Origin of the sequence: Cellulosimicrobium sp. SL-1 (assembly GCF_011033075.1) — a bacterium.
Taxonomy (GTDB): Bacteria; Actinomycetota; Actinomycetes; order Actinomycetales; family Cellulomonadaceae; genus Cellulosimicrobium; species Cellulosimicrobium funkei.
The window spans coordinates 225,417-283,087 of the sequence record NZ_JAACJC010000006.1 but is presented as its reverse complement, the minus strand read 5'-3'; the positions used below and the strand labels follow the sequence as shown (position 1 = coordinate 283,087).

46 protein-coding genes and 1 tRNA gene (2 of these 47 cut by a window edge) are annotated in these 57,671 nt (G+C 73.3%); 14 read left to right on the top strand and 33 right to left on the bottom strand.

Annotation, left to right across the window (positions count from 1 at the left end):
• From GWJ10_RS11550 to GWJ10_RS11535, 4 genes are all read right to left on the bottom strand, one after another.
• Positions 1–557: the 5' portion of a ScpA family protein gene (locus GWJ10_RS11550; protein ID WP_061267771.1), read on the bottom strand. The gene continues 373 nt to the left of window position 1, outside the view; 557 of the gene's 930 nt are visible here — the first part of the coding sequence; its start codon is at positions 555–557; the stop codon falls past the left edge of the window.
• Positions 541–1,542, bottom strand: coding sequence for an AAA family ATPase (locus GWJ10_RS11545; RefSeq protein WP_082774463.1), 1,002 nt, complete (start codon positions 1,540–1,542; stop codon positions 541–543). Before GWJ10_RS11545 ends, GWJ10_RS11550 begins: the two co-directional genes overlap by 17 nt.
• Positions 1,543–1,684: 142 nt before the next feature.
• Positions 1,685–2,638, bottom strand: coding sequence for a site-specific tyrosine recombinase XerD (xerD, locus tag GWJ10_RS11540; RefSeq protein ID WP_163187533.1), 954 nt, complete (start codon positions 2,636–2,638; stop codon positions 1,685–1,687).
• Between the two features lie 30 nt (positions 2,639–2,668).
• Complete coding sequence (locus GWJ10_RS11535) at positions 2,669–3,697, bottom strand: heme o synthase (RefSeq protein WP_076404800.1); 1,029 nt, start codon at positions 3,695–3,697, stop codon at positions 2,669–2,671.
• Positions 3,698–4,048: 351 nt separating this feature from the next.
• On the opposite strand from GWJ10_RS11535, the gene tkt reads away from it, so the two are divergent.
• The 6 genes from tkt to GWJ10_RS11505 all read left to right on the top strand — a co-directional run bounded on the left by tkt (position 4,049) and on the right by GWJ10_RS11505 (position 11,662).
• Complete coding sequence (gene tkt, locus GWJ10_RS11530) at positions 4,049–6,211, top strand: transketolase (protein WP_086150475.1); 2,163 nt, start codon at positions 4,049–4,051, stop codon at positions 6,209–6,211.
• Between the two features lie 124 nt (positions 6,212–6,335).
• Positions 6,336–7,475, top strand: coding sequence for a transaldolase (gene tal, locus GWJ10_RS11525; protein ID WP_163187531.1), 1,140 nt, complete (start codon positions 6,336–6,338; stop codon positions 7,473–7,475).
• Between the two features lie 144 nt (positions 7,476–7,619).
• Positions 7,620–9,161 carry a glucose-6-phosphate dehydrogenase gene (gene zwf / locus GWJ10_RS11520; RefSeq protein WP_163187529.1) on the top strand — a complete coding sequence of 514 codons (1,542 nt, stop codon included), beginning with the start codon at positions 7,620–7,622 and terminating at the stop codon, positions 9,159–9,161.
• A gap of 103 nt (positions 9,162–9,264) precedes the next feature.
• Positions 9,265–10,182 carry a glucose-6-phosphate dehydrogenase assembly protein OpcA gene (gene opcA, locus GWJ10_RS11515; protein ID WP_034655766.1) on the top strand — a complete coding sequence of 306 codons (918 nt, stop codon included), beginning with the start codon at positions 9,265–9,267 and terminating at the stop codon, positions 10,180–10,182.
• Positions 10,179–10,973: a 6-phosphogluconolactonase gene (gene pgl / locus GWJ10_RS11510; RefSeq protein WP_061267766.1), complete on the top strand. Its 795-nt coding sequence runs from the start codon at positions 10,179–10,181 to the stop codon at positions 10,971–10,973. The genes opcA and pgl overlap by 4 nt, the downstream gene beginning before the upstream one ends.
• On the top strand, positions 10,970–11,662 hold the full coding sequence (locus GWJ10_RS11505; RefSeq protein WP_061267765.1) for an O-methyltransferase: 693 nt from the start codon (positions 10,970–10,972) through the stop codon (positions 11,660–11,662). Before pgl ends, GWJ10_RS11505 begins: the two co-directional genes overlap by 4 nt.
• Before the next feature lie 28 nt (positions 11,663–11,690).
• On the opposite strand, the gene GWJ10_RS11500 is transcribed toward GWJ10_RS11505, so the two are convergent.
• The 9 genes from GWJ10_RS11500 to uvrC all read right to left on the bottom strand — a co-directional run bounded on the left by GWJ10_RS11500 (position 11,691) and on the right by uvrC (position 21,427).
• Positions 11,691–12,038: an RNA polymerase-binding protein RbpA gene (locus GWJ10_RS11500; RefSeq protein WP_021481809.1), complete on the bottom strand. Its 348-nt coding sequence runs from the start codon at positions 12,036–12,038 to the stop codon at positions 11,691–11,693.
• A 130-nt stretch (positions 12,039–12,168) separates the two neighbouring features.
• A complete protein-coding gene (secG, locus tag GWJ10_RS11495) occupies positions 12,169–12,411 on the bottom strand; it encodes a preprotein translocase subunit SecG (protein ID WP_021481808.1) in 243 nt (80 codons plus the stop codon).
• A 208-nt stretch (positions 12,412–12,619) separates the two neighbouring features.
• On the bottom strand, positions 12,620–13,417 hold the full coding sequence (tpiA, locus tag GWJ10_RS11490; protein WP_074806672.1) for a triose-phosphate isomerase: 798 nt from the start codon (positions 13,415–13,417) through the stop codon (positions 12,620–12,622).
• A gap of 71 nt (positions 13,418–13,488) precedes the next feature.
• Positions 13,489–14,688, bottom strand: coding sequence for a phosphoglycerate kinase (locus GWJ10_RS11485; protein WP_076404795.1), 1,200 nt, complete (start codon positions 14,686–14,688; stop codon positions 13,489–13,491).
• A gap of 157 nt (positions 14,689–14,845) precedes the next feature.
• Positions 14,846–15,850 (bottom strand): type I glyceraldehyde-3-phosphate dehydrogenase, encoded by a 1,005-nt coding sequence (gene gap / locus GWJ10_RS11480; protein ID WP_021481805.1) that lies wholly within the window; start codon positions 15,848–15,850, stop codon positions 14,846–14,848.
• A 362-nt stretch (positions 15,851–16,212) separates the two neighbouring features.
• The gene (whiA, locus tag GWJ10_RS11475; RefSeq protein ID WP_034655142.1) at positions 16,213–17,193 is read right to left on the bottom strand and encodes a DNA-binding protein WhiA; all 981 of its coding nucleotides are present in this window, start codon (positions 17,191–17,193) and stop codon (positions 16,213–16,215) included.
• A 139-nt stretch (positions 17,194–17,332) separates the two neighbouring features.
• Positions 17,333–18,298 carry a uridine diphosphate-N-acetylglucosamine-binding protein YvcK gene (gene yvcK / locus GWJ10_RS11470; RefSeq protein WP_076405020.1) on the bottom strand — a complete coding sequence of 322 codons (966 nt, stop codon included), beginning with the start codon at positions 18,296–18,298 and terminating at the stop codon, positions 17,333–17,335.
• An 8-nt stretch (positions 18,299–18,306) separates the two neighbouring features.
• Positions 18,307–19,293, bottom strand: coding sequence for an RNase adapter RapZ (rapZ, locus tag GWJ10_RS11465; RefSeq protein ID WP_051028082.1), 987 nt, complete (start codon positions 19,291–19,293; stop codon positions 18,307–18,309).
• A 19-nt stretch (positions 19,294–19,312) separates the two neighbouring features.
• Positions 19,313–21,427: an excinuclease ABC subunit UvrC gene (uvrC, locus tag GWJ10_RS11460; protein ID WP_163187527.1), complete on the bottom strand. Its 2,115-nt coding sequence runs from the start codon at positions 21,425–21,427 to the stop codon at positions 19,313–19,315.
• A gap of 120 nt (positions 21,428–21,547) precedes the next feature.
• Here uvrC and GWJ10_RS11455 point away from each other — a divergent pair, with 120 nt between their 5' ends.
• On the top strand, positions 21,548–22,033 hold the full coding sequence (locus GWJ10_RS11455; RefSeq protein ID WP_076405019.1) for an OsmC family protein: 486 nt from the start codon (positions 21,548–21,550) through the stop codon (positions 22,031–22,033).
• Between the two features lie 85 nt (positions 22,034–22,118).
• On the opposite strand, the gene uvrA is transcribed toward GWJ10_RS11455, so the two are convergent.
• A complete protein-coding gene (uvrA, locus tag GWJ10_RS11450; protein ID WP_163187525.1) occupies positions 22,119–25,115 on the bottom strand; it encodes an excinuclease ABC subunit UvrA in 2,997 nt (998 codons plus the stop codon).
• A gap of 175 nt (positions 25,116–25,290) precedes the next feature.
• On the opposite strand from uvrA, the gene GWJ10_RS11445 reads away from it, so the two are divergent.
• Entirely contained in the window at positions 25,291–25,998 is a 708-nt protein-coding gene (locus GWJ10_RS11445; protein WP_043651202.1) for an MBL fold metallo-hydrolase, read from the top strand.
• 107 nt (positions 25,999–26,105) lie between these two features.
• On the top strand, positions 26,106–26,405 hold the full coding sequence (locus GWJ10_RS11440; protein ID WP_163187523.1) for a YciI family protein: 300 nt from the start codon (positions 26,106–26,108) through the stop codon (positions 26,403–26,405).
• A gap of 42 nt (positions 26,406–26,447) precedes the next feature.
• Here the strand turns inward: GWJ10_RS11440 and GWJ10_RS11435 are convergent, their stop codons facing one another.
• From GWJ10_RS11435 to uvrB, 3 genes are all read right to left on the bottom strand, one after another.
• Positions 26,448–27,581: a TerC family protein gene (locus tag GWJ10_RS11435; RefSeq protein ID WP_082774456.1), complete on the bottom strand. Its 1,134-nt coding sequence runs from the start codon at positions 27,579–27,581 to the stop codon at positions 26,448–26,450.
• Between the two features lie 6 nt (positions 27,582–27,587).
• Complete coding sequence (locus GWJ10_RS11430; protein WP_034655130.1) at positions 27,588–28,586, bottom strand: TerC family protein; 999 nt, start codon at positions 28,584–28,586, stop codon at positions 27,588–27,590.
• A 279-nt stretch (positions 28,587–28,865) separates the two neighbouring features.
• Positions 28,866–30,974, bottom strand: a complete 2,109-nt coding sequence (gene uvrB, locus GWJ10_RS11425; RefSeq protein ID WP_031315536.1) for an excinuclease ABC subunit UvrB — start codon at positions 30,972–30,974, stop codon at positions 28,866–28,868.
• A gap of 241 nt (positions 30,975–31,215) precedes the next feature.
• Between uvrB and GWJ10_RS11420 the strand changes: the two genes are divergently transcribed.
• Positions 31,216–32,568 carry a choice-of-anchor A family protein gene (locus GWJ10_RS11420; protein ID WP_163187521.1) on the top strand — a complete coding sequence of 451 codons (1,353 nt, stop codon included), beginning with the start codon at positions 31,216–31,218 and terminating at the stop codon, positions 32,566–32,568.
• A gap of 55 nt (positions 32,569–32,623) precedes the next feature.
• Here the strand turns inward: GWJ10_RS11420 and GWJ10_RS11415 are convergent, their stop codons facing one another.
• The 3 genes from GWJ10_RS11415 to GWJ10_RS11405 all read right to left on the bottom strand — a co-directional run bounded on the left by GWJ10_RS11415 (position 32,624) and on the right by GWJ10_RS11405 (position 34,483).
• Positions 32,624–33,241 carry a pyroglutamyl-peptidase I gene (locus tag GWJ10_RS11415; RefSeq protein WP_163187519.1) on the bottom strand — a complete coding sequence of 206 codons (618 nt, stop codon included), beginning with the start codon at positions 33,239–33,241 and terminating at the stop codon, positions 32,624–32,626.
• Positions 33,238–33,879 carry a dephospho-CoA kinase gene (gene coaE / locus GWJ10_RS11410; RefSeq protein WP_076404788.1) on the bottom strand — a complete coding sequence of 214 codons (642 nt, stop codon included), beginning with the start codon at positions 33,877–33,879 and terminating at the stop codon, positions 33,238–33,240. Before coaE ends, GWJ10_RS11415 begins: the two co-directional genes overlap by 4 nt.
• A 70-nt stretch (positions 33,880–33,949) precedes the next feature.
• Complete coding sequence (locus GWJ10_RS11405) at positions 33,950–34,483, bottom strand: MarR family transcriptional regulator (RefSeq protein WP_061267755.1); 534 nt, start codon at positions 34,481–34,483, stop codon at positions 33,950–33,952.
• A 154-nt stretch (positions 34,484–34,637) separates the two neighbouring features.
• Between GWJ10_RS11405 and GWJ10_RS11400 the strand changes: the two genes are divergently transcribed.
• A complete protein-coding gene (locus tag GWJ10_RS11400; protein WP_163187517.1) occupies positions 34,638–36,587 on the top strand; it encodes an ABC transporter ATP-binding protein in 1,950 nt (649 codons plus the stop codon).
• 200 nt (positions 36,588–36,787) lie between these two features.
• On the opposite strand, the gene rpsA is transcribed toward GWJ10_RS11400, so the two are convergent.
• Together rpsA and GWJ10_RS11390 are read right to left on the bottom strand one after the other, a co-directional pair.
• The gene (rpsA, locus tag GWJ10_RS11395) at positions 36,788–38,269 is read right to left on the bottom strand and encodes a 30S ribosomal protein S1 (protein ID WP_021483115.1); all 1,482 of its coding nucleotides are present in this window, start codon (positions 38,267–38,269) and stop codon (positions 36,788–36,790) included.
• A gap of 217 nt (positions 38,270–38,486) precedes the next feature.
• Positions 38,487–39,512, bottom strand: a complete 1,026-nt coding sequence (locus tag GWJ10_RS11390; protein WP_034651013.1) for an ATP-dependent 6-phosphofructokinase — start codon at positions 39,510–39,512, stop codon at positions 38,487–38,489.
• Between the two features lie 338 nt (positions 39,513–39,850).
• Between GWJ10_RS11390 and GWJ10_RS11385 the strand changes: the two genes are divergently transcribed.
• A complete protein-coding gene (locus GWJ10_RS11385) occupies positions 39,851–40,720 on the top strand; it encodes a class I SAM-dependent methyltransferase (protein WP_163187515.1) in 870 nt (289 codons plus the stop codon).
• 10 nt (positions 40,721–40,730) lie between these two features.
• Here the strand turns inward: GWJ10_RS11385 and polA are convergent, their stop codons facing one another.
• Positions 40,731–43,436, bottom strand: a complete 2,706-nt coding sequence (polA, locus tag GWJ10_RS11380; protein WP_163187514.1) for a DNA polymerase I — start codon at positions 43,434–43,436, stop codon at positions 40,731–40,733.
• A gap of 100 nt (positions 43,437–43,536) precedes the next feature.
• Between polA and GWJ10_RS11375 the strand changes: the two genes are divergently transcribed.
• Positions 43,537–43,920, top strand: a complete 384-nt coding sequence (locus tag GWJ10_RS11375) for a hotdog fold thioesterase (RefSeq protein ID WP_043651213.1) — start codon at positions 43,537–43,539, stop codon at positions 43,918–43,920.
• Positions 43,921–43,957: 37 nt separating this feature from the next.
• Here GWJ10_RS11375 and GWJ10_RS11370 read toward each other — a convergent pair whose 3' ends face one another.
• Both GWJ10_RS11370 and GWJ10_RS11365 read right to left on the bottom strand, forming a co-directional pair.
• Entirely contained in the window at positions 43,958–44,623 is a 666-nt protein-coding gene (locus GWJ10_RS11370) for a GNAT family N-acetyltransferase (RefSeq protein WP_021482502.1), read from the bottom strand.
• A 235-nt stretch (positions 44,624–44,858) separates the two neighbouring features.
• Positions 44,859–45,479 (bottom strand): response regulator, encoded by a 621-nt coding sequence (locus GWJ10_RS11365; RefSeq protein WP_044144409.1) that lies wholly within the window; start codon positions 45,477–45,479, stop codon positions 44,859–44,861.
• Positions 45,480–45,669: 190 nt separating this feature from the next.
• Between GWJ10_RS11365 and GWJ10_RS11360 the strand changes: the two genes are divergently transcribed.
• Positions 45,670–45,743 (top strand) — tRNA-Leu (locus GWJ10_RS11360).
• Positions 45,744–45,776: 33 nt separating this feature from the next.
• Here GWJ10_RS11360 and GWJ10_RS11355 read toward each other — a convergent pair.
• From GWJ10_RS11355 to trpA, 8 genes are all read right to left on the bottom strand, one after another.
• Positions 45,777–46,601, bottom strand: coding sequence for an alpha/beta fold hydrolase (locus GWJ10_RS11355; protein ID WP_061267750.1), 825 nt, complete (start codon positions 46,599–46,601; stop codon positions 45,777–45,779).
• Between the two features lie 157 nt (positions 46,602–46,758).
• Positions 46,759–47,115 carry a hypothetical protein gene (locus GWJ10_RS11350; protein ID WP_163187510.1) on the bottom strand — a complete coding sequence of 119 codons (357 nt, stop codon included), beginning with the start codon at positions 47,113–47,115 and terminating at the stop codon, positions 46,759–46,761.
• A gap of 58 nt (positions 47,116–47,173) precedes the next feature.
• Positions 47,174–48,040 carry a nucleotidyltransferase domain-containing protein gene (locus GWJ10_RS11345; protein ID WP_061267748.1) on the bottom strand — a complete coding sequence of 289 codons (867 nt, stop codon included), beginning with the start codon at positions 48,038–48,040 and terminating at the stop codon, positions 47,174–47,176.
• 157 nt (positions 48,041–48,197) lie between these two features.
• A complete protein-coding gene (gene pyk, locus GWJ10_RS11340; protein WP_061267747.1) occupies positions 48,198–49,628 on the bottom strand; it encodes a pyruvate kinase in 1,431 nt (476 codons plus the stop codon).
• Positions 49,629–49,740: 112 nt separating this feature from the next.
• Positions 49,741–51,207, bottom strand: coding sequence for a glutamate synthase subunit beta (locus tag GWJ10_RS11335; RefSeq protein ID WP_163187508.1), 1,467 nt, complete (start codon positions 51,205–51,207; stop codon positions 49,741–49,743).
• Positions 51,200–55,783, bottom strand: coding sequence for a glutamate synthase large subunit (gltB, locus tag GWJ10_RS11330; protein WP_061267745.1), 4,584 nt, complete (start codon positions 55,781–55,783; stop codon positions 51,200–51,202). Before gltB ends, GWJ10_RS11335 begins: the two co-directional genes overlap by 8 nt.
• A 139-nt stretch (positions 55,784–55,922) precedes the next feature.
• A complete protein-coding gene (gene lgt / locus GWJ10_RS11325) occupies positions 55,923–56,936 on the bottom strand; it encodes a prolipoprotein diacylglyceryl transferase (protein ID WP_074806739.1) in 1,014 nt (337 codons plus the stop codon).
• Positions 56,933–57,671 carry the 3' portion of a tryptophan synthase subunit alpha gene (gene trpA / locus GWJ10_RS11320; RefSeq protein ID WP_241005780.1) on the bottom strand. It continues 92 nt past the right edge of the window, so 739 of the gene's 831 nt are visible here — the last part of the coding sequence; its start codon lies beyond the right edge, outside the window; it ends in the stop codon at positions 56,933–56,935. The genes lgt and trpA overlap by 4 nt, the downstream gene beginning before the upstream one ends.

Below are 57,671 nucleotides of genomic sequence, written 5' to 3'. Positions count from 1 at the left end.
AGCGCGCGGGCCGCGAGCACGGCGAGCTGGTCGGGACCCATGGTCCACACGAGCTCGGGCAGGAGCGCGGCCAGGTGCGGCTCGAGCTGCACGACGCGCGGGAACCGGCGCCCGGCGCTCTCGAACCGCTCGGCGAGCAGGCCCGACACGTCCTTGTACGCGCGGTACTGCAGCAGCCGGGCGAAGAGCAGGTCGCGGGCCTCCAGCAGCGCCAGGTCCTCGTCGTCCTCGACGCTGCCCGTCGGCAGCAGCCGGGCGGCCTTGAGGTCGAGCAGCGTCGCGGCGACGACGAGGAACTCGCTCGCGGTGCCGAGGTCCCAGCCGGGGTGGTCCTCCCCCGCGGCCCGCGCGACGGCGGCGGCGCGCTCGGCCGCGCGGATGTACGCGATGAAGTCGTCCGTCACGCGCGCGAGCGCGACCTCGGTGATGTCGAGCTTGTGCTTCGTGATGAGCGACAGCAGCAGGTCGAAGGGCCCGCTGAAGTTGTCGAGCCGGACCTCGAACCCGGCCCGCGCGGGCGGCTCCGTCGGTGGTGGCGGCTCAGGCGGCGTCGCCACGGGCGACCAGCTCCCGGGCGAGCTGCCGGTACGCGACGGCGCCCGGGTGGTTCGGCGCGTACACGGTGATGGGCTCGGCCGCGACGGACGCGTCCGGGAACTTCACGGTGCGGCCGATCACGGTGTGGAGCAGCTTGTCGCCGAACGCCTCGTGCACGCGCGCGACGACCTCGCGCGAGTGCAGCGTCCGCGAGTCGAACATCGTGGCGAGGATGCCGTCGACGTCGAGGCGCGGGTTGAGCCGGTCGCGCACCTTCTCGATCGTCTCGACGAGCAGCGCGACGCCGCGCAGCGCGAAGAACTCGCACTCGAGCGGGATGAGCACGCCGTGCGCGGCGGTGAGCGCGTTGACGGTGAGCAGGCCGAGCGAGGGCTGGCAGTCGACGAGGATCACGTCGTAGTCGTCCACGACCGGGCGCAGCACGCGCGACAGGACGGACTCGCGCGCGACCTCGCCCACGAGCTGCACCTCGGCGGCCGAGAGGTCGATGTTCGCGGGCAGCAGGTCGAGGTTCTCGACGTCGGTGCTCACGAGCACGTCGTGGATGTCCGCGCCGCGCTCCATGAGCAGGTTGTAGACCGTGCGGTCGAGCTCGTGCGGGTTGACGCCGAGGCCGACGGACGCGGCGCCCTGCGGGTCGAAGTCGACGAGCAGGACCTTGCGCCCGTACTCGGCGAGCGCGGCGCCCAGGTTGATGGTGGTCGTCGTCTTGCCGACGCCGCCCTTCTGGTTGCACATGGCGATGATGCGGCCCGGGCCGTGCGCGGCGAGCGAGGCCGGGACGGGGAACTCCGGAAGGGTGCGGCCGACGACGTCGACGCGCGGCTCGGCGGCGGCACGGTCCTCGGGCTGCTCGACGGGGCGGTCGGCGGGAGGCGCCGCGTCCCCCTCGGCGGAGGTCTGCGGGACGACCGGACGGACGGCGTCGCCGTGCGAGCCGTGCGCGCCGCGCGTCTCGGGCTGGGTCTCGGCCTGGCTGCTCACGTCCGCCACGGTATCGCAGGACCTCGCCGGGCCGGTGCGTACGCGCCCGCGCGCCGCGTTCCGGGAGGACGTGGGGCGGCAGTACTCGCGGCGGTACTCGCGGCGGTGCTGGGGGGCGCCATGGCCCCGTCGCGGCGCGGGATCAGCCCAGCGCGCGGGGGTGCGCGGCCGCGTAGACCTCGCGCAGCGTGTCGGGCGTCACGAGCGTGTAGATCTGGGTCGTGGTGACCGACGCGTGGCCCAGCAGCTCCTGCACGACGCGCACGTCCGCGCCGCCGGCGAGCAGGTGGGTCGCGAACGAGTGCCGCAGCGTGTGCGGCGAGATGCGTTCGGGGTGCTCGATCCCGGCGCGCTCGGCCGCGGTGCGCAGCACGGCCCACGCGCTCTGCCGGGACAGGCGCGCGCCGCGCGTGTTGAGGAACACCGCGGGCGTCCCCCGGCCGTTCGCGGCGAGCGCGGCGCGCCCGCGCACGAGATAGGCGTCGAGGGCGCGGCGCGCGAACGACCCGACGGGCACCACGCGCTCCTTGCCGCCCTTGCCCAGGAGACGCACCGCGCCGCTGTCGAGGTCCAGGTCGTCGACGTCGAGGCTCACCGCCTCGGTGATGCGCGCGCCGGTCGAGTACACGAGCTCCAGGAGCGCGCGGTCGCGCAGGGGGCCGGGCCCGTCCCCGGCGCCGGACGCCTCGAGGATGCGTGCGACCTCGTCGGTCGAGATGGCCTTCGGCAGCCGTCTGCCCTGGGCGGGCGGGCGGACGTCGGCCGACGCGTCGGCGTCGGCCAGGCCCTCCGCCGCGCAGAAGCGGTGCCAGCCGCGCACGGCCGCCACCGACCGGGCGGTCGAGGACGGCGACAGGGCCGCGCCGCCGTCGGCCCCGGTCCGCAGCGCGGTGACGTAGTCGGCGACGTCGTCCGCCTCGACGTCGCGCACGGCGTGGTTCCCGCGCGACGCGAGGAACGCGACGTAGCGCGCGAGGTCGCGGCGGTAGGCCGCGACCGTGTTGGCGGACAGCCCGCGCTCGACGGCGAGGTGCGCCAGGTACTCGCGCGCGGCGCGGTCCAGCGCCTCGGGCATGTGGGCCTCGCCGGGGCTCATGGCGTCACTGCCCGCCCGGGACGACCGGGCTCACAGCGGCAGGAAGACGTCGACCGCCACCGCGACGAAGAGCAGGGTCAGGTACGTGATGGACGCGTGGAAGACCTTCATCTCCCCCACCTTGCCGCCCTTGCCGTCGGCCTTGTCGCGCGCCCGGCGCAGCATCGTCACGCACGACGACAGGAACCACGCGCCCAGGGCCGTGGCGACGACGCCGTAGACCCAGGTCATGCCGGCGAGCGGCCACAGCGCGAGGGACGAGGCCACCATCGCGACGCCGTAGAGGATCATCTCGCGCGCGACCTTGCTGTCGTCCGCGACGACGGGGAGCATCGGGACGCCCGCGTTCGCGTAGTCGCGCTTGAACTTCATCGAGAGCGGCCAGTAGTGCGGAGGGGTCCAGAAGAAGATGACGAGGAACAGCGCGAGCGCCGCCCAGCTCAGCGAGCCCGTGACCGCCGACCAGCCGATGAGCACCGGCATGCAGCCCGCGATGCCGCCCCACACGATGTTCTGCGGGGTGCGGCGCTTGAGGATCATCGTGTAGCCGACGACGTAGATCGCGATCGCCCCGAAGGTCAGCCACGCGGAGACGACGTTGACCAGCAGCGCGAACCAGACCAGCGACACCACGCCGAGGACGGTGGCGAACACGAGCGCCGCGCGCGGGGTGATCTCGCCCGTGACGAGCGGGCGCCGCTTGGTGCGGTTCATGACCTCGTCGATGTCGCGGTCGAGGTAGCAGTTGTAGACGTTCGCGGAGGCCGCGGCGAGCGTGCCGCCGACGAGCGTCGCGAGGATGAGGCCCAGCCCGGGCAGCCCGCCCTGCGCCAGGAACATCGTCGGGACCGTCGTGACGAGGAGGAGCTCGATGATGCGCGGCTTGGTGAGGGCGACGTAGGCGCCGACCCGCTCGCGCAGGGCGCGCGTCGCGCGGGCGGCCTCGGCCGTCGGGGCGACGGGGGTCGCGGGGGCCGTCGGAGAGGACGGCTGCTGGGTCGACGCGGCGCTCGACGGGCTTCCGGTCCCGTCGATCGGTGCCTGGCTCGTGGTGTGCACGCGCTTCGGTGTTCCGTTCTGAGGTGGGGGGCGAGCTGGGACGGACCGCCGGTCGTCCTCGCTCATCGTACGTCCCCGCCTGCGCGGGGGCCGACCGGACGGGCCGGGCGATTGTGTGACATCCGACCGAAATCCAGCACGTGGGCACCGCCCGGCCGGGAACGGCGCGCGCGTATAGGCTGGTGCCCGCGACCGTCCCGCGTCGGACCGCTCGCCACGGACGTGGCCTCCGGGCCGCGACGGGCACCGGGCCGCCCCGCCCCCAGAGGCGTGAGGCCGGGAAATGTTCAACGGTTGCTTCGAGTTGTCGCGAGGATCCGGGGCGCGCGCTCCGGACGGGAATGAGGTTCGGTGAACGCGTTGTCCCCTGCTCACACGCCCCTGGACTGGACGGACCTGGACGACCGGGCCGTCAAGACGATCAAGGCGCTCGCCGCCGACGCCGTGGAGAAGGTGGGCAACGGCCACCCGGGCACCGCGATCTCGCTGGCCCCCGCCGCGTACCTGCTGTTCCAGAAGGTCATGCGCCACGACCCGTCCGACGACCACTGGGTGGGTCGTGACCGGTTCGTGCTCTCCGCGGGCCACTCGTCGCTGACGATCTACCTCCAGCTCTTCCTCGCCGGGTACGGCCTGGAGATGGAGGACATCGAGGCGCTGCGCACGTGGGGCTCCAAGACCCCCGGCCACCCCGAGTACAAGCACACCCGCGGCGTGGAGATCACGACCGGCCCGCTCGGCCAGGGCCTCGCGTCGTCGGTCGGCATGGCGTTCGCGGCGCGCCGCGAGCGCGGCCTGCTCGACCCGTCGACCACGCCGGGCGAGTCGCCGTTCGACCACCACGTCTACGTCATCGCCTCCGACGGCGACCTGCAGGAGGGCGTGACGAGCGAGGCCTCCTCGCTCGCGGGCCACCAGCAGCTCGGCAACCTCGTCGTGATCTGGGACGACAACAAGATCTCGATCGAGGACGACACGGACATCGCGTTCACGGAGGACGTCCTCGCGCGCTACGCCGCGTACGGCTGGCACACCCAGCGCGTCGACTGGACCAACGGCGGCACGGGCTACGCGGAGGACGTCGACGCGCTGCACGCCGCGATCGAGGCCGCCAAGGCCGAGACGGGCAAGCCGTCGATCATCGCGCTGCGCACGATCATCGGGTACCCGTCGCCCACGAAGCAGAACACCGGCGGCATCCACGGCTCCGCCATGGGCGCCGACGAGATCAAGGGCCTCAAGGTCGAGCTCGGCCTCGACCCCGAGGCGAGCTTCGCGATCGACGACGAGGTGCTCGCGTACACGCGCGCCGTCGGCGAGCGCCAGGCCGACGCCCGCGCCGCCTGGGACCGGGCGTTCGAGGCGTGGAAGACGGCGAACCCGTCCGGCGCGGAGCTGCTCGACCGCCTCTCGCGCCGCGAGCTCCCGGCCGGCTGGGAGGACGCGCTCCCCACGTTCGAGGCGGGCAAGGCCGTCGCGACGCGTTCCGCGTCCGGCAAGGTCCTCACCGCGCTCAAGGACGTGCTGCCCGAGCTCTGGGGCGGCTCCGCCGACCTCGCGGGCTCGAACAACACGACGATGGACGGCGAGCCGTCGTTCGTGCCGGCCGAGCACGCGACGAAGAAGTTCCCGGGCCACGAGTACGGCCGCACGCTGCACTTCGGCATCCGCGAGCACGCCATGGGCGCGATCCTCAACGGCATCGTCCTGCACGGCGGCACACGCGCCTACGGCGGCACGTTCCTCCAGTTCAGCGACTACATGCGTCCCGCCGTCCGGCTCGCCGCCCTCATGGAGATCCCGACGACGTTCGTGTGGACGCACGACTCGATCGGTCTCGGCGAGGACGGCCCGACGCACCAGCCCGTCGAGCACCTCGCGGCGCTGCGCGCGATCCCGGGCCTCGACGTCGTGCGCCCGGCCGACGCGAACGAGACCGCGTGGGCGTGGCGCACCGTGCTCGAGAACACCGAGCGCCCGGCGGGCCTCATCCTCACGCGCCAGAACGTGCCGACGTTCCCGCGCGGGACGGACGGCTACGCCGACGCGTCCGGCACGGCGCGCGGCGGGTACGTGCTGCTCGACACCGAGGGCACGCCGGACGTCATCCTCATCGGCACCGGCTCCGAGGTGCAGCTCGCCGTCGAGGCGCGCGAGATCCTCGCGGCCGAGGGCGTGCAGGCGCGCGTCGTGTCGCTGCCGAGCCGCGAGTGGTTCGACGGCCAGGACGACGCCTACCGCGAGTCGGTCCTGCCGTCCGCCGTCCGCGCGCGCGTCTCGGTCGAGGCGGGCGTCGCGCAGGGCTGGCGCGAGCTCGTCGGCGACGCCGGCCGCTCCGTGAGCCTCGAGCACTACGGCGCGTCCGCGGACTACCAGGTGCTGTACCGCGAGTTCGGCATCACGTCCGAGGCCGTCGCGACGGCGGCGCGCGAGTCGATCGCCGCGGCGCGCGGCGGCGACGCCCCGGGCGCCGAGCCCACCCCCTCGGAGGGCGGCACTGGCGACCTGCGCTGACCCTTCGTAGATTCCGAGGTGGGGCCGTGCACGCGGCCCCACCTCGGGACGCCCCCGGGACGACCGCCACGAACGTCGTCCTCGGGCGCACGCCCGCAGCGAGAGCACCACGAGAGGAAGTCCGATGACGCAGTCCACCACCGTCCCCGGCCCCATCGAGCAGCTCACGGGAGCGGGCGTGTCGATCTGGCTCGACGACCTCTCCCGAGAACGGCTGCGCACCGGCAACCTCGCCGAGCTGGTGGCGACGCGCGGCGTCGTCGGCGTGACCACGAACCCCACGATCTTCGCGTCGGCGCTCGCGAAGGGCGACGCCTACGACGCCCAGCTCGCCGACCTCGCGGCCGCGGGCACCGACGACGCGGCCGTGGAGGCGGCCGTCGAGCGCATCACGACGGACGACGTGCGCGCCGCCGCCGACCTTCTGCGCCCCGTCTACGACGCCACCGACGGCGTCGACGGGCGCGTCTCGATCGAGGTCGACCCGCGCCTCGCCCACGACGCCGACGCGACGGTCGTCACGGCGGAGCGCCTGTGGCGCACGATCGACCGCCCGAACGTCTACATCAAGATCCCGGCGACCGTCGCGGGCCTCGACGCGATCACGCGCACGCTCGCGCAGGGCATCAGCGTCAACGTGACCCTCATCTTCTCCCTCGCGCGCTACCGCGCGGTCATGGAGGCGTTCGCGATCGGGCTGGAGCAGGCGCGCGCCGACGGCGTGGACCTCGCGCCCGTGGGCTCCGTCGCCTCGTTCTTCGTCTCGCGCGTCGACACCGCGGTGGACGCCGCGCTCGAGAAGGTCGGGACGCCCGAGGCGCTCGACCTGCGTGGGCAGACCGCCGTGGCGAACGCGCGCCTCGCGTTCGAGGCGTACGAGGAGTTCCGCCAGACGGACCGCTGGCGCTCGCTCGTCGCGTCCGGCGCGCAGCCCCAGCGCCCCCTGTGGGCCTCGACGGGCGTGAAGAACCCCGAGTACCGCGACACCATGTACGTCGACGAGCTCGTCACGGACGGCGTCGTGAACACCATGCCCGAGGCGACGCTCCAGGCGTTCGCGGACCACGGCGTCGTGACGGGCGACACGATCACCGGCACGGCGACCGCGTCGCGGCGCACGATCGAGACCGTCGAGTCGTTCGGCGTCTCCCTCGTCGAGGTCACCGACCGCCTCGAGGCCGAGGGCGTGCGCAAGTTCGAGGACAGCTGGACCGAGCTCCTCGCCACGACGCGCGACAACCTCCGCCGCCTCGCCTCCTCCTGACCTCCGGCGCGCGGCCGGCGTCCCGGCCGCGCGTCCGACCTGCGGGAACGGCGGCGCACCCCGTCGCGACGCCCCTATGATCCGCAGACGCCCCAGTCCTTCTGCAGTCCTCCGACCCCTCCCCGAACGGAACGGTGCCACCAGGTGAGACCGGCCAAGATCACGCCAGAGCACAACCCTCTGCGCGACCCCCTCGACCTGCGCCTGCCCCGGATCGCGGGCCCGTGCGGGCTCGTCATCTTCGGCGTCACGGGCGACCTCGCCCGCAAGAAGCTCATGCCCGCGGTCTACGACCTCGCCAACCGCGGGCTGCTCCCCCCGGGCTTCGCGCTCACGGGCTTCGCGCGCCGCGACTGGGAGGACCAGGACTTCGCGCAGGTCGTGCACGACGCCGTCAAGGAGCACGCGCGCACGCCGTTCCGCGAGGCGACGTGGCGCCAGCTCTCCGAGGGCATCCGGTTCGTCCAGGGCTCGTTCGACGACGACGAGGCGTTCGAGCGCCTGCGCGAGACGGTCGAGACGCTCGACGCCGAGCGCGGCACGGGCGGCAACCACGCGTTCTACCTGTCGGTCCCGCCGAGCGCGTTCCCCGTCGTGTGCCGCCAGCTCGCCGAGTCGGGACTGTCCCGCTCGGCGGAGGACGCCTGGCGCCGCGTGGTTATCGAGAAGCCGTTCGGCCACGACCTCGCGAGCGCGCGCGAGCTCGACGCCGTCGTGTCGGAGGTCTTCCCGCCCGACTCGGTCTTCCGCATCGACCACTACCTCGGCAAGGAGACGGTCCAGAACCTCCTCGCCCTGCGCTTCGCCAACCAGATGTTCGAGCCCATCTGGAACGCGAACTACGTCGACCACGTGCAGATCACGATGGCCGAGGACATCGGCATCGGGGGCCGCGCCGGCTACTACGACGGCATCGGCGCCGCGCGCGACGTCATCCAGAACCACCTGCTCCAGCTGCTCGCGCTCGTCGCGATGGAGGAGCCGGTGTCGTTCGACGCGCCCTCCCTGCGGGCCGAGAAGATCAAGGCTCTCTCCGCCGTGCGGCTGCCGCGCGAGCTGTCCCGGCACACCGCCCGCGGGCAGTACGCCGCCGGCTGGCAGGGCGGCGAGGAGGTCATCGGCTTCCTCGAGGAGGACGGCATCCCCGACACCTCCACCACGGAGACGTACGCGGCGATCCGCGTCGACATCGACAACCGCCGCTGGGCGGGCGTCCCCTTCTACCTGCGCACGGGCAAGCGCCTCGGGCGCCGCGTGACCGAGGTCGCCGTCGTGTTCAAGAAGGCTCCGCACCTGCCGTTCGAGAGCTCGCAGGCGTCCGACCTCGGGAACAACGCGCTCGTGATCCGCGTCCAGCCGGACGAGGGCGTCACGATGCGCTTCGGCGCCAAGGTCCCTGGCACCGCGATGGAGGTCCGCGACGTGACGATGGACTTCGGCTACGGGCACGCGTTCACCGAGTCCTCGCCGGAGGCGTACGAGCGCCTCATCCTCGACGTCCTGCTCGGCGACCCGCCGCTGTTCCCCACGCGCGAGGAGGTCGAGCTCTCCTGGAAGATCCTCGACCCGATCACCGCGCACTGGGCGGCGAAGGGCAAGCCCGAGCAGTACCGGTCGGGCACGTGGGGTCCGGCGTCCGCCGACGCGATGCTCGCGCGCGACGGCCGCGCCTGGCGGCGCCCGTGACCGCGCCGGCGCCCGCCGAGCGGGCCGCGCGCACCCGAGAGACCCCCCGACCCCGTCGTGCGCCGGTACGCGGCACGACCCTCCGACCGGCGAGGACCCCGCGATGATCATCGACCTGCCCGACACGACGACGAACGCGGTGAACAAGCGCCTCGTGCGCCTGCGCGACGAGGGCGGCGCGATCGCGCTGGGCCGCGTCCTCACGCTCGTCGTCATCGCGCGCGAGTCCGACGTCGAGACGTCGATCGAGGCCGCGAACGACGCGAGCCGCGAGCACCCGTGCCGCGTCATCGTCGTCGCGCCGTCCGGGCGCAGCGCGACGCCGCACCTCGACGCGCAGATCCGCGTCGGCGGCGACGCGGGCGCGTCCGAGGTGGTCGTGCTCCGCACCGCCGGGCCGCTGCTCGAGCACGCGGACACGCTCGTCATGCCGCTCCTGCTGCCTGACGCGCCCATCGTCGTGTGGTGGCCGGGCCAGCCGCCCGCGTCCCCCGACGACGACCCGGTCGGCGCCATGGCGCAACGGCGCATCACCGACTCGATCACCGCGAAGGACCCCGAGGCGACGCTCGCGCAGCTCGCGCAGACGTACGGACCGGGCGACTCCGACCTCGCGTGGGCCCGCGTGACGCTGTGGCGCGGCCTCATCGCCGCGGCGCTCGACCAGCCGCCCTACGAGCCGGTGACGAGCGTCGTCGTCGAGGGCCAGGCGAAGCACACGTCGCTCGACCTGCTCGCCGCGTGGCTGGGTTCGCGCCTGCGCTGCCCGGCGCAGGTGGTGCGACGGCGCGGCGCCGAGGCGATCACGCGCGTGACCCTCGAGCGCAAGAGCGGCCCGATCGTCCTCGACCGCCCCGACGGCCGCACGGTGACGATCAGCCAGCCGGGCAAGCCCGACCGCCGCGTCGCGCTGCCCATCCGGACGCTCAGCGAGGCCCTCATCGAGGAGCTCCGCCGCCTGGACCCTGACGAGATCTACGGCGAGGTGCTCACCAAGGGCCTGCAGAAGGTGGGCGCATGACCGCCGCGGGGCCGGGCACCCCGGCGCGCCTCGTCGTCGTGCACCCCGACGCCGGCGTGCTCGCCGAGGCGGTGGCGTCGCGCCTCGTGACCCGCCTGCTCGACGTGCAGTCGGTCCGCCGGCCCGTGCACGTCGTGCTGACGGGTGGGACCGTCGGGATCGCGAGCCTGACCGCGCTCGCGCGCCACCCCGCGCGCGACGCCGTCGACTGGTCGGGCGTGCACGTGTGGTGGGGCGACGAGCGCTTCCTCGCGTCCGGCGACGGCGAGCGCAACGAGACGCAGGCGCGCGCGGCGCTGCTCGACCACCTGCCGCACCTCCCGCCCGAGAACGTGCACCCGATGCCGGCCGCGGGCGCGGCGGCGACGCCCGAGGAGTCGGCGACCGCGTATGCGGCGACACTCGCGGAGCACGCGCCGGACGGCGAGCAGGTCCCGGCCTTCGACGTCCTGCTGCTCGGCATGGGCCCCGACGGCCACGTCGCGTCGCTCTTCCCCGACCACCCCGGGCTCGACGTGACGGGCACCCCGACGGCGGGCGTCCACGGCTCCCCCAAGCCGCCGCCCGAGCGCGTCACGCTGACGTTCGAGGCGATCGCGCGGGCCCGTCAGGTGTGGGTGGTCGCGGCGGGCGCCGAGAAGGCCCCCGCGGTGGCGTCGGCCCTCGCCGGCGCGCCGGTGCGCGAGACCCCGGCCGCCGCGGTCGCGGGGACGGAGGCCACGCTGTGGCTCGTCGACGTCGCCGCGGCCGGCACCGGGACCCCGACCGAGACGGACGAGGGGCGCGCGTGACGACCGGCGGCGAGCACCCGGCGGACCCCGCGGCCACGTGGGACGCCGTCGACGCGTACTTCGCGCCCCTGGTGGCCGAGGACGACGTGCTCGCCGCCGCGTCGGCGCGCGCCCGGGACGCCGGGCTCCCGGAGATCCAGGTCTCCCCCGCCCAGGGCCGGCTGCTGCAGCTCCTCGCGCTCGGGTCGGGCGCGCGGCGGATCCTCGAGGTCGGCACCCTGGGCGGCTACTCGACGATCTGGCTCGCCCGGGCCCTGCCCGCCGACGGCACGCTCGTCACGTGCGAGATCGACCCGGCGCACGCCGCCGTCGCGCGCGAGTCGCTGGCCGCGGCCGGCCTCTCCGGGACGGTCGACGTCGTCGTCGGCCCGGCCGCCGACACGCTGCGGGGGCTCGTCGCGGACGGCGCCGCGCCGTTCGATCTCGTGTTCGTCGACGCGGACAAGCCCTCGAACCCGGTCTACCTCGACCTCGCGCTGCGGCTCTCGCGCCCCGGGACGCTCCTCGTCGTGGACAACACCGTCCGCGGCGGGGCCGTCGCGGACGCGGCGAGCACCGACCCGAACGTGCTCGGCGTGCGGGAGATGGCGGACCGCGTCGTCGCGGACCCGCGCCTCGACGCCACGGCCGTGCAGACCGTCGGGTCCAAGGGCTACGACGGCTTCGTGCTCGCGCGCGTGCGCGGCTGAGCCGCTACCCGTACCGCCCGGGCGGGGTTCAGCGGCCGCGGCGGGCGCGCAGCGCGGCGAGCGCCTCGTCGAGGATCGCGACGCCGTCCTCGTCGCTGCGCCGCTCCTTCACGTACGCGAGGTGCGTCTTGTAGGGCTCGTTGCGCGACGGCGTCGGCGGGTGCTCCTGGTCCTGACCGGCCGGGAACCCGCACCGCGGGCAGTCCCAGGTCTCCGGCGCCTCGATGCCCGCCTCCGACGAGAAGCTGGGTCGCGTCTCGTGGCCGTTGGCGCACCAGTACGACACCCAGAAGCGCGGCGCGATCTCGCCGCGCTCGGACTCCCCGAGCGGTCCCGCCCCGACGCGCGACCCTCGGATCGCGTTACCACCTGCCACGTGCTCTCTCCCCCGTCCGTGCCGCCGTCGGCACTCGTTCCTGCCCGGACCGCGCGACCGTGCGCGGCTTGCCCCCTGCCGACTGCGGACTCTCCTGCCGTCCCGACGACGCCCCGGTGGGCGCGTGCGGTCAGACGACCTTCTGGAGGAGACCCAGGAGCACGATGACGACGGCCCAGACGAGGGCGAACGCCACGGTGATGCGGTTGAGGTTGCGCTCGGCGACGCCGGAGCTGCCCACGGAGCTCGAGATCCCGCCGCCGAACATGTCGGAGAGGCCGCCGCCCTTCCCCTTGTGCATGAGCACGAGCAGGGTGAGGAAGGCGCTGGTCAGCACCAGCAGGATCTGGAGGATGATGCGCAGCACGTCCACGAGTACGTCCTTGAGGCTCAGGGCCGGCCCGACCGATGTCGGGACCGACCGCACGGTTGTCGTGCACGGGCGTGACCCGCGGCACAGGGGACAAGAGTAGGCGACGCGAGGCCGCCGCGGCCAACCCCGTCCGCCGTCGTCCCCGGACGGCGGCCGACGGCCCCAGGACGCGGTCCCGGGGCCGTCGGTGCGGGATGCGAGGCGGAGGTCAGGCGCCGGTCGCGTGCGACTGGTAGCGCGCGATCTTCGCGAACTCCTCGGGGTCGAGGCTCGCGCCGCCGACGAGCGCACCGTCGACGTCGGGCTGCGCCATGATCGCGGCCACGTTCGAGGACTTCACCGAGCCGCCGTACAGGATGCGCGTCGCGTTCGCGAGGTCCGCGTCGTAGAGGTCGCCGAGGGCGCCGCGGATCGCACCGCAGACCTCCTGGGCGTCCTCGGGCGTCGCTACCTCGCCCGTGCCGATGGCCCACACGGGCTCGTACGCGATGACGAGCGTCGCGAGCTGGGGGGCGGGGATGCCCGCGAGGGCGCCCTCGACCTGGGCGAGCGTGTAGGCGATCTGCTCGCCGGCCTTGCGCACGTCCAGGCCCTCGCCCACGCACAGGATCGGGGCGATGCCCTGACCCACGGCGGCGACGATCTTCTCGTTCACCAGGGCGTCGGTCTCGCCGTGGTACTGGCGGCGCTCCGAGTGCCCGATGGCGACGTAGCTCACGCCGAGCTTGGCCAGCATCGACGCCGAGATCTCGCCCGTGTACGCGCCCTCGGCGTGCGCCGAGACGTCCTGCGCGCCGTACTTGAGCTCGAGCTTGTCCGCGTCCACGAGCGTCTGCACCGACCGGAGGTCGGTGAACGGCGGGAGCACGGCGACCTCGACGGCCGCGTAGTCGTGCTTCGCGTCCTTCAGGGTCCACGCGAGCTTCTGCACGGTGTGGGTCGCCTGGTGGTGGTCCAGGTTCATCTTCCAGTTGCCCGCCATGAGCGGGGTGCGGGTGTTCGCCACGGGTCCTTCTTCTCTCTGTGGGGCCCGCGCCGCCCGCGGGAGCGGGCGGCGCGGAGGGGTACGGGGGGCGGTCAGCCCTCGAGGACGGAGATCCCCGGCAGGTCCTTGCCCTCGAGGAACTCGAGGCTCGCGCCGCCACCGGTCGAGATGTGGCTGAAGCCCGCCTCGTCGAAGCCGAGGATCCGGACCGCGGCGGCCGAGTCGCCGCCGCCGACGATGGTGAACGCGCCGTTCGACGTCGCGTCGACCAGGGCCTGGGCCACGGCGCGCGTCCCGCCCGAGAACGCCTCGAACTCGAACACGCCGGCGGGGCCGTTCCAGACGACGGTCTTCGCGTCGACGATCTTGCTCGCGAAGAGTTTGGCCGACTCGGGGCCGATGTCGAGGCCGATCTTGTCGGCCGGGATCGCGTCCGCGGCGACGACCTCGTGCGGCGAGTCCGCGGCGAACGCGTCGGCCACCACGATGTCCGTCGGCAGGACGATCTCGACGCCGTTCTTCTCCGCGTCCGCGAGGTAGCCCTTGACCGTGTCGATCTGGTCCTCCTCGAGGAGGGACTTCCCGACGCCGTAGCCCTTCGCCGCGAGGAACGTGAACACCATGCCGCCGCCGATGAGCAGGCGGTCCGCCTTGGTGAGCAGGTTCGCGATGACGCCCAGCTTGTCGGAGACCTTCGAGCCGCCGAGCACGACCGCGTAGGGGCGCTGCGGGTCCTCCGTCGCCTTGCGCAGCGAGTCGACCTCCTTGAGGACGAGCTCGCCCACCGCGGACGGGAGCACCTGCGCGACGTCGTAGACCGACGCCTGCTTGCGGTGCACGACGCCGAAGCCGTCGGAGACGAAGACGTCCGCGAGCTGCGCGAGGTCGCGGGCGAGCGCCTGGCGCTCCGCGTCGTCCTTCGACGTCTCGCGCGGGTCGAACCGGATGTTCTCCAGCAGCGCGACCTCGCCGTCGCCGAGCGCGGCGACCGTCTCGCGCGCCGAGTCGCCGACGACGTCCTGCGCCAGGTGCACCGGCACGCCGAGCAGCTCGCCCAGGCGGGCCGCGACGGGCGCGAGGGAGTACTTCGGGTCCGGCTCGCCCTTGGGGCGGCCGAGGTGCGCGGTGACGATGACCTTCGCGCCCGCGTCGGTCAGCTTCTTCAGCGTCGGGAGCGCGGCGCGGATGCGCCCGTCGTCCGTGATGGTCGTCCCGTCGAGCGGGACGTTGAAGTCGGAGCGGACGAGGACGCGCTTGCCGCGCAGGTCGCCCAGGGAGTCGATGGTCTTCATACGGTCTCCTACGGTTCTGTCGCCGTCGTGCGGGACGCCTGCAGGCAGCCGGCCCGGCCCGCACATGAGGACGTCCGCGTGCGCGTCACCGGGCGGTGCCGGGACGCGCACGCGGACGCATGGTGCTACGCAGGGATGTGCTGCGTCAGCAGGTGGCTCAGAGCTTCTCGCCGACCAGGGCGGTCAGCGCGACGAGGCTGTTCGAGTAGCCCCACTCGTTGTCGTACCAGGAGACGACCTTGACCTGGTCGCCGATCACCTTCGTGAGCTTCGAGTCGAAGATGCTCTGGTGCGGGTTGGTGACGATGTCGCTCGACACGATCTCGTCGTCGACGTACTCGAGGATGCCCTTGAGCGGGCCCTCGGCCGCCGCCTTGAGCGCGGCGTTGACCTCGTCCACCGTGACCTCGCGCGAGGCGGTGAAGGTGAGGTCGGTCGCCGAGCCCGTGATGACCGGGACGCGCAGCGCGTAGCCGTCCAGCTTGCCCTTGAGCTCGGGCAGGACGAGCGACACGGCCTTGGCCGCACCCGTCGAGGTCGGGACGATGTTCTGCGCGGCGGCGCGGGCGCGACGCAGGTCGCGGTGCGGGCCGTCCTGGAGGTTCTGGTCACCCGTGTAGGCGTGGATCGTGGTCATGAGACCACGCTCGATGCCGATCGAGTCGTTGAGCGCCTTCGCCAGCGGGGCGAGGCAGTTCGTGGTGCACGACGCGTTCGAGATGATGTGGTGCGCGGCCGGGTCGTACTGGTCCGAGTTCACGCCCATGACGAAGGTGGCGTCCTCGTTCTTGGCCGGGGCCGAGATGATGACCTTCTTGGCGCCGGCGTCGATGTGCGCCTTCGCCTTGGTCGCGTCGGTGAAGAAGCCGGTCGACTCGATGACGATGTCGGCGCCGAGCTCGCCCCAGGGGAGGTTCGCCGGGTCGCGCTCCGCGAGCGCACGGATCTTCTTGCCGTCGACGATGATGTTGTCGTCGTCGAAGTCGACGCTCAGCGGGAAACGGCCGAGGACCGTGTCGTACTTGAGCAGGTGCGCGAGCGTCTTGTTGTCCGTGAGGTCGTTCACGCCGACGATCTCGATGTCGGCGCCCGACTCGACGATGGCGCGGTAGAAGTTCCGTCCGATACGACCGAAGCCGTTGATACCGACGCGGATGGTCACAATGCCCTCCTCAGGGCGCGCCGGTTGTCCCGACGCACACGGTTGATGCCGAACGATCACGTACGCCGTCGTACGCAGGTGGTGATCGCGCCCGTGCCCCGCTGCCCGGATCCCGGCACAGCACCCTCCGTGCTCGTGGACCGTCACGGCGACAGCCGGGACCACCCACGCCCACGAGGGGTGTCAGCGAAGGAGCACGTCGTTGTCACCTGACACTGACGAGCCTATACCAACACCACTCCGTCATGTGACCTGAATCCCATGCTTCGGGACCATCGTCCCGCCGGTGCGTGACGTCCAGGGGACGGGCGCCACGGTGGCGGCCGAGCGGCGCGACGGTCGCGGGCGGAGGGCCGCGCTCCTCAGAGGTCGAGCAGCTCCGGGCTCAGCCCCGCCTCGGTGTCCGGGATGCCGAGCTCGGCGGCGCGCTTGTCCGCCGTCGAGAGCAGGCGCCGGATGCGCCCCGCGACGGCGTCCTTGGTGAGCGGCGGGTCCGCGAGCTGGCCGAGCTCCTCCAACGACGCCTGCTTGTGCGCGAGGCGCAGCTCGCCCGCTTCGCGCAGGTGCTCCGGCAGGTCGGGGCCGAGGATCTCGAACGCCCGCTCGACCCGGGCGCCTGCCGCGACGGCGGCGCGCGCGGAGCGGCGCAGGTTGGCGTCGTCGAAGTTGGCGAGCCGGTTCGCCGTGCCGCGCACCTCACGACGCGCGCGACGCTCCTCCCAGACGAGGACCGCCTCGTGCGCGCCGAGGCGTGTGAGCAGCGCGCTGATCGCGTCGCCGTCGCGGATCACCACGCGGTCGATCCCGCGGACCTCGCGCGACTTGGCGGACACCCCGAGGCGCCGGGCCGCGCCGACGAGCGCGAGGGCGGCCTCCGGGCCGGGGCACGTGATCTCGAGGGCCGACGAGCGCCCGGGCTCCGTGAGGGACCCGTGGGCCAGGAAGGCGCCGCGCCACGCGGCCTCTGCCTCCTCCACGCCGCCGGAGACGACCTGCGGGGGCAGCCCGCGCACGGGCCGGCCGCGCTGGTCGAGGAGGCCCGTCTGGCGGGCCAGGGACTCGCCGTCGCGCACGACCCGCACGACGTACCGGCTGCTCTTGCGCAGCCCTCCGGCGGACACCACGATCAGCTCGCTGGTGTGGCCGTAGACGTCGGCGATGGTCTCGCGCAGGCGCCGCGCCGCGATGGCCGTGTCGAGCTCGGCCTCGATGACCACACGACCCGAGATGAGGTGCAGGCCGCCCGAGAAGCGGAGCATCGCGGACACCTCCGCCTTGCGGCACGAGGTCTTGTCCACCCTCAGTCGTGCCAGCTCGTCCTTCACCTGTGCCGTGAGCGCCATGCGGGACATCCTGCCACCGATGGGAGCGTGTCGCGGCGGCGTCCCGGAGCGCGGGGGCGGCCGCCGTGGTGTCCGGATCGCACCGTGGCGAGGGCCCGTCGCGCGCCCGGCCGTGGGGGTCGCAGCAGGCGGCGAGTGCTCAGGGGGCGGGCGAGCCGACGTCCCCGAGGACGTCGTCGAACACGTCGCGGTAGGCCGCCGCGAGGCGCAGCGCGTCGTGCCGCGGCGTGCCGTCCCCCCGGCGGACCTGGCGCAGCAGGAGCCGGGCGCCCATGCGCGCCGCGGCCTCCGCGAGCTGCTCGGTGTCCTCGACGGCGGACGGGTCGGCCACGACGGCGTCGATCCGCAGCTCCGGCGCGTGCTTGTGCAGCACCTCCAGGTGTTCCGTCGCGGTGAGACCGAACGTCTCCCCCGTCTCGCTCGACAGGTTGAGCGTGACGCACCGGCGTGCCGAGGTCTCGTGCAGGGCTCGCGCGAGCTCGGGCACGAGCAGGTGCGGCATCACCGACGAGAACCACGACCCGGGGCCGAGCACGACCCAGTCCGCCTCCTCGACGGCCCGCACCGCCTCCAGGCACGCGGGCGGGTCGGCGGGCACGAGCCGGAGCTGCTCGATGCGGTCGTGGGTGACCGCGACGCGGCTCTGCCCGACGACCGTCTCGAGCCGGCCATCCGCCCAGACGTCCGCCTCGATCCGGAGCGGCACCGCCGCCATGGGGAGCACGCGCCCCCGCGCCCCGAGGAGCTTGCCGACCCAGTCGAGACCGGCCACCGGGTCGTCGAGCAGCTCCCACAGCGCGACGATGAGCAGGTTGCCCACCGCGTGGTTGTCGAGGTCGCCCTGCGACGTGAACCGGTGCTGCAGGAGCGCGCTCCACGTGCGGCCCCACTCGGAGTCGTCGCACAGGGCCGCGAGCGCCATGCGCAGGTCTCCCGGCGGCAGGACGCCGAGCTCCTCGCGCAGGCGTCCCGAGGAGCCGCCGTCGTCGGCGACGGTGACGACCGCCGTGAGGCGGTCGGACATGAGCCGCAGTGCCGACAGGCTCGCGGAGAGCCCGTGGCCGCCGCCCAGGGCGACGACGGCGGGGTTGCGCAGGTTGACCACGGCGCCGGTCACTCCTTGCCGAGGTCGCGGGCCGTGACGATGACGCGCTGCCCCTGGGCGCGCAGGCGTGCGGCTATCGCCTCGCTGATCGCGACGGACCGGTGCTTGCCGCCCGTGCAGCCGACGGCGATGGTCACGTACCGCTTCTCCTCCCCCAGGTAGCCGGCCAGCACGGGCTCGAGCGCGTTCACGTACCGGTCGACGAACTCGAGCGCGCCGGGGCGCCCGAGCACGTAGTCGCGAACGGGCGCGTCCCGGCCGGTGAGGTGGCGCAGCTCGGTGATCCAGTAGGGGTTGGCGAGGAACCGCACGTCGACCACGTGGTCCGCGTCGAGCGGCAGCCCGTACTTGAACCCGAACGAGACGACGTTGATGCGCAGCGTCTCCGGCGTTCCGTCGGCGACGGCGGCGCGCACCTCGCGCGCGAGGTCGTGCACGGTGAGCTCGGACGTGTCGATGACGACGTCGGACCGCTCCTCCAGGCTCGCGAGCAGACGGCGCTCCTCGGCGAGACCGTCGAGGATGCGCCCCTCCCCCTGCAGCGGGTGCGGGCGCCGGACCTGCTCGTAGCGCCGCACGAGCACCTCGTCGGACGCGTCGAGGAACAGGATGCGGTAGAACACGCCGCTCTGGCGCAGGTGGTCGAGCACCTCGACGAGGTCGGTGAAGAACTCGCGCCCGCGCACGTCGACGACGGCCGCGATGCGCTCGAGCGTCGAGCCGGACCGTGTCATGAGGTCCACGAGCGGGACGATCATGCGCGGCGGCAGGTTGTCGACGACGTACCAGTCGAGGTCCTCCAGCACGGCGGCGGCCCGGGTGCGGCCGGCACCCGACATGCCCGTGATGATGAGCACCTCGGCCTCGCTCGGCTCGGGGGCGTGGGTCGCGGCCTCGATCGCGGGGATGCCGCTGGGGACGGTGGTCGGGGAGGGCTCCGGCACGCGGGCAGGCTGGCCCTGCGGGCTGAGGTCCGGGGTCGGCTCCGAGGTCATGCCCCCAGCATGCCAGCCGTCACGCGCGGGCCGCGGCCTCGTCCTGCGCCGGAGTGTCCTGGGAGGGCCGGTCGTCCGTGGTCCCGCCGCCGAGCGCCGCGACGACGGCCTGCGCCGTCCGCTCGCCCATGCCGCGGACGCTCGCGATCTCCTCGACGCTCGCGGCGCGCAGCCGCTTGAGGGAGCCGAAGTGCTTGAGCAGCGCGGTGCGTCGCGCCGGGCCGAGGCCGGGGACGTCGTCGAGCACCGAGGCCGTCATGCCCTTGCTGCGCTGCCTGCGGTGCTGGGCGATCGCGAAGCGGTGCGCCTCGTCGCGGACGCGCTGGAGCAGGTACAGGCCCTCGGAGGAACGCTGGAGGATGACGGGGTACTCCTCCCCCGGCAGCCAGACCTCCTCGAGCCGCTTGGCGAGGCCGCACAGCGCGACGTCGTCGATGCCGAGGTCGGCCAGGGCGCGCGCTGCGGCGGCGACCTGCGGCGGCCCGCCGTCGACGACGACGAGGTTCGGCGGGTACGCGAAGCGCGCGCGCCGGTCCACGGGGGCGTCGGGGTCGACCTCGCCGCTGCGCGGCACGTAGCCCGCCGCCTCCGCGGCACGCTCCGCCCGGCGCGCCGCGGCGTCGGACCCGTCGGCGACGTCGTCGGCCTCGAGGTCCAGCTCGACCTCGCCCGAGCGCGAGCGGTCGGACAGGTAGCGCTTGAAGCGGCGCGAGATCACCTCGTACATCGCCGCCGTGTCGTCGGCCGCGCCGTCACCGTCCGGGCCGCGGACCGTGAAGTGCCGGTACTCGCTCTTGCGCGCGAGCCCGTCCTCGAAGACCACCATCGAGGCGACCTGGTACGTGCCCTGGTTGTGCGAGACGTCGTAGCACTCGATGCGCAGCGGCGCCGTCTCGAGCTCGAGCGCCTCCTGGATCTCGCGCAGCGCCTGGCTGCGGGTCGTGAGGTCGCCCGCGCGCCGCGTGCGGTGCAGCGCGAGCGCGTGCTCCGCGTTGGCGCGGACCGTCGCGGCGAGCTCCTTCTTGTCGCCGCGCTGCGGCACCCGGACGTCGACCCGCGCGCCCCGCAGCCCGGAGAGCCACGTGGTGACCTGGTCGGTGTCCGGCGGCAGGACGGGGACGAGGACCTCGCGCGGCACGGCGTCGCGCGCGAGGTCGCGCCCGGCGCGCGTCCCGGCGTCCGCCGCCACGGCCTCCTCCGCCGCGCCGTACACCTGCTGGAGCAGGTGCTCGACGAGCTCGGCGTCCGTGACGTCCTCGACCTTCTCGACGATCCAGCCGCGCTGACCCCGGATGCGACCGCCGCGCACGTGGAACACCTGGACGGCCGCCTCGAGCTCGTCGCCCACGAGCGCGAACACGTCTGCGTCGGTGCCGTCGCCGAGCACGACCGCGTTCTTCTCCGTCGCGCGCTGGAGCGCGACGATGTCGTCGCGCAGCCGCGCCGCGGCCTCGTACTCCATCGCGGCGGCGGCCTCGTTCATCTTGCGCTCGAGCCGGCGCACGAACCGCTGCGTGTCGCCCGCCATGAAGTCGCAGAAGTCCTCCGCGAGCGCCTTGTGGTCCTCGGGCGTGATGCGACCGACGCACGGCGCCGAGCACTTGTCGATGTAGCCGAGCAGGCACGGCCGGCCCGTCTGGTGGGCGCGCTTGAAGACCCCCGCCGAGCACGTGCGCACGGGGAACACCCGCAGCAGGAGGTCGAGCGTCTCGCGGATCGCCCAGGCGTGGCCGTAGGGCCCGAAGTACCGCGTGCCGGGCCGCTTCGCGCCGCGCATCACCTGGGCGCGCGGGAACTCCTCGCCCATGGTCACCGCGAGGTACGGGTACGACTTGTCGTCGCGGTACTTGACGTTGAACCGCGGGTCGAACTCCTTGATCCACGTGTACTCGAGCGCGAGCGCCTCGACCTCGGTGCCGACGACCGTCCACTCGACCGACGCGGCCGTCGTGACCATCGTCTGGGTGCGGTGGTGCAGGTTCGCGACGTCCTGGAAGTAGTTCGACAGGCGCGCGCGCAGGTTCTTGGCCTTGCCGACGTAGATCACGCGGCCGTGCTCGTCGCGGAACCGGTAGACGCCCGGCGACGTGGGGATCTCCCCCGGCGCAGGGCGGTACGTCGCGGGATCTGCCATGTTCTCCAGCCTAGGTCAGGCCACCGACGCCGGTGGCTGTGGGGGTGGGGCGGCCCGTGGACGCGGGGACGCGGCGACGACGCCGTGTGACGCGCGTCACCGGCCGTTAGGGTGTCGGCCATGAGCGCACAGCACGGCTACGCCGCGACGACCCGCTGGACCGGCGCGGGCGACCGCGGCACCGCGTCCTACACCGCCTACAGCCGCGACCACGAGGTGCTCCTCGACGGGAGGCCGCCGCTGCCTGGCTCCGCGGACCCGGCGTTCCGCGGCGACCCGACCCGGTACAGCCCCGAGGAGCTGTTCCTCGCGAGCCTGTCGCAGTGCCACATGCTGTGGTTCCTCCACCTCGCGGCGGCGGCGGGCGTCGTCGTGCGCGAGTACGTCGACGACGCGACCGGCACCATGCGGGTCGAGTCCGGGGGCGAGGGCCAGTTCACGGACGTCACGCTGCACCCGCGCGTGGTGGTCGACGACGGACCCGGCACGGACGAGGCGGCGCTGGCGGCCCTCCACCAGCGCGCGCACGACCACTGCTTCATCGCGCGCTCGGTGAACTTCCGCGTGCTCGTCGAGCCGGCGCCCGCCCGGCGCGCCGCCGCCTGACGCCGGGCGCGGCGAGCACGCGGCGAGCGCCGAGCACGCCGCGCGGGTGCGGGCCTGGTCGACCCGCACCCGTGCCGCTCCGTGGCTAGGCCGCAGACGCCTTGCGGCGCCCCGTCTTCGGCTTCTCGTCGGTCGCCCGGCGCGCCGCCGCGGACCGGCCCTTCGTCGATTTGGCGGCCTTCGCCGCAGGCGCCGACACACCGGAGGACGCCGACGGCGCGGGCCCGACGGGCACGGGGTCGTGCCTCTCGAGGATCTCCGCGAGGAAGCGCCCGGTGTGGCTCGCCTCCACGCGCGCGACCTGCTCGGGCGTCCCCTGCGCGACGACCTTGCCGCCGCCGGAGCCTCCCTCGGGGCCCATGTCGACGACCCAGTCCGCGCTCTTGATGACGTCGAGGTTGTGCTCGATGACGAGGACGCTGTTGCCCTTGTCGACCAGCGACTGGAGCACGCCGAGCAGCTTGCGGATGTCCTCGAAGTGCAGGCCCGTCGTCGGCTCGTCGAGCACGTAGATCGTGCGGCCCGTCGAGCGCTTCTGCAGCTCGCTCGCGAGCTTGACGCGCTGCGCCTCGCCGCCCGAGAGCGTCGGGGCCGGCTGCCCGAGCCGGACGTAGCCCAGCCCGACCTCGACGAGCGTCTTGAGGTGCCGCGAGATCGCGGGCACGGCCGCGAAGAACTCGGACGCCTCCTCGATCGGCATGTCGAGCACGTCCGCGACGGTCTTGCCCTTGAAGTGCACCTCGAGCGTCTCGCGGTTGTAGCGCGCGCCGTGGCACACCTCGCACGGCACGTAGACGTCCGGGAGGAAGTTCATCTCGATCTTCAGCGTGCCGTCGCCCGAGCACGCCTCGCAGCGGCCGCCCTTGACGTTGAACGAGAACCGGCCCGGCGTGTACCCGCGCACCTTGGCCTCGGTCGTCTCCGCGAACAGCTTGCGCACGTGGTCCCACACGCCGGTGTACGTCGCGGGGTTCGACCGCGGCGTGCGCCCGATCGGGCCCTGGTCCACGTGCACGACCTTGTCGAGGTGCTCGAGGCCGGTGACGCGCGTGTGGCGGCCCGCGACCTGCCGGGCCCCGTTGAGCTCGTTGGCGAGCACGGTGTAGAGGATCGAGTTCACGAGCGTGGACTTGCCGGAGCCGGAGACGCCCGTGACCGCGGTGAACGTGCCGAGCGGGAAGCTCACGTCGATGCCCGTGAGGTTGTGCTCGCGCGCGCCGACCACCTTGATCTGACGGCCCGGGTCCGTCGGGCGCCGCTGCGCCGGCAGCGGGATGCTGCGACGCCCCGACAGGTACGCGCCCGTGACGGACTCCGGCGCCTCGAGCAGGCCCGCGTAGTCGCCCGAGTGCACGACGCGCCCCCCGTGCTCCCCCGCGCCCGGGCCGATGTCGACGACCCAGTCCGCGGTGCGGATGGTGTCCTCGTCGTGCTCGACGACGATGAGCGTGTTCCCGAGGTCGCGCAGGCGCGTGAGCGTCTCGATGAGCCGGCGGTTGTCGCGCTGGTGCAGGCCGATGCTCGGCTCGTCCAGCACGTAGAGCACGCCGACCAGGCCCGAGCCGATCTGCGTCGCGAGCCGGATGCGCTGCGCCTCCCCGCCCGAGAGCGTCGCGGCCGGTCGCTCGAGCGAGAGGTAGTCGAGGCCGACGTCGAGCAGGAACCCGAGGCGCGCGTCGATCTCCTTGAGGACCTCGGTCGCGATGGCGCGCTCGCGCGCTCCCAGCTCGAGCGACCCGAGGAACGCCGCGGCCTCGCGCAGGGGCAGGCGGCACACGTCCCAGATGGACCTGCCGCCGACCTTGACCGCGAGCACCTCCGGCTTGAGCCGGGCCCCCTGGCACACGGGGCACGGGACCTCGCGCATGAAGGCCTCGTACTTCTCCTTCGACCAGTCCGACTCGGTCTCGGTGTGCCGGCGCTCGAGGAAGGTGATGACGCCCTCGAAGCCGGTCGAGTACTGCCGCTCACGGCCCCAGCGGTTCTTGTACCGCACGTGCACCTGGTGGTTCTGGCCGTGGAGCACGGCCTTCTTCGCGCGCTCGGGCAGTGCGCGCCACGGCGTGTCCATGGAGAAGCCCAGGTCGTCCGCGAGCGCCGTGAGGACGCGCTCGAAGTACTCCGACGAGATCTGCGCCCACGGCGCGACCGCGCCCTCGCGCAGCGACTTCTCGTCGTCCGGCACCACGAGGTCCGGGTCCACCTCGAGGCGGAACCCGATGCCCGTGCACTCCGGGCACGCGCCGTACGGGGCGTTGAAGGAGAACGTGCGCGGCTCGATCTCGTCGAGCGCGAGCTCGTGGTCGTTCGGGCACGCGCGCTTCTCCGAGAAACGGCGCTCCCGGGCCGGGTCGTCCGCGTCCGCGTCGACGAGCTCGACGACGACGAGCCCGCCCGCGAGCCCGAGGGCCGTCTCGACCGAGTCGGTGAGCCGGCGCTGGACGCCCTCGCGCGCGACGAGGCGGTCGACGACCACCTCGATGTCGTGCTTGAGCTTCTTCTCGAGCGCCGGGACGTCCGTGAGGGTGCGCACCTCGCCGTCGACGCGGGCGCGGGCGAAGCCCTTGGTCTGCAGCTCCTTGAAGAGCTCGGAGTACTCGCCCTTGCGGCCGCGCACGACCGGGGCGAGGACCTGGTAGCGCGTGCCCTCGGGCAGCTCGAGGAGGCGGTCGACGATCTGCTGCGGGGTCTGCGCGGTGACGCGCTCGCCGCACACCGGGCAGTGCTGCGTCCCCGCGCGCGAGAACAGCAGGCGCAGGTAGTCGTAGACCTCGGTGATGGTGCCGACGGTCGAGCGCGGGTTGCGGTTCGTGGACTTCTGGTCGATCGAGACCGCGGGCGACAGGCCCTCGATGAAGTCGACGTCCGGCTTGTCCATCTGGCCGAGGAACTGGCGCGCGTACGCGGACAGCGACTCGACGTACCGGCGCTGCCCCTCCGCGAAGATGGTGTCGAAGGCGAGCGACGACTTGCCCGAGCCGGAGAGCCCCGTGAAGACGATGAGCTTGTCGCGCGGGAGGTCGAGGTCGACGTTGCGCAGGTTGTGCTCGCGGGCACCGGAGATGACGAGGCGATTGCTCACCGCAGCATCGTACGGCGGACCACCCACACTCGCACAGGTGTTCGACGTCACCTCCGCACGGCACCCGGCGAACGCACACGAGCGCCCCACGTCCGCGCGCTCCGCCGCGACCCGGGTCACCGCGGCCCGGGGTCGCGGCGCACCGCCCGCCGCGAGCGGACGGCACACTGGGCGCATGACGTACACCGGACAGGTCGCCGTCGGCGGCCCGCACGACCTGCGACGCCTCGACGAGGTCGAGATCCGCAAGCTCGCCGTCGGACCGCTCGCCAACGACGTCTATCTCCTCACGTGCCGGCGCACCGGCGCCCAGCTCCTCGTCGACGCAGCCGACGCGCCCGACGACGTGCTCGGCCTCGTGCGGGCGGGCTCGCCGTCGGGACGGCTCGACGGCGTCGTCACGACGCACCGGCACGCCGACCATCTCCGGGCGCTCGCGCCGGTCGTCGGTGCGACGGGCGCGTGGTCGGCTGCCGGCGAGCCCGACGCGGACGCGGTCGCCGCGGCGTCCGGCGTACCCGTCGAGCGCCGCCTACGCCACGGGGACGTGCTGCGGGTGGGCGCGATCGACCTCGAGGTCGTGGCGCTGCGCGGGCACACGCCGGGATCCGTCGCCCTCGCCTACCGCGAGCCGGACGACGTCGCCGAGCCCGAGGCCGCGCCCGGCCGGGTGCACCTGTTCACCGGGGACTCGCTCTTCCCCGGCGGGGTCGGGAACACCGACCGCGACCCGGCGCGGTTCGCGAGCCTGCTGTCCGACGTCGTCGAGCGGGTCTTCGACCGGTTCGACGACGCCACGTGGGCCTATCCCGGTCACGGCGCCGACACGACGCTCGGTGCCGAGCGGCCGCACCTCGCCGAGTGGCGTGAGCGGGGCTGGTAGCGCGTGGCCGGTGGCGCGGGACCGGTAGCGGGCGGCAGGCAGCACGGGGCGCAGCCGAGGCGCGGACCCCGCCCCGCGCCGTCGGGCCGGCCTGGTTCACTGGTTCCATGCCGATCCACGCCGTCACCTACGTCTACGCCGACCGCAGCGCCGAGCTCGACGCCCTGCGACCCGAGCACCGCGAGTTCCTCGCCGACCTCCACACCCGGGGCACGCTGCTCGCCTCCGGTCCGCTTCCCGCCCACGAGGGCGCGCCCGCCGGAGCGCTGCTCGTCCTCGACGGGGAGACGCCCGACGCCGTCGCCGCGGTCCTCGACGAGGACCCCTTCGCGCGCGCCGGGCTGGTCGCACAGCGCGCGGTCCGCCCGTGGTCGCCGGTGATCGGCGACTGGGCGGACCGCGTCTGAGCCGGGCCGCGCGCTCGCCGGCACCGCCGTCCTGGCCGGGCGCTAGCGCGCGGCGCCCCCACGAGGGACCCCGCCGCTCTGCGGCGGGGTCTCCCCCGCGGCGGGCGCCTCGTCGGTCACGGTCTCCGTGGCGTCCTCCGTGACGTCCTCCGTGGACGACGCCGCGGTCCCGGGCTCCTCGCCGTCCGCCGGCTCGCTCCGTGCGTGCAGCGCACGGGTGCGCAGCAGGCTCGCGACGGTCGTGACCGCGAGCGCCCCGACGATCACCACGAGCGAGAGCCAGATGGGGACCGTCGGCACCGCCTCGAGGTGCTCGCCGCCGTTGATGAACGGCAGGGTGTTCTCGTGCAGCGCCTCGAGGATGAGCTTGACGCCGATGAACCCGAGGATGACGGCCAGGCCGATCGGCAGGTAGACCAGCCGCTCGAGCAGACCGCCCAGCAGGAAGTAGAGCTGGCGCAGCCCCATGAGGGCGAAGACGTTCGTCGTGAAGACGATGAACGGGTCCTGCGTGAGCCCGAAGATGGCCGGGATGGAGTCGAACGCGAACAGCAGGTCGGTGCTGCCGATCGCGAGGAACACGACGACGAGCGGCGTGAACACCCGCTTGCCGTCCTCGACCGTGCGCAGCCGGCCGCCGTCGTACCGGGTGCCGAGCGGCAGGACCCGGCGCAGCGCCCGGACGGCGCGGTTCTCGTGGTACTCCTCGGGCTCGTCGCCGCCCGCCACGAGCTTGATCGCCGTGTACACGAGGAACGCGCCGAACAGGTAGAACACCCAGACGAACTGCGAGATGATCGCCGCGCCCGCCAGGATGAACCCTCCCCGCAGGACGAGCGCGACGATGATCCCGACCATGAGGACGCGCTGCTGCTGCTCCCGCGGGACCGCGAAGCGCGCCATGATGATGACGAACACGAACAGGTTGTCCACCGAGAGGCTGTACTCGGTGAGCCACCCGGCGTAGAACTCCCCGGCCGGTGCCGCGCCCCCCACCGCTCCGACGACCGCCCCGAAGACGAGCGCGAGCGCGACGTAGAACCCGACCCACAGCGCGCTCTCGCGCATGGACGGGACGTGCGGCCGGCGCCCGACGACGAACAGGTCGACGAGGAGCAGGACGGCGAGCGCCGACAGCGACGCCCACTCGAACCAGACGGGAAGTTCGTGAACCATCGGTGGCTAGCCCTCCGAGATCTCGGCCTCGCGTCGGCGGTCGGCGCGGTCCTTGGCGAGGCTCGCGACCGTGGTGATCGTGAGCACGACGACGATGAACCCGAGGGACAGGGCGGTCGGGATCTCCGGGATGACGGTGATGTGCTCACCGCCGTTGATGAACGGCACCTCGTTCTTGTGCAGCGCGTGGATGAGCAGCTTCACGCCGATGAAGCCGAGGATCGCGGCGAGGCCGTAGGCGAGGTAGACGAGGCGGTCCAGCAGGCCGTCGATGAGGAAGTAGAGCTGGCGCAGGCCGAGCAGCGAGAACGCGTTGGCCGCGAACACGAGGTACGTCTCCTGCGTGAGGCCGAAGATCGCGGGGATCGAGTCGACGGCGAACAGCAGGTCGGCGCTGCCGATCGCGATCATCACGATGAGCATCGGGGTGATGAAGCGCTTCCCGTCGATCTTGGTCGTCATCTTGTCCTCGACGTACGTCTCCGTCGTCGGGAACAGGCGGCGGGTCAGCTTGAGCGCGCCGTTCTCGTGGAACTCCTCGTCGTGACCGGAGCCCGCCTTCACCTGCGTCCACGCGGTGTACAGCAGGAACGCGCCGAAGACGTAGAAGATCCAGCTGAAGTTCTCGATGAGCGCGGCGCCCAGGAGGATGAAGATCGTCCTCAGGACGAGCGCGATCGTGATGCCGATCAGCAGGACCTTCTGCTGGTACAGCCGCGGGACGCGGAAGCTCGTCATGATGAGCACGAAGACGAAGAGGTTGTCGACCGACAGGCTCTTCTCGGTGATGTAGCCGGCGAAGTACTCGCCGCCGTACGTCGAGCCCCAGACGGCCCAGACGATGCCTCCGAACAGCACCGCGACGGCGACGTAGCCCGCGGACCACCAGCTGGCCTCGCGCAGGCTCGGGGCGTGCGGCGTGCGCACGTGGCCGACGTAGTCGACGGCGAGCATCGCGAGGATCACGCCGATGGTGACGAGCCAGGCCCAGACGGGGACGTCCATGCAGAAACCTCCGGTACGTAGCACTGAGTACCGAAGGTCTCTTCCGCCACGCACCGCCACGCGCGCGCGTCCGAGACGCGGGCTGGTGGTTGCGGGACCGGTGACACCGGGCCGACGACTGCGCCGACCGTGATGACGACATCACCGTGTGGGAATACTCCCCCTCGCTGAGGAGCCAGCATAGGCCATCGCTCCTGCACGCGTGACAACACCACGCCACCGTGGACTGTTCCGCGGGCGCGCCCGCGGCGACGCCCGGCCGGTCCCCCCCAGGACCGGTCAGGCCGTCGCGGCGTGCATCTGGCGCAGCTCCTTCTTGAGCCCCGAGATCTCGTCGCGCAGCCGGGCCGCGAGCTCGAACTGGAGCTCGCCCGCGGCCGCGTGCATCTGGTCGCTCAGCTCCTGGATGAGCTCCGCGAGGTCGCTCGCCGCGGCGCCCGCGAGCCGGTTGCCCGACGACGCGCCCTCCTTCGGCCCGCCCGGTACCGGGGCCTTGCCCTTGGCACCCTTGCCCGGCTGGCGGTAGCCGCCGGCCAGGAGCTCGGCGGTGTCCACGTCCTCGCGCGCGAGCATGTCGGTCACGTCGGAGATGCGCTTGCGCAGCGGCGTCGGGTCGACGCCGTGCTCGGTGTTGTACGCGATCTGCTTCTCGCGGCGACGCTCGGTCTCCTCGATCGCCGCGGCCATCGCCGGCGTGATCCGGTCCGCGTACATGTGCACCTGGCCGGACACGTTGCGGGCCGCGCGACCGATCGTCTGGATGAGCGACTTGGGCGAGCGCAGGAAGCCCTCCTTGTCGGCGTCGAGGATCGCGACGAGCGAGACCTCGGGCAGGTCGAGGCCCTCGCGCAGCAGGTTGATGCCGACGAGGACGTCGTACTCGCCGAGGCGCAGCTCGCGCAGCAGCTCGACGCGGCGCAGCGTGTCGACCTCGGAGTGGAGGTAGCGGACCCGGACGTCCTTCTCGAGCAGGTAGTCCGTGAGGTCCTCGGCCATCTTCTTGGTGAGCGTCGTGACCAGCACGCGCTCGTCACGGTCGACCCGCTCGCGGATCTCGTGCAGGAGGTCGTCGATCTGGCCGGTGGTCGGCTTGACGATCACCTCGGGGTCGACGAGGCCCGTGGGGCGGATGATCTGCTCGACCACGCCGTCCGCCATCGAGAGCTCGTAGTCGCCCGGCGTGGCCGACAGGTACACGGTCTGGCCGATGCGCTCGACGAACTCCTCCCACCGCAGCGGGCGGTTGTCCATCGCGCTCGGCAGGCGGAACCCGTGGTCCACCAGGCTGCGCTTGCGCGACATGTCCCCCTCGAACATCGCGCCGATCTGCGGCACGGTCACGTGCGACTCGTCGATGACGAGGAGGAAGTCCTCCGGGAAGTAGTCGAGCAGGGTGTTCGGGGGCGACCCCGCCTCGCGGCCGTCGATGTGCCGGGAGTAGTTCTCGATCCCGGAGCACGTGCCGATCTGGCGCATCATCTCGATGTCGTAGGTGGTGCGCATGCGCAGCCGCTGCGCCTCGAGCAGCTTGTTCTGCCGCTCGAGCTCGTCGAGCCGCTCCGTGAGCTCGGCCTCGATCGAGGAGATCGCGCGCTCCATGCGCTCCGGGCCGGCGACGTAGTGCGTCGCGGGGAACACGTGGATGCTCGGCTCGGAGCGGATGACCTCCCCCGTGAGGGGGTGCAGCGTCTGGATGCTCTCGATCTCGTCGCCGAAGAACTCGATACGGACCGCGAGCTCCTCGTAGACCGGGATGATCTCGACCGTGTCGCCGCGCACGCGGAACGTGCCGCGCGTGAACGCCATGTCGTTGCGCGTGTACTGCATCGTGACGAACTGCCGCAGCAGGTCGTCACGCTCCACCTGCATCCCGACGTCGAGGCGCACCATCCGGTCGACGTACTCCTGCGGAGTGCCCAGGCCGTAGATGCACGACACGGACGCCACGACGACGACGTCCCGGCGCGTCAGGAGCGAGCTCGTCGCGGAGTGGCGCAGCCGCTCCACCTCGTCGTTGATGGACGAGTCCTTCTCGATGTAGGTGTCCGTCTGCGCGATGTACGCCTCGGGCTGGTAGTAGTCGTAGTACGAGACGAAGTACTCGACCGCGTTGTTCGGCAGCAGCTCGCGGAACTCCGTGGCGAGCTGCGCGGCGAGCGTCTTGTTGGGAGCCATGACGAGCGTCGGGCGCTGCAGCTCCTCGATCAGCCAGGCCGTCGTGGCGGACTTTCCCGTACCGGTGGCGCCGAGCAGCACGACGTCCTTCTCGCCCGCGCGGACGCGCTGCGAGAGGTCCGCGATGGCCGTGGGCTGGTCACCCGACGGCTGGTACTCGGAGATGACCTCGAACGGAGCGGTGGCGCGCTGGAGATCGGTCACGGGACGCATGTGACCACGGTACGTCCAGCCACCCACATCGTTCGCGGGAGCGCCTCGACGGGCTGCGCACCGTATACACCCGACTTCACCCGCGCGCAATTTGGAAGGCGTGGTGCCGAACCCCTAGGGTTCCCTCGACCTGCCCGCTCCCCGACGCCCGTGGAGCTCCGGCGACCGGCCGGCCACGGGCGTGGAGGCCCGCGCGCAGCTCTCGTCAGCACGGCCAACGACCCCTCGACCTGGAGCCCTCATGCGCCTGCACCCCGCGCGCCCCCGCGGAATCCCCCTGATCGCCCTCACCACCCTGGCCCTGACGGCCGGCCTCGTCGCGCCCGCGAGCGCGACGCCCGCCGTCGGCGCCGACGACGTCTGCTCCGCGGACGCCACGACCCGCCCCGTCGGCGTCTACGAGCTCACCGCGGTGGAGGACGCGGGCGTCGGCATCTGGGCGGGCGGCGGGCTCACCGTCGCGACCGCGACGGAGCTCGAGGGCCGCGTCGTGGTCGGCGGGGACGCCGACCTCGCGGGGGCCGGCTCCCTCAACGTCGGGACCGCGGGCGGCGGCGGGTCCGCGATCACCCCCGCGGGCGGGACCGACATGCTCGTCGTCGGCGGTGACCTCGCCACCGCGCGGAACACGCAGGTCGGGTTCCACGCGTCGCGCGGCGGCAACGTCGTGGTGGGCGGCGCGATCACCGGCTCGGCGCCGAGCACCGAGAGCGCGAACGCGCTCGGCACGCACGGGTCCGTGCGCCAGGGCGTCGGCCGAGACGCGGCGCTCGCGCCCTACGACGAGCTCCCCGCGCTCGTCGCCGGCATCGCCGCCGACGCCACCGACGGCGCCGAGCAGGTCGCCCCCGAGAACGGCGTCCTGACCGTCGAGGCTGGCGCGCGGTACGCGCTCACGGCAGAGGGTGCCGCATCGCTCCGCGAGCTGCACGTCACGGGCACCGGGCCGGTGCTGCTCAGCGTCAGCGGGTCCACGGTGCGCATCCCGTCCCTCGCGTACGTCGCGTACGACGGCGTGCGCCTCTACCAGGCGACGCAGTACCTGTCGTCCCACTTCCTCTGGGCATTCCCGGACGCGACGCAGGTCGCGCTCGGCACGAACGACCAGTTCCCCGGCACGATCGTCGTCCCGCGTGCCGACGCGACGCTCACGGTGTCCACGTCGACGAACGGGCGCGTCCTCGCGAACGGCGCGGTCGCGTACACCGGCGGGGCCGGCATCGAGCACCACAACTACCCGTTCGCGGGCCCGTGCGAGCCGGTCCCGGTCGCCGCGGAGCCGGAGCCGGAGCAGACTCCCGAGACTCCGACCCCGGGTGGCACCGAGACGACGACGCCTTCGACGACCACCCAGACGCCCGGCGCCGAGGTGTCCGGCGAGCCCGCCGCGGAGAGCACGCCCGCTCCGGAGGCGACGCCCGTGGCGAGCACGGACCCGATGCCGTCGGCGTCCCCCAGCAGCGAGCCGACGCCGGGGGGCGGGCTGGCCTCGACCGGTTCCTCGGTCGTCGTGCTCGCCGTGGTGGCGGCGCTCCTGCTCGCCGGGGGCGCGGCCCTGCTCGTGGTCGTCGCCCGTCGCCGCGCGGCGGGCTGACGGTCCGCGGCGCCCGGGGGCCGGCAGGGCGACCTGCCTGCCCCCGGGCGCCCGCTCAGCTCTCGGTGCCCGCGGCGACCCGCGGCTCGGGGGCGCCGAGGAGCGCCTGCCGCACGACGGCCGCGACGGCGGTCACCTGGCCCTCGACGGGCACCGCGCCGGCGTCGGGCACGTGCACGAAGCCCGCACGGCGGCCCGGCACGGAGCCCCAGTGGTGCATGAGGGCGTAGAACACGTCGTTGCACACGTAGGTGCCGGCCGTCCCGGAGACCTCCACGGGGACGCCGGCCTCCCGGACGGCGACGAGCGACGCCTTGAGCGGGAGCGTGGACCAGTGCCCGACGGGCGCCCCCGGCACGACGGGCACGTCGACCGGCTGCGCCCCGGCGTTGTCGGGGATCCGGGCGTCGCGCACGTTGACGGCCACGCGCTCGAGGCGCACGCGCCCGGCGCCGCCCGCGAGCCCCAGCGCCACGACGACCTCCGGGTCGTGCTCCCGGACGACGGCGTCGAGCACGGGCCACGCCCCGGCGAACGTCACGGGGAGCCGGACGGCGACCACGCGGTCCCCCACGAGCTCCTCACCGCGCTCGGCGAGGAGCTGGGCGGTCTCCCACGACGGGTTCGTCGCGTCGCCGCCGAAGGGCTCGAAGCCGCTCACCACGACCGTCACGCCTCGCGCTCCTCGAGCTCCGCGAGCACCTCCGCGTCGACCTCCGCGCGCACGCGCGCCCAGAGCGCGTCGACCTGCGCGCGCAGCGCGTCGGGCTCGCCCGAGCCGTCGAGAGTGACGTCCGCGGCCGCGAGGCGCGCCGCGTCGTCGGCCTGGGCGGCGAGCCGCGCGCGCGCCTCGTCCTCGCTCAGCCCGCGCGAGGTCACGAGGCGGTCCACCCGGACGTCCTCGGGCGTGTGCACGACCACGACGCAGTGGAACCGCGCCGGGTCGCCCGTCTCGACGAGGAGCGGGATGTCGTGCACGACGACGGCCCGCGGGTCGGCCGCACCGGCCGCGGCCTCGCGCTCGGCGGCGAGCCGGCGCACCTCGGGGTGCACGATCGCGTTGAGCCGCTCACGCGCGGCGTCGTCCCCGAACACCACGCGTCCGAGCGCGGGCCGGTCGAGCGCGCCGTCCTCACCGAGAACCTCGGGCCCGAAGGCCTCGACCACCTCGTCGAGGCCGACGGTGCCGGGCGCGACGGCGTCGCGCGCGAGGGCGTCGTAGTCGACGACCACCGCGCCCAGCTCGGCGAAGCGGGCGAGCGCGACGGACTTCCCCGCCGCTATTCCTCCGGTCAGGCCGATGCGAAACATGCGTCCCATCCTGCCAGCCGGCGCACCGCCCCGCGTCGGGAGGTGAGGTGGCCCCACGTGCGGCCACCGCTCAGCGGGAGGAACCCGCCCGCGGGGAGCCTTCGGCCGCTTCGCCGTCGTCGGGCCGCTCGCCCGCGACCGCGCGCAGCAGCCGGAGCAGCTCGGCGCGCTCGTGCGCGTCCAGGCGGGCCAGCAGGGTGCCCGCGCTCGACGACCTCTCCGCCCCGACCTGCTCGACGACCTCGCGCCCGCGCGGCGTCAGCTCGACGAGCGTGGCCCGACGGTCCTGCGGGTCGGGTGTGCGGCGCACGAGACCGGCCTGCTCGGCGTCGTCCACCTTCGAGGTGACCGAGCGCGGCGCGACGTCGAGCGCCGACGCCACCGCGCCGAGCCGGCACGGGCCGTCGCAGCGGGAGAGGAAGCGCAGCATCCGGAACTGGCCGGGCGTCGTGCCCGCGGGCTCGAGCCGCTCGCTCGCCTCGCGGCGCACGCTGCGCAGCGCGGCGTGCAGGAGCGCGAGGAACTCCCCCGCCTCGTCGGTGGAGGTGGCTCGGCCGCCCGGGGCTGCGCCCGGCGTGGCAGGCTGGCTCGCGTCGGTCGTCACGAGGCCGAGCGTACCGGGACCGGGCCCACTTGTGGTATCGGCTCATTGTGAGTTAGACTCACTATCGTTGTCGCGCGAGCGATCCTCGGACCGCGCCCGCCGGACGGCCACCGCCGCCGCGGACGACGCGCCCCTCCCCCACCCAGGAGGCCCCATGTCCTTCCCCTCATCCCTTCCCGGCGCCGGCGGCGGGCGCGGCATGCGCTCCTTCCGCCAGGACGCCTCCGTCACCTCCCGACGGCTGCACCGCGGCACGATCCGCCGGGTGCTCACGTTCGCCCGGCCCTACCGGCGCCAGCTCGCCGCGTTCCTCGTGCTCATCTCCGTCGACGCCGCCGCCGGTGCGGTCACCCCACTCCTCTTCCAGCGCATCATCGACGACGGCATCACCGCCGGCGACGTCGGCCTCGTCGTCGCGCTCTCGGCGGTCGCCGCCGGCCTCGCCGTGCTCTCCGGCGCGCTCGGCGTCGCGCAGCGCTGGTTCTCCTCCCGCATCGGCGAGGGGCTCATCGTCGACCTGCGCACCGCCGTCTTCGACCACGTCCAACGCATGCCGCTCGCCTTCTTCAGCCGGACGCGCACCGGTGCGCTCGTCCAGCGGCTCAACGGCGACGTCCTCGGCGCCCAGCAGGCGTTCACGTCGACCCTGTCGAACGTGTTCTCCAACCTGCTCACCGTCGTGTTCGTGCTCGCCGCGATGCTCTCGATGTCGTGGCAGCTCACGCTCCTCGCGCTCACCCTCCTGCCCGCGTTCGTCCTGCCCGCCCGCTGGGTCGGCAAGCGCCTCGCCGCGATCACGCGGGAGAGCTACGAGCTCAACGCCGAGGCGGCGCAGACGATGAACGAGCGCTTCAACGTGGCGGGCGCCCACCTCGTCAAGGTGTTCGGCGACCCGGACCGCGAGTCGTCGCGGTTCGCCGCCCAGGCGCGCCGCGTCCGCGACATCGGGGTCCGCCAGGCCATGTACGGGACCGTGTTCCGCGTCGGGCTCACGGTCGTCGCGTCCGTCGCCGTCGCGATCGTCTACGGACTCGGTGGCGTCATGGCCATCTCGGGCTCGCTGACCGTCGGCACGGTCGTCGCGCTCACCGCCTACCTGGGCCGTCTCTACGGCCCGCTGACGGCGATGTCGAACGTCCAGGTCGACGTCATGACGGCCCTCGTCAGCTTCGAGCGCGTGCTCGAGGTGCTCGACCTCGAGCCCACCGTCACGGACGCCCCCGACGCCGACGACCTCGCCGCGGACGTGGCGCGCGAGGGCGCGAGCCTCGAGCTCGACGGCGTGACCTTCCGCTACCCGAGCGCGGCCGAGGTCTCCCTCGCCTCGCTCGAGTCCGTGGCCGTCGAGGGCACCGACCCGACCACCGACACCCTCCACGACGTCTCGTTCTCCGTGCCCGCGGGCGCGATGGTCGCGCTCGTCGGGTCGTCCGGCGCGGGCAAGACCACCGTGTCGCAGCTCGTGACGCGCATGTACGACCCGAGCGCCGGGCACGTCCGGATCGCCGGTCGCGACCTGCGCGACGTCACGCAGGAGAGCCTGCACGACGCGGTCGGCGTGGTCACGCAGGAGGCGCACCTGTTCCACGACTCGATCGCGGAGAACCTGCGGTACGCCAAGCCCGACGCGACCGACGCCGAGCTCGAGTCCGCGCTGCGGCGCGCGCACGTGTGGGACGTCGTCGCCGCCCTGCCGTCCGGCATGGGCACCGTCGTGGGCGACCGCGGCTACCGGATGTCCGGCGGCGAGCGGCAGCGCCTCGCGATCGCCCGGGTGTTCCTCAAGGCCCCTCAGCTCGTGGTCCTCGACGAGGCGACGGCGCACCTCGACTCGGACTCCGAGGCGGCGGTCCAGGCCGCGCTCGCCGAGGCGCTGCGTGGGCGGACCTCGCTCGTCATCGCGCACCGCCTCTCCACCGTGCGCGAGGCCGACCTCATCGTCGTGCTCGACGCCGGCCACGTCGTCGAGACGGGGACGCACACCGAGCTCCTGGCACGTGGCGGGCGCTACGCCACGCTCTACCGGACGCAGTTCGCCGACTCGCCCGCGTCGTCGGGCACCGACCCGGCCACTGCCCCGGCCCCCGAGCCGGCGACCGCCTGACGGCCCGACCGCCGAGCAGGCCGTCCCGGGCGGTCGACCAGGCGGTCCCGGCTCGTCCGGTGCCGCTGACGGACCAGGACCACCTGGTCGGCGCCGAGAGTGCCCGGGCACGTTCCGGGCATGGCGAAGGCCCGCCACCCCGAGGGGTGGCGGGCCTTCGTCTGCTCAGCGTGGCGTCCCGCGCGGGGCCGCCGGCCGGGTCAGTTGCCCGTGAGCTTCTCGCGGAGCGCGGCGAGCGCCTCGTCCGACGCGAGCGTGCCCGTCGCCTCGGCGGCCGGGGCCGACGAGTAGGACGTGCTGGAGGACGACGAGCTCGAGGAGCTCGTGGTCTCGCCCGACGCGGCGTCGTAGTCGGCCTTGACGGCCTCGGCGACCTGCTTGCGGTGCGCCTCCCAGCGCTCGTGCGCCTTGGCGTACTCCGCCTCCCACGCCTCGCGCTGCGCCTCGAAGCCCTCGAGCCACTCGTTGGTCTCCGGGTCGAAGCCCTCGGGGTACTTGTAGTTCCCCTGCTCGTCGTACTCGGCGGCCATGCCGTAGAGCGCGGGGTCGAAGTCGTCCGACTCCGGGTCCACGCCCTCGTTGGCCTGCTTGAGCGACAGCGAGATGCGGCGGCGCTCGAGGTCGATGTCGATGACCTTGACGAAGACCTCGTCACCGACGTTGACGACCTGCTCCGGCAGCTCGACGTGGCGCACGGCCAGCTCCGAGATGTGCACGAGGCCCTCGATGCCGTCCTCGACGCGCACGAACGCACCGAACGGGACGAGCTTGGTGACCTTGCCCGGGACGACCTGACCGATCGCGTGGGTCCGGGCGAACGTCTGCCACGGGTCCTCCTGCGTCGCCTTCAGCGACAGCGAGACGCGCTCGCGGTCGAAGTCGACGTCCAGGACCTCGACCGTGACCTCCTGGCCGACCTCGACGACCTCGGACGGGTGGTCGATGTGCTTCCAGGACAGCTCGGAGACGTGCACGAGGCCGTCGACGCCGCCGAGGTCCACGAACGCACCGAAGTTGACGATCGAGGAGACGACACCGGGGCGCACCTGGCCCTTCTGCAGGGTCTGCAGGAAGGTGGAGCGGACCTCGGACTGCGTCTGCTCGAGCCAGGCACGGCGCGAGAGGACGACGTTGTTGCGGTTCTTGTCGAGCTCGATGATCTTCGCCTCGATCTCCTTGCCGACGTACGGCTGGAGGTCGCGGACGCGACGCATCTCCACCAGGGAGGCCGGGAGGAAGCCACGCAGGCCGATGTCGAGGATGAGACCACCCTTGACGACCTCGATGACGGTGCCGGTGACGACGCCGTCCTCCTCCTTGATCTTCTCGATCGTGCCCCAGGCGCGCTCGTACTGGGCGCGCTTCTTGGACAGGATCAGACGGCCTTCCTTGTCCTCCTTCTGGAGGACGAGGGCCTCGACCGCGTCGCCGACGTTGACGACCTCACCGGGGTCCACGTCGTGCTTGATGGACAGCTCGCGGGAGGGGATGACGCCCTCGGTCTTGTAGCCGATGTCGAGGAGGACCTCGTCGCGGTCCACCTTGACGATCGTGCCTTCGACGATGTCGCCGTCGTTGAAGTACTTGATGGTCGCGTCAACGGCGGCGAGGAAGTCCTCCTCGGTGCCGATGTCGTTGACGGCAACCTGGGGTGCGGACTTCGCGGGGGTAGAGATGGTCATTGAGTTCGATGCTCCGATGCGGACAGGTGTAGTCGAGCGGGTAGGGTTTTCGGCGCGTCTCCAGCCGACGCCCCTGGACGCTCCGGCGTCGTGGTCGACGTCGTGGCTCGGGATGCAGGCAGGCGCAGCGCACCGCCGTCCACCTTATCCGGGTGTCACCCCGGCGGTCAACGCGTCTCGCGCGGCCCGCCGGGGCGTCCCGGCTACCGGTTCCGCGTCACGCGAGCACGCGGGCGACCCGCAGCAGCTCCTCCGGGACCCGCTTCGGCCGGCCCGCGACCTCCGCGAGCGGCACGAGCTCGACCCGCTCGCCCCGCAGCGCCGTCATGACGCCCGACGTCCCCGCGCTCACGGCGTCCACGGCCGCGACGCCGAAGCGGCTGCCGAGGATCCGGTCGGTCGGCGTGGGCTCGCCCCCGCGCTGCACGTGGCCGAGGACCGTGAGCCGGGTGTCGAACCCGGTGCGCTCCGCGATCTCGGCGCTCACCCGCTCCCCGATCGAGCCGGCGACGATCTCCCCGAACCGGCCGAGCTGCTGCGTGAACTCCATCGACGACCCCTCGCGCGGCACGGCGCCCTCGGCCACGACGACGATCGAGAAGTTCGCGTGCGCGCGGTGCCGGTGGCGGAGGAACTTCACGACCTGGTCGATGTCGAACGGCTGCTCCGGCGCGAGCACGACCTCGGCGCCGCCGGCGATGCCCGCGTTGACCGCGATCCAGCCGGCGTGGCGGCCCATGACCTCGACCACCATGACGCGGTTGTGGCTCTCCGCAGTCGTGTGCACGCGGTCGAGCGCCTCCGTCGCGATGTTCACGGCGGTGTGGAACCCGATCGACAGGTCCGTGCCCTCGACGTCGTTGTCGATCGTCTTGGGGATGGCGACGATCTTCACGCCAGCCTCCGCGACGCGGCTCGCCGCGTGCAGCGTGCCGTCGCCGCCGATGCAGATCAGGGCGTCGAGGTGCTCGGCCTCGACCGTCGCGAGCACGGCGTCCATGCTGCCGTCCTCCTCGCGCGGGTGGAACCGCGCGGTGCCGAGCAGCGTGCCGCCCACGGGCAGGACGTTCCGGATGTCCTGGCGACCGAGCGGGTGCACGTCGCCGTCGACGACGCCGCGCCAGCCGTTGCGGAAGCCGATGATGGTGTGCCCGTACTCCCCCGTCCCCTGCTTGACCACGGCCCGGATCGCCGCGTTCAGCCCGGGGCAGTCGCCCCCGCCGGTGAGAAGTCCGATGCGCACCTGTTCCTCCGTCTCGTCGTCGCGTCGCGCGGCCTCGCGCGCATGCCGGGCGTCGACGGAGGTGCCGACCTCCGCGGCACCGCGTCGCCCTCAACCCTAGCCACCCCCGCGCGACGGGTCACCGCCCGTCCCGGTCCGCGGGCACGCCGACGACCAAGGTCCCGACCGGACGGGCCGTGCGGCGGGCGCCTCGCGCGCGGTCACCGGCCCCGCTCCTGGCCCCTGGCGACGGCGGCGCGACGAGGGGCGAGGCGAGGCGAGGGTGGGCACCGGCGATGGGCGCCGTCGTCGTCGAGGTGCCGGGGCGGCGATGGCGCGCCGACCGGGAGAATGGGCGCATGAGCACGTCCTCCTCGCCCGAGCCGCCCGCCGTCGCTCCCTCCGGGGCGATCCCCGGCGCGGCCCCCGGTCCGACCGCCGACGCCGGCTACCGCGACGTGCCCGCGACCGAGGGCGGCCGCGCCGGCCGCGGGTGGTGGGACGCCAACGCGCAGGAGTACCTCCACGAGCACGGGACCTTCCTCGGCGCGGCGGACTTCTGCTGGTGCCCGGAGGGCCTGCGCGAGCGGGACGCGCGTCTGCTCGGCGACGTCGCGGGACGCCGGGTGCTCGAGGTCGGCGCGGGCGCGGCACAGTGCTCGCGCTGGCTCGAGACGCAGGGAGCGGAGGTCGTCGCGACGGACGTGTCCGGCGGCATGCTCGCCGCGGGGGCGGCGCTGGACCGGGCGACGGGCGTGCGCGTCCCGGCCGTCCAGGCCGACGCGCGCCGGCTCCCGTTCGCCGACGCCACGTTCGACGTCGCGTTCACCTCGTTCGGCGCGATCCCGTTCGTGCCCGACGCGGCGGCCGTCCACCGCGAGGTCGCACGCGTGCTGCGGCCCGGCGGCACGTGGACGTTCTCGGTGACGCACCCAATGCGGTGGGCGTTCCCCGACGACCCGAGCGAGCGCGGGCTGACCGCGAACCGGTCCTACTTCGACCGCCGGCCCTACGTCGAGACCGACGCCGCCGGCCGTGTCGTCTACGCCGAGTACCACCGCACCCTGGGCGACCACGTGCGCGAGGTGGTCGCCGCCGGGCTGGAGCTGCGCGACGTCGTCGAGCCCGAGTGGCCCGCCGACAACACCGAGGTGTGGGGCGGCTGGGGACCGGTGCGTGGCGCCTACCTGCCCGGGACGGCGATCTTCCGCACGCGCCTCCCGGGCTGACGCGCCCGGGTCAGTGACCCGCCTCGTGCCACGTGGCACCGACGCCGACCGAGACGTCGAGCGGCACGTCGAGGTCCGCCGCCGCGCCCATCTGCGTGCGCAGCACCTCCTCGACGGCGTCGCGCTCGCCGTGGGCGACCTCGACCACGAGCTCGTCGTGCACCTGGAGGAGCAGCCGTGAGCGCAGCCCGCGCTCGTCGAGCGCCCGCTGCACGTTGAGCATCGCGACCTTGATGATGTCGGCCGCGCTGCCCTGGATCGGCGCGTTGAGGGCCATGCGCTCCGCCATCTGGCGGCGCTGCCGGTTGTCGCTCGTGAGGTCGGGCAGGTACCGGCGGCGCCCGAGGATGGTCGCCGTGTAGCCCGTGGCCCGCGCCTCGTCGACGACGCCCGTGAGGTAGTCGCGCACGCCGCCGAAGCGCTCGAAGTAGTCGTCCATGAGCTTCTGGGCCTCGCCCACCTCGATGGTGAGCTGCTGCGAGAGCCCGAACGCCGACAACCCGTACGCGAGGCCGTACGACATCGCCTTGATCTTCGAGCGCATCGCGGGCGTGACCTCGGCCGCCGGGACCTCGAACACGCGCGACCCGACGTAGGAGTGCAGGTCCTCCCCGGACCGGAACGCCTCGATGAGACCCTCGTCGCCCGAGAGGTGCGCCATGATGCGCATCTCGATCTGGCTGTAGTCGGCCGTCATGAGCGTCTCGTAGCCCTCGCCGACGACGAACGCGCGCCGGATGCGCCGGCCCGCCTCGGTGCGGATCGGGATGTTCTGGAGGTTCGGGTCGGTCGAGCTGAGCCGGCCCGTCGCCGCGATCGTCTGCTGGAACGTCGTGTGGATGCGGCCGTCGTCGGCGACGGACTTCAGCAGCCCCTCGACCGTCTGGCGCAGCCGCGACGCGTCGCGGTGGGCGAGCAGGTGCTCGAGGAACGGGTGCTGCGTCTTGACGAAGAGGTCCGCGAGCGCCGACGCGTCGGTCGTGTAGCCCGTCTTGATCTTCTTCGTCTTGGGCATCCCGAGCTGGTCGAACAGCACCTCCTGGAGCTGCTTCGGGGAGCCCAGGTTCACCTCGCGCCCGATGACGGCGTAGGCCTCCGACGCGGCGGTCGCGACGAGGTCGCCGAAGTGCTGCTCGAGCTCGCGCAGGTACGTGACGTCCGCCGCGATGCCGCGCTGCTCCATGCGCGCGAGCACCTGGGACAGCGGCAGCTCGAGGTCGGCGAGGAGCGTCGTGGCCCCCCGGTCCTCGAGCTCGCCCGCGAGGACCTCGCCGAGCTGGGCGACGGCGAGCGCGCGCACCGCGTCGCGCTCCTGCTCGCCGCTGCCGTCGAGCGAGAGGTCGAGCGCGCCCTGCGCGTCGTTGCCCGCCTCCGTGTCCGGGCGGAGCTCGCGGTGCAGGTGCCGCACGACGAGGTCGCCCAGGTCGTAGCCCCGCTGGTCGGGGTGGCACAGGTACGCGGCGAGCTCGGTGTCGAACGTGACGCCCGCGAGGTCGTAGCCGCGCGCCGCGAGCTCGTGCCAGGCCGACTTCGCGCCGTGCACGACCTTGGGCCGCTCCGGGTCGGCGAGCCACGCGGCGAGCGCCTCGTCGTCGGCGCCCGCGATGTCGGCGAGCTCGAGCGCGACGGCCGCCCCGGCGTCGTCGGACACCGCGAGGCCCCACGCGTCCCCGCCGCCCGGCACGGCCTTGCCGGCCACCTCGACGCCCAGCGGGCGCGTGCCGTGCTCGGCCAGCCAGGCGCCCAGGCCCCCCGGCAGGACGTCGGCGAGCGCGACGTCGAACCCCGCCTCGGCCTCGACCTCGCCCTCGGGGGCGATCGCGAAGAGCCGGTCGCGCAGGGCGCGGAACTCCAGGGCGTCGAGCACGCGGTGGGCGGCCTCGCGGTCCCAGGGACGGGTCGCGAGGTCGTCGGGGCCGACCGGCAGCTCGAGGTCGCGCAGGAGCGCGTTGAGCTGCCGGTTGAGGCGGACCTGGTCGAGGTGCGCCCGCAGGTTCTCCCCCGCCTTGCCCTTGATCTCGTCCGCGTGGTCCAGCAGGCCGTCGAGGTCGCCGTACGCCGTGATCCACTTGGCGGCCGTCTTGGGGCCGACGCCGGGGATGCCCGGCAGGTTGTCGGACGTCTCGCCGACGAGGGCGGCGAGGTCCGGGTAGCGCTCGGGCGGCACGCCGTACTTCTCGACGACGGCGGCGCTGTCCATGCGCGCGAGCTCCGAGACGCCCTTCTTCGGGTAGAGCACCGTGACGTCCGGGCCGACGAGCTGGAACGAGTCTCGGTCCCCCGAGCAGACGAGCACCTCCATCCCGGCGGCGGCGCCCTGCGTCGCGAGGGTCGCGAAGATGTCGTCGGCCTCGTAGCCCTCGCGCTCGAGCGTCGGGATGTGCAGCGTCTCCAGGATCTCCTTGATGAGCGGCACCTGGCCCCGGAACGGCTCGGGGGTGGACTCCCGCGTGCCCTTGTAGCTGGGCAGGATCTCGGTGCGGAAGGACTGGCGCCCGGCGTCGAACGCGACGGCGACGTGCGTGGGCTCCTCGTCCCGCAGGAGGTTGATGAGCATCGAGGTGAACCCGTAGACCGCGTTCGTGTGCTGCCCCGTGGTCGTCGAGAAGTTCTCCGCCGGGAGCGCGAAGAACGCGCGGTAGGCCATGGAGTGTCCGTCGATGAGCAGGAGGCGAGGTCGCGCGGAGGTCGTCACGGGTGCCAACCTATCGCCCATGACCCACACGCACGGTTCCGACCAGAACGCCGCCCGGACCGGGACGCCGTCCCCCGCCACGCCGTCGACACCCGACGCCCCGCGCCACGCCTACGAGGCGATGGGCCTGCGCACCGAGGGGACGCTCATCGAGCGCATGGGCATCGAGCTGGGCGAGGTGGGGGCCGACCGTGTCACCGCACGCATGCCCGTGGCGGGCAACACGCAGCCCGCGGGGCTGCTGCACGGGGGCGCGTCCGTCGTCCTCGCCGAGACGCTGGGGTCCATCGCCGCGCAGCTGCACGGCGGGCCCGGCCGCGCGGCCGTGGGCATCGAGGTGAACGCGACGCACCACCGGGGGGTGCGCGACGGCTGGGTGCACGGCGAGGCGGTCGCGGTGCACCGCGGGCGCACGACGGCGAGCTACGAGATCGTCGTGTCCGACGACGAGGGGCGCCGCGTGTGCACGGCGCGCCTCACGTGCATGATCCTCGCGCAGGGCTGACCGGGGCGACGCCGGCCGCAGGGCGCGAGAGCCCGGCTCAGCCGGGCAGGGTCTCGCGCGTGTCGGCCGGCGTCACCACGCCCGCGCGGCTGTTGTACTCGGCCTGGAACTCGCGCAGGTCGACCGGCCCCGACATCGTCTCGGTGCGGGCGCGCCGACGGCGCGCGATGAGGTCCTCGAGGGAGCGCGTGCCCCGGCGGGCCGGGGTGAGGTCGGCCGCGAGCCGGCGCTGCAGGACCGCCGTCGAGACGACGCGGTGCCCGGCCACCGGGCCGAAGCCCAGTCGCGCGAGGAAGCGCTGCACGCCTCGGGAACCGGGGATGGGCACGGAGTAGACGTGCGTCGCGCCGGACGACGCGGCGAGCTCGGCCGTCGCGCTGAGGAGCGCGTGACCCACGCCGCGGCGCCGGGCGTCCTCCCCCACGTACACCGCCTCGACGTACAGGCTCGGCTCGTCCGCGAACAGGTGCGGGTCGAGCACGCGGGCCAGGACGAACCCGACGGGGCGGCCGTCGTGCAGGGCGACGAGCACGTTGCCGCCGGGCAGGGTGAGCAGCACCGACAGGTGCCGGACCAGGCGGTCCTCGTCGGGCGCGCAGATCTGCGCCCCGGACGCCGACTCGCGGCGTGCCTCCGAGCACAGCACAGCGATCCCCGGCAGGTCGTCACCGACCGCGGGCCTGACCTCCACTGCTGGGCGCACTGCGCTCCTCCTCGTTCGCACCGTGGGACCGGCGGCGGCACCGAGGGACGTGGGGCGTGAGAAGGTCCACGTCGCTCGGACAGCACCGTCGGCCGTCGACATGAGCACTACGTGGCGACCGTGTTCACCGCCCCGGAACTGCTGGACGCCAGTCCAAGACGATAGCCCGCCCGGAGCCCCGTGACAAAGGTCCTGATCAGGACCCCCGCGCGGCGCGCCGGGCGTGGCGGGCGGCTCAGGCGCCGCCGACCTGCTCGATGACGGCGTCCGCGACCTCGCGCATCGTGAGGCGGCGGTCCATCGACGTCTTCTGGATCCAGCGGAACGACTCCGGCTCCGACAGGCCCATCTTCGTCATGAGCAGGCCCTTCGCACGGTCGACGCGCTTGCGCGTCTCGAAGCGCTCCGCGAGGTCGGCCACCTCGGACTCGAGGGCCGAGATCTGCGAGTAGCGCGAGATCGCGATCTCGACCGCAGGCAGCAGGTCAGCCGGGGTGAACGGCTTGACGACGTACGCCATGGCGCCGGCGTCGCGCGCCCGCTCGACGAGCTCCGCCTGCGAGAACGCCGTCAGCAGGACGACCGGGGCGGCGTGCGCCTTGCCGATCTGCTCCGCCGCGGAGATGCCGTCGAGCTCGGGCATCTTCACGTCCATGACCACGACGTCGGGCTTGAGCTCGAGCGCCAGCTTCACCGCCGTCGCACCGTCGCCGGCCTCGCCGACGACGTCGAACCCGGCGTCCCGCAGCGTCTCGACGACGTCGAGACGGATCAGGGCCTCGTCCTCCGCGACGACGGCGCGGCGCGCGGCGCGACCCGACGGGGCGGGGGTGGCGGCGGGCTCGGGCTCGATCATCGGGGGCAGGTCGAGCGGCTGCTTGTCCTCGGGCTGCGCTGTCTGGTCACTCACGGGACTCATCGTAGTGCGCCGCACCGGGTGCCGCCCCCGCGTTTCACCCTCCGAGGAGTGTGATTCTCGTGAAGGCGCGCGCGTGTGGTTCGATGGTGCCCGCGCGGCGGAACCCGGCTGGACACCTCCGCGCGCGGCCCCGGTAGCCCAACCGGCAGAGGCGTTCGGCTCAAACCCGATCCAGTGTGGGTTCGAATCCCACCCGGGGCACCCCTCATCTCGGCAGGCGTACGGTGCTCGACGTCACGGCTCGTCGCGGTCGAGGAACTCCCGCGTCGTCGCGACGAAGGACTCGACGCTCGAGTACGGCAGCCCGTGCGGAGCCCCCGGGACCGTGACGAGCCGCCCGTCGGGCAGCGCGTCGACGAGGCGGCGGGCCCACGTCCCCGAGACGAGCGGGTCGCGGTCCCCGACGACCACGAGGACGGGCTGCGTGATGCTCTGCACCAGGTGGCTGACCTCGGCGCGGCGCGCCTGCTTCAGGGCCCGCACCGCCGCGACCGGACCGGCACGCAGGTAGTCCACGACGGCGATCGGCAGCAGCGACCACCTCTCGCGCGGGCCGTCGAGGAGCAGGCGCCACGCGCTCTGCCACCACCGGGGGTGCTCCGGGTCCCGGGAGGGGCCGACGAGCACGACCCGCCGGACCAGGTCGGGCCGCTCCGCGGCGAGATGGCTGACGATCTGGCAGCCCAACGAGTGCCCGACGACGTCCGCGCCCGTCATGCCGAGCCCGTCCATCCAGCGGGCCACGACGTCCGCCATCTCGGCCATCGACGGCAGGTGCGGCGGTCGGCCGCTGCGCCCGACGCCCGGCAGGTCCAGGGCGGCGGTGCGGCGGTCCGTCCCGAGCCGGCGGACGCCCGGCTCCAGGTACCGCGTCGACAGCGCGAGCCCGTGCACGAGGACCACGTCGGCGGGTACGGCCCGACCCTCCGGGCGGTCTGCCCGGTGCGGCTCCGCGACGACGGAGTACACCCGCACCCCGTCGATCAGGTCGTAGCGCTCCTGGAGGGCCGGAAGGACCGTGCCCCCCGAGGAGCGCCCGCGCCGGTGCGCTCGGGGCACGACGGACCTCGCTCTCCCACCGTCGACCGGTGGCTGGATGGTCAGCACCGAGCGGTCGCCGAGCGCTGGGCCCAGGGTAGAGGGCGAGGACGAGCGGCGCCGCGGGACTCGGGACGGGGCGGACGGGCGACGGGCCCCGCGCACGGACCGACGCCGTCTAGAGCTCGGGCCGCGCCCTGTCCAGCACGACCGCCTCGCGCGCGGCCTCCCGGGCGGCGGCGCTCGCGTCGCGCGCCGCCTGCCGGGCGATCGCCTCGTCGCCGAGGAGAGCGGCGGCGTGCGCGACGGTCGCGGACCTCAGCGCGTCCTGCGCGCTGCGCTCGGCGGCCTCCGCCACCTGATGGACCTGCTCGCAGACGCCGGCGGCCGCCTCCGCGGTCTCGCGCGCGTCGCGGCGCGCGACGAGCGCACGAAAGGTCGCCTCGCGCGCGGCGGCCGCCGCGCCGTCGGCGTCGGGGTCGCTCGCCGCCGCGTAGAGGTCCTGGTCGACGTCCTCGATCTGGTCGCTGGTCACCCACGCGAGGGTAGGGCCGACCCGCCGTGCTCGCTCGAGCGAGGCGCGCGCCCGTCGGTCACCGCCACTCCCCCGACGCGACGCCCGGCGCGCCCGCAGCCGCCGTCGAACGCGACCCCGCCGGGCCGTACCGCGCGACCGCCGACCGGAAGAAATCCCCCGCCACCGAACGCGCCGTCAGGGACCCGGCTCCCGCCACCGTCGCGGCCGCCGAGGCGGCGGCGAGCTCATCGTCGACGAACCGGCGGAGCACGGCCGGGACCGGGCCCGCGCCCATCTCGCGCGAGACCGCCTTGAGCGCGACGAGCCCGGACGCCTCCTGCACCACCGCGCTCGGTGCCTCGCCCTCGTCGAGCAGCGTCGCGAGGCGCATGGGCGGGACGGCGTCCGGCCGCACGCGCAGCCAGCGCAGCGTCGCGGCCGGGCGCAGGACGTAGAAGAGCTTCTTGAGCGGCACGTCGTCCGCGGTCCACCAGCGCTCCCGCTGGCCCAGCGCGACGTGCAGGTAGTGGCGCCGCACGGCGGCGCGGCCGACGACCCGCTCGGCGAGCGCGAGCAGGTCCGCGCGGAACGCGGGGTCGCCGCGGTAGACGATCGGCGAGCGCAGCCACTCCAGCAGCGTCGCGTTCCCGCGCACGAGCAGCCGCACGGCCTTGACGAGGTCCCACCCGTTGACGTCCAGCACCGCGTCGAGCGGCGTCTCGACGACGTCGCGCCGCGGCCAGGGGTCGAGGTAGTCGGCCTCCGGGCGCACGTACACGAAGCGGCAGTCGTAGTCCGAGTCCGGCGACGGGAACCCCCACGCCCGGCTGCCGCTCTCCACCGCGAGCGGGACCGCGACGCCCTCGTCGCGCACGACGGCGTCCAGCCGCGCGTCGACCCGACGCACGACCGTGGGGTCCAGGGACGCAGGCACGGCTCGCATCCCGCGAGGGTAGGGGCGCGCCGGGGGCCGTGTCGCGGGCTTTCCCGAGCGCGCAGGACGACCGACGGCGGCGCCCCCGCGCAGGGGGCGCCGCCGTCGGGCAGCACGAGCGCCCGTGGCGGGCGCGCGGCGTCAGCTCCGGTGCGAGCTCCGGACGTCAGTTCCGGGTGTCGGAGTGGTCGCCGATCTTGTGCACGAGGATCGAGTTCGTCGTGCCCGGCTGGCCAACGGGGGCGCCGGAGACGACGACCACGAGGTCGCCGACCTCGGCGAGGCCGTTGGCCTGCAGGGTCGTGTCGACCTGGCCGACCATCGCGTCGGTGTTCTCCACCTCGGGCACCTGGTACGTCTGCGTGCCCCACGTGAGCGACAGGACGTTGCGCACGTGCTCGCGCGGCGTGAACGCGAGCAGCGGGATGGACGAGCGCAGGCGCGACATGCGGCGCGCCGAGTCGCCCGACTGCGTGAACGTCGCGAGGTACTTCGCACCGAGGATCTCGCCGATCTCGGCCGCCGCGCGCGTGATGGCGCCACCGCGGGTGTGCGGCGTCGAGCCGAGCGGCGCGATGCGCTCGCGGCCCGCCTCCTCCGTCGCCTCGATGATCCGGGCCATCGTCTGGACCGTGAGGATCGGGTACTCGCCCACGCTCGTCTCGCCCGAGAGCATGACCGCGTCGGCGCCGTCGAGGACGGCGTTGGCGCAGTCGGACGCCTCGGCGCGCGTCGGGCGCGGCGAGTTCGTCATGGACTCGAGCACCTGCGTGGCGACGATGACGGGCTTCGCGTTGCGACGCGCGAGCTCGACGATGCGCTTCTGGACGAGCGGCACCTGCTCCAGCGGGAGCTCGACCGCGAGGTCGCCGCGGGCGACCATGACGCCGTCGAACGCGTCGACGATCTCGGCGAGGTTGTCGACGGCCTGCGGCTTCTCGATCTTGGCGACGACGGGGACCGTGCGGCCCTCCTCGTCCATGATCCGCTTGACGTCCTCGAAGTCCTTCGCGGACCGCACGAACGACAGCGCGATGATGTCCGCGCCGAGCTTGAGGGCCCAGCGCAGGTCGTCCTGGTCCTTCTCGGAGAGCGCCGGCACGGAGACCGCGACACCCGGGAGGTTCAGGCCCTTGTTGTTCGACACCGGGCCGGCGACCTCGACGCGCGTGACGACGCGCGGGCCCTCGACGGCGGTGACGCGGACGAGCACCTTGCCGTCGTCGATGAGGATCGGGTCGCCGACGCGGGCGTCGCCCGGCAGGCCCTTGTGCGTCGTGGAGACGAGCTCCTTGGTGCCGACGACGTCCTCGGTCGTGATCGTGAAGGTGTCGCCCTCCTCGAGCCAGTGCTTCTCGTCGCCCGCGAAGCGGCCCAGACGGATCTTCGGCCCCTGGAGGTCGACGAGGACCGCCACGGAGCGGCCCGACTCGGCGGCGGCCTCGCGCACGCCGTGGTAGACGGCCGCGTGCTCCTCGGCGCTGCCGTGGCTGCGGTTGATCCGCGCCACGTCCATGCCCGCGTCGACGAGCGCGCGGAGCTGCTCCTTCGACTCGGTCGCGGGTCCGATGGTGCAGACGATCTTTGCTCTGCGCATATCTCCAGCCTCTAGTCTTCCGACCGGCCAGGAGCCGGTCGTCGCGGGGTGCCCCTCCCTAGGATGCCCCGCTCATCGTCCCGGCGCCGGACATCCGACGTCGGGGTGCACGTCAAGCGCGCAAGGACACGGTGTTCGCGCGCACGGGCGCGGGCAGCTCGGTCCCTCCCTGAAGGTAGGCGTCGACGGATGCCGCCGCCGCCCGCCCCTCGGCGATCGCCCACACGATCAACGACTGCCCACGACCGGCGTCGCCGGCCACGAAGACCCCGGGCAGCGACGACGCGAAGTCGTCGCCGCGCGCCACGAGGCCGCGCCCCGTGAGGTCCGCGCCGGTCTGGGTCGTGAGGGCAGCCGTCTCCGGTCCGGTGAAGCCCATCGCGACGAGCACGAGGTCCGCGGGGATCTCGCGCTCGGTGCCCTCCTTGGGCACGCGACGGCCATCGGGCAGGTACTCGGTCTCCGCGACGCGCAGCGCGCGCACGGCCCCGTTCTCGTCACCGAGGAACGCGACGGTCGACGCGAGGAACTCGCGCTCGCCGCCCTCCTCGTGGGACGAGGACACCTCGAACACGATCGGGTCGGTCGGCCACGGCTGGGTCGCGGACCGCTCGAGCGGCGGCTGCTTGCCGATCGCGAGCGTCGTGACGCTCGCCGCGCCCTGGCGCAGCGAGGTGCCGAGGCAGTCCGAGCCCGTGTCGCCGCCACCGATGACGATGACGTGCTTGCCCGTGGCCGTGATCTGGTCGGGCACCTCGTGCCCCGCCACGACCGCGTTCGCCTGGTGCAGGAAGTCCATCGCGAAGTGGATGCCGTCGAGCTCGCGCCCGGGCACCGACAGGTCGCGCGGCACCGTCGCGCCGGTCGCGACCACGACGGCGTCGTAGCGCGCCCGCAGGTCGTCCCACGTGATGTCGACGCCGATCTCGACGCCGGGGCGGAACCGCGTGCCCTCGGCCTCCATCTGCGCGACGCGGCGGTCGATGTGGTGCTTCTCGAGCTTGAAGTCGGGGATGCCGTAGCGCAGCAGGCCTCCGACGGCGTCGTCGCGCTCGTACACCGCGACGGTGTGCCCGGCGCGCGTGAGCTGCTGCGCGGCGGCGAGCCCGGCGGGGCCGGACCCGACGACCGCGACCGTGAAGCCCGTGAGCCGCTGCGGCACCTGGGGCGTGACGTACCCACGGTCGAACGCCTCGTCGATGATCGAGACCTCGACGTTCTTGATCGTCACGGGCGGCTGGTTGATGCCGAGCACGCAGCTCGACTCGCACGGCGCCGGGCACACGCGCCCGGTGAACTCCGGGAAGTTGTTCGTCTCGTGGAGGCGGTCGATCGCGTCGGCCCACTGCTCGCGGTAGACGAGGTCGTTCCACTCGGGAATGAGGTTCCCGAGCGGGCAGCCCTGGTGGCAGAACGGGATGCCGCAGTCCATGCAGCGGCCCGCCTGCTCCTTGAGGAACGGCTGGCCCTCCTCGAGGTGCGCGTGCACGTCTTTCCAGTCCCGCAGGCGCACGGCCACCGGGCGGTTCGGCGGGAGCTCGCGCTCCCGCACCTTCAGGAATCCGCGGGGGTCAGCCACGGGCCACCTCCAAGATCTGGTCCCACACGCCGGGCGCGGCCGGGTCGAGACCGGCCGACTCGGCCTTCTCGAGCGCCGAGCGCATGCGGGCGAAGTCGGTCGGCAGGACGCGCGTGAAGCGCTGCACCGCCGTGGCGAAGTCCTCGAGCAGCTCGGCCGCGAGCGGCGAGCCGGTCTCCTCGTGGTGACGGCGGACGAGCCGCTCGACGAGCGCGACCTCGGCGTCCTCGAGCGGGCTCAGCCCGAGCTCGCCGGTCGCGAGCGCGCTCGTGTTCACGGCGCTCTCGCGCAGGTCGAGCACGTACGCGGTGCCGCCGGACATGCCGGCGCCGAAGTTGCGCCCGGTCGGGCCCAGCACGACGACCGTGCCGCCCGTCATGTACTCGCACCCGTGGTCGCCCACGCCCTCGACGACGAGCGTCGCGCCCGAGTTGCGGACGCCGAAGCGCTCCCCGACGCGACCGCGCAGGAAGATCTCGCCCGACGTCGCGCCGTAGCCGATGACGTTCCCGGCGACGACGTTGCTCGACCCGGTGAGGACCGCGTTGCGGTCCGGCCGCACGACGATCCGCCCGCCCGACAGGCCCTTGCCGACGTAGTCGTTCGCGTCCCCGAACAGGCGCAGCGTGACGCCGCGCGGGAGGAAGGCGCCGAGCGACTGGCCGGCGGACCCCGTGAGGGTCACGTCGATCGTGTCGTCCGGCAGGCCCTCGCCGCGGAAGCGCTTGGTCACCTCGTGGCCGAGCATCGTGCCGACCGTGCGGTTGACGTTGCGGACCGGCAGCGAGATCCGCACCGGCTCGCGCCGCTCGAGCGCGTCCTCGGCCAGCGCGACGAGCTGGTTGTCGAGCGCCTTCTCCAGGCCGTGGTCCTGCGTCGTCGTGTTCCGCAGCGACGCGCCCTCGACGGGGACGGGCTTCTCGAGGATGGGCGCGAGGTCGAGACCCTGCGCCTTCCAGTGGTCGATCGCCTGGCGCGTGTCCAGGTACTCGACGTGGCCGATCGCCTCCTCGATGCTCCGGAACCCGAGGCGTGCCAGGTACTCGCGCACCTCCTCCGCGATGAACTCGAAGAAGTTCACGACGAACTCCGGCTTGCCCGTGAAGCGGGCCCGCAGCTCCGGGTTCTGCGTCGCGACGCCCACCGGGCACGTGTCCAGGTGGCACACGCGCATCATGACGCAGCCCGAGACGACCATCGGCGCGGTCGCGAAGCCGAACTCCTCGGCCCCGAGCAGCGCGGCCACGACGACGTCGCGCCCGGTCTTCATCTGCCCGTCGACCTGCACGACGATGCGGTCGCGCAGGTTGTTGAGCACGAGGGTCTGCTGCGTCTCGGCGAGGCCGATCTCCCACGGCGTGCCCGCGTGCTTGAGCGACGTGAGCGGGCTCGCGCCCGTGCCGCCGTCGTGGCCCGAGATGAGGACGACGTCCGCGTGCGCCTTGGACACGCCCGTCGCGACCGTGCCGACGCCGAACTCGGAGACGAGCTTGACGTGGACGCGCGCCGCCGGGTTCGCGTTCTTCGCGTCGTGGATGAGCTGCGCGAGGTCCTCGATCGAGTAGATGTCGTGGTGCGGCGGCGGCGAGATGAGGCCGACGCCCGGCGTGGAGTGCCGGGTCTTCGCGACCCACGGGTACACCTTGTGGCCCGGGAGCTGACCGCCCTCGCCGGGCTTGGCGCCCTGGGCGAGCTTGATCTGGATGTCGTCGGCGTTCGTCAGGTACTCGCTCGTGACGCCGAAGCGGCCCGACGCGATCTGCTTGACCTTCGAGCGACGCTCCGGGTCGTACAGGCGCTCCGGGTCCTCGCCGCCCTCGCCCGTGTTCGACCGACCGCCGAGGCGGTTCATCGCGATCGCGAGGGTCTCGTGGGCCTCGGCCGAGATGGAGCCGTACGACATCGCGCCGGTGTTGAAGCGCTTGACGATCTCGCTCACGGGCTCGACCTCGTCGAGCGGCACCGCGGGGCGCTCGCCCTCGCGCAGCTCGAGGAGGCCGCGCAGCGTCATGAGCCGCGAGGACTGCTCGTCCACGCGGTGCGTGTACTCGCGGAAGATGTCGAACCGGCGCTCGCGCGTCGAGTGCTGGAGACGGAAGACCGTCTCCGGGTCGAACAGGTGCTCCTCGCTGTCGCGGCGCCACTGGTACTCGCCGCCCGTGGTCAGGCGGACGTGCGGGCGGTGGTTGCCGGAGCGCGGGTACGCGTCCACGTGGCGCGCCGCGACCTCGGCCGCGACGACGTCGAGCCCGATCCCGCTGAGGCGCGACGTCGTGCCCGTGAAGAACGCCTGCACGAGGTCGTGCGAGAGACCCACGGCCTCGAAGACCTGGGCGCCGCGGTAGGAGGAGATGGTCGAGATGCCCATCTTGCTCATGACCTTGAGGACGCCCTTGCCGAGGCCCTTGATGAGGTTCGCGACAGCCTTGGCCGGGTCGACCGCGAGGTAGCCGCGGCGCGCGAGATCCTCGACGGTCTCCATGGCGAGGTAGGGGTTCACCGCGGCGGCGCCGTAGCCGATGAGGAGCGCGACGTGGTGCACCTCGCGCACGTCCCCCGCCTCGACGACGAGCGACACCTGCGTGCGCGTGTGACGCCGCAGGAGGTGGTGGTGCACCGCGCTCGACAGCAGGAGCGACGGGATCGGCGCGTGCTCGGCGTCCGAGTCGCGGTCCGACAGCACGATGAAGCTCGCGCCGGCGGCGACGTGCGCGTCGACCTCGGCGAAGATCTCCTCGAGCCGCGCGAGCAGCGACTCGCCGCCGCCCGCGACGCGGTACAGGCCCTTGATCGTCACGGCGCGGAAGACGCCCGCGAGGTTCGGGTCCTTGTCGACGCGGATGATCTTCGCGAGCTGGTCGTTGTCGAGCACCGGGAACGGCAGCATGAGCTTGCGCGCGTGCTCCGGGGTGTCGACGAGCAGGTTCGGCTCGGGGCCGATCGCCCCGCCGATCGACGTGACGAGCTCCTCGCGGATCGCGTCGAGCGGCGGGTTCGTGACCTGCGCGAACATCTGCGTGAAGTAGTCGAAGAGCAGGCGCGGGCGCTTCGCGAGGACGGCGATGGGCGTGTCCGTGCCCATGGCGCCGAGGGGCTCGGCGCCCGTGTTGGCCATCGGGGTGAGGATGACCTTGAGCTCCTCCTGCGTGTACCCGAAGGCACGCTGGCGGCGCTCGACCGACGCGGGGCTGTGCGCGACGTGCTCGCGCTCGGGGAGCTGGTCGAGGTAGACCGCGTTCTCCGCGACCCACCGCGCGTACGGGCGCTGCGCCGCGAGCTGGGACTTGATCTCCTCGTCCTCGATGATCCGGCCCTGGCCGGTGTCGACGAGGAACATGCGGCCCGGCTCGAGACGGCCCTTGCGGACGATCGTCGCGGGGTCGAGGTCGAGCACGCCCGCTTCGCTCGCGAGCACGACGAGGCCGTCCTCCGTGACCCAGTAGCGCCCGGGGCGCAGGCCGTTGCGGTCGAGGACCGCGCCGATGAGGGTGCCGTCGGTGAAGTTGAGGCACGCGGGGCCGTCCCACGGCTCCATGAGCGTCGAGTGGTACTCGTAGAACGCGCGCAGGTCCGGGTCCATCTCGGCGTGGTTCTCCCACGCCTCCGGGACCATCATGAGCACGGCGTGCGGCAGCGAGCGGCCCGACAGGTGCAGCAGCTCCAGCACCTCGTCGAAGCTCGCCGAGTCGCTCGAGCCGTCGGAGCAGACCGGGAGCAGCGGCGCGAGGTCGCCGAGGGCGTCGCTCGCGAGCGTGCCCTCGCGCGCGGCCATCCAGTTCCGGTTGCCGCGCACCGTGTTGATCTCGCCGTTGTGCGCGATCATCCGGAACGGCTGCGCGAGCGGCCAGGACGGGAACGTGTTCGTCGAGAACCGCGAGTGCACGAGCGCGATCTCGCTCGCGTACCGCGGGTCGGACAGGTCGGGGAAGAACGGCTCGAGCTGCGCCGTCGTGAGCATGCCCTTGTAGGTGAGCGTGCGCGCCGACAGCGACGCGAAGAAGAGACCGAGCTCGTTCTCCGCGCGCTTGCGCAGGCGGTAGGTCCGGCGGTCGAGGTCGACGCCGGCCAGCTCGCGCGACGGGTCGGCCACGACGACCTGACGGAACAACGGCATCGAGGCGCGCGCGCTCGGGCCTACGAGGTCGGCCGTCACGGGGACATCGCGCCAGGCGAGGACCTCGAGCTTCTCCTCGGCGGCGATCGCCTCGACCGCGCGGGCCGTGGTGGCGGCCGCCTCGGGGTCCTGCGGGAGGAACGCCATGCCGATGGCGTAGTGCCCGGCGGGCGGGAGCTCGGCGTCGACCACGTCGCGCACGAAGGCGTCGGGGATCTGCGTGAGGATCCCCGCGCCGTCGCCGCTGTTCTCCTCGGCGCCCACCGCGCCGCGGTGGTCCAGGTTGAGCAGGGCCGTGAGCCCCGCGTCCACGATGTCGCGTCCGGGCGTGCCGCGGAGCGTCGCCACGAAGGCGACGCCGCACGCGTCGTGCTCGGCGGCGGGGTCGTACAGACCGGATGCCGTGGGAGGGGCGGACAGGGCGGGTGCCCGGTGCGCGTCCCGATACTGCGGCGTGGTCATCAACACCGTCCTCACAGGCGCCCGACCGAGACGGCCGGGCTGGTTCCAGCTGGGGGGGTTCGGGACGTCGTCGGCCCTGGTGGACATGACGGAACCACCGGGCGGTCGCCCGGCGGATTCGCCGTTGAGTGACGGAGGCTCAGCGACCGGGGTCTGGTCGCGCGGCATCTGCCTGCTCGGACTCCTCCGAGTCGTCGGAGTCCGCGGTCTTCTCGGGGTCCGCGGCGTCGGTCGACTCCTCGACCGGCTCCGTGGGCTCCGTGGCGGGCGCCTCGCCCGGCGCATCGAGGGACACCGTCTCCTCGCGCCCGGGGTGGCGACGCCCGACAACGATAAACGCTACCAACGCACCGACACCGACCAGGATCGAGGTCCAGACGTTCAGCCGGAGACCGAGGACGAGCTCGGCCTCGTCGATGCGCAGCATCTCGATCCACACCCGACCGAGCGTGTAGACGAAGACGTAGAGCCAGAATACCCGACCATGACCGAGCCGGAACCGACGGTCCAAGTAGATCAGGAGCAGGGCAGCCGCGATGTTCCAGACCATCTCGTAGAGGAACGTCGGGTGGAACAGCGTGCCCGGCGGGTAGCCGGCCGCGGCGGCGACCGAGTCGTCGACCCGCAGGCCCCACGGCAGCGTCGTGGGCGAGCCGAACAGCTCCTGGTTGAACCAGTTGCCGAGGCGGCCGACGGCCTGCGCGAGGAGCAGCCCCGGGGCGAGCGCGTCCGCGAACGCCGGGAAGCTCACACGCTGGCGCCGGCACCCGATGTACGCGCCGACCGCGCCGAGCGCGACCGCGCCCCAGATGCCGAGGCCGCCCTCCCACACGTACAGCGCGCGGACGGGATCCCCGTTCGGGCCCCAGTACGGGTCGGGCGTCGAGAAGACGTGGTAGAGCCGCCCGCCGACGATCCCGAACGGGACCGCCCAGAACGCGATCTCCAGGACGTCGTCGGCCTCTCCCCCGCGCTCGACCCAGCGGCGGCGCGTGAGCCACAGGGCGACGCCGATCCCGGCGAGGATCGCGAGCGCGTAGGCGCGGATGGGGAACGGCCCGAGGTACCAGGTGTGCTGGGGCGGGCTCGGGATCGCCGCGGGCAGGGCGCCCGCGGCCTCCACGAGCTGCCCGACGGCGAGCGCGGCGCTCATGCGACCACCCCGCCGGGCGTCGTCGTGCCGGGCTGCTCCTGGCGGGCGGACCGCACCCCGGCCGCCAGCGAGGCGGCGACCGTGCGGAGCGCGGCGAGCCGCTCGTCCCACGGGGCGTCGCCCAGCAGGGGCCGGACGAACGCCGAGCCGACGATGACGCCGTCGGCGTAGCGCGCGACCTCCGCGGCCTGCTCGGCCGTGGAGACACCGAGACCGACGCACACGAGCTCGGCGCCCGCCGCGCGCGTGTCGGCGACGAGCCGCGCGGCCTGGGGCCCGACGGCGGCGCGCACGCCCGTGACGCCCATCGTCGAGGCCGCGTAGACGAAGCCGCGCGACGCGCGCGCGGTGAGCCGGAGGCGCTCCGGCGTCGAGCTCGGCGCGACGAGGAACACGCGGTCGAGACCGTGCGCCTCGGCGGCGTCCAGCCACGCGCGGCCCTCGTCGGGGACGAGGTCGGCCGTGATGAGCCCGGCTCCCCCGGCCGCCGCGAGGTCGCGCGCGAACGCGTCGACGCCGTAGCGCAGCACGGGGTTCCAGTACGTCATGACGAGCACCGGCACGCGTCCGCCCGTGCGCTCCGTGACGGCCGCGACGACGCGGAAGACGTCCGCGACGCGCGCACCGCCGTCGAGCGCCGCCTGGGCAGCGGCCTGGATGACCGGTCCGTCCATGACGGGGTCCGTGTACGGGATGCCGAGCTCGAGCACGTCCACGCCCGAGTCCACGAGCGCG

What these genes read in the sequence shown, in the direction of transcription:
- xerD (WP_163187533.1), bottom strand. Translation starts at nt 2,638, where the DNA reads ATGAGCCCCGGCGAGGCCCACATGCCCGAGGCGCTGGACCGCGCCGCG.
- tal (WP_163187531.1), top strand. Translation starts at nt 6,336, where the DNA reads ATGACGCAGTCCACCACCGTCCCCGGCCCCATCGAGCAGCTCACGGGA.
- opcA (WP_034655766.1), top strand. Translation starts at nt 9,265, where the DNA reads ATGATCATCGACCTGCCCGACACGACGACGAACGCGGTGAACAAGCGC.
- pgl (WP_061267766.1), top strand. Translation starts at nt 10,179, where the DNA reads ATGACCGCCGCGGGGCCGGGCACCCCGGCGCGCCTCGTCGTCGTGCAC.
- GWJ10_RS11485 (WP_076404795.1), bottom strand. Translation starts at nt 14,688, where the DNA reads ATGAAGACCATCGACTCCCTGGGCGACCTGCGCGGCAAGCGCGTCCTC.
- whiA (WP_034655142.1), bottom strand. Translation starts at nt 17,193, where the DNA reads ATGGCGCTCACGGCACAGGTGAAGGACGAGCTGGCACGACTGAGGGTG.
- rapZ (WP_051028082.1), bottom strand. Translation starts at nt 19,293, where the DNA reads ATGACCTCGGAGCCGACCCCGGACCTCAGCCCGCAGGGCCAGCCTGCC.
- uvrC (WP_163187527.1), bottom strand. Translation starts at nt 21,427, where the DNA reads ATGGCAGATCCCGCGACGTACCGCCCTGCGCCGGGGGAGATCCCCACG.
- GWJ10_RS11455 (WP_076405019.1), top strand. Translation starts at nt 21,548, where the DNA reads ATGAGCGCACAGCACGGCTACGCCGCGACGACCCGCTGGACCGGCGCG.
- GWJ10_RS11445 (WP_043651202.1), top strand. Translation starts at nt 25,291, where the DNA reads ATGACGTACACCGGACAGGTCGCCGTCGGCGGCCCGCACGACCTGCGA.
- GWJ10_RS11440 (WP_163187523.1), top strand. Translation starts at nt 26,106, where the DNA reads ATGCCGATCCACGCCGTCACCTACGTCTACGCCGACCGCAGCGCCGAG.
- GWJ10_RS11435 (WP_082774456.1), bottom strand. Translation starts at nt 27,581, where the DNA reads ATGGTTCACGAACTTCCCGTCTGGTTCGAGTGGGCGTCGCTGTCGGCG.
- GWJ10_RS11430 (WP_034655130.1), bottom strand. Translation starts at nt 28,586, where the DNA reads ATGGACGTCCCCGTCTGGGCCTGGCTCGTCACCATCGGCGTGATCCTC.
- uvrB (WP_031315536.1), bottom strand. Translation starts at nt 30,974, where the DNA reads ATGCGTCCCGTGACCGATCTCCAGCGCGCCACCGCTCCGTTCGAGGTC.
- GWJ10_RS11420 (WP_163187521.1), top strand. Translation starts at nt 31,216, where the DNA reads ATGCGCCTGCACCCCGCGCGCCCCCGCGGAATCCCCCTGATCGCCCTC.
- coaE (WP_076404788.1), bottom strand. Translation starts at nt 33,879, where the DNA reads ATGTTTCGCATCGGCCTGACCGGAGGAATAGCGGCGGGGAAGTCCGTC.
- GWJ10_RS11400 (WP_163187517.1), top strand. Translation starts at nt 34,638, where the DNA reads ATGTCCTTCCCCTCATCCCTTCCCGGCGCCGGCGGCGGGCGCGGCATG.
- rpsA (WP_021483115.1), bottom strand. Translation starts at nt 38,269, where the DNA reads ATGACCATCTCTACCCCCGCGAAGTCCGCACCCCAGGTTGCCGTCAAC.
- GWJ10_RS11385 (WP_163187515.1), top strand. Translation starts at nt 39,851, where the DNA reads ATGAGCACGTCCTCCTCGCCCGAGCCGCCCGCCGTCGCTCCCTCCGGG.
- polA (WP_163187514.1), bottom strand. Translation starts at nt 43,436, where the DNA reads ATGGGCGATAGGTTGGCACCCGTGACGACCTCCGCGCGACCTCGCCTC.
- GWJ10_RS11375 (WP_043651213.1), top strand. Translation starts at nt 43,537, where the DNA reads ATGGGCCTGCGCACCGAGGGGACGCTCATCGAGCGCATGGGCATCGAG.
- GWJ10_RS11365 (WP_044144409.1), bottom strand. Translation starts at nt 45,479, where the DNA reads ATGATCGAGCCCGAGCCCGCCGCCACCCCCGCCCCGTCGGGTCGCGCC.
- GWJ10_RS11345 (WP_061267748.1), bottom strand. Translation starts at nt 48,040, where the DNA reads ATGCGAGCCGTGCCTGCGTCCCTGGACCCCACGGTCGTGCGTCGGGTC.
- pyk (WP_061267747.1), bottom strand. Translation starts at nt 49,628, where the DNA reads ATGCGCAGAGCAAAGATCGTCTGCACCATCGGACCCGCGACCGAGTCG.
- gltB (WP_061267745.1), bottom strand. Translation starts at nt 55,783, where the DNA reads ATGACCACGCCGCAGTATCGGGACGCGCACCGGGCACCCGCCCTGTCC.
- lgt (WP_074806739.1), bottom strand. Translation starts at nt 56,936, where the DNA reads ATGAGCGCCGCGCTCGCCGTCGGGCAGCTCGTGGAGGCCGCGGGCGCC.